Genomic DNA, 47,371 nt, shown 5'->3' with positions numbered 1-47,371 from the left:
TAACTCTTTGTTTATCAAGGAGTTTTCCGTTTCGACTGCGCCGGAAGTGGGGCGAATTATAGACACCTGAGATCTGCCGTCAAGCACTGATTTTGGTTTTCTATCAATAACTTGCAGAAAGGGGTCAAACCACCTGATTACCTTCTATATAGAGGAGCAAAAACGCCCCTCTATATAGAAGAAGCCAATCAGAGAACGCCCGAAGCCTTGAATGCAGTCACCGCCCCAGCATCCAGGCCCAACACCCGCTGCAGAACCTCCAGCGTGTGCTCACCCAGCAAAGGAGGTGCAAAACGGTACTCCACTGGCGTCTCCGAGAGTCGAATCGGGCTCGCCACCTGAGGCACCATTCCCGCCAGCGCATGCGGCAACTCGATAGCCAACCCGCGAGCCTTGACCTGAGGATCGGCAAACATCTGCGCCAAGTCGTTGATAGGCCCGCATGGCACGCCAGCCTGTTCCAGCAGTGCCACCCACTCAGCAGTGGTCTTGAACACCGTTGCCTGGCGGATCAGTGGAATCAGTACCGCCCGGTTTGCCACCCGCAGCTTATTGGTCGCAAAACGCGGATCGTCTGCCCACTGAGGTTGTCCCGCGACTTCGGCAAACTTGCGGAACTGCCCATCGTTCCCGACGGTAAGAATGAAGTCGCCATCCGCCGTAGGAAAATCCTGATAAGGCACGATGTTCGGATGAGCATTACCCAAGCGCTTAGGCGCATTGCCTGTCGTCAGGTAGTTCATTGCCTGGTTGGCCAGACAAGCCACCTGTACGTCCAGTAGTGCCATATCGATGTGCTGACCACCACCGTCGTGATCCCGATGCGCAAGCGCAGCCAGTATCGCGACAGTCGAATACAGCCCGGTCAGGATATCCGTCAGCGCCACACCAACCTTCACCGGCCCCGCACCTTCTTCACCTTCAGGTCGCCCCGTAAGGCTCATGAGCCCGCCCAGCCCCTGGATCATGAAGTCATAACCCGCACGCTTGGCGTAAGGACCGGTCTGGCCGAAGCCGGTGATTGAGCAATAGATCAGATCCGGATTGATCGCCTTCAGCGATTCATAGTCCAGGCCATAAGCCGCCAGACCGCCAACCTTGAAATTCTCGATCAGGATGTCCGACTTGGCCGCCAGCTCACGCACCAGTTTCTGCCCTTCAGGGCGCGTGAAGTCGATGGTGACCGATTGCTTGTTGCGATTGGCCGACAAGTAATAGGCCGCCTCGCTGGTGTTTTCCCCATAAGCGTCTTTGAGGAACGGTGGCCCCCAGGCGCGCGTGTCATCGCCGTTACCCGGGCGCTCGACCTTGATCACTTCGGCGCCAAGGTCGGCAAGGATCTGCCCGGCCCAAGGGCCGGCCAGCACTCGCGATAAATCCAGTACCCGTAGATGCGAAAGCGCGCCCATCGACGTTCTCCTATTAATAGAACGCCTGGATGCCGGTTTGCGCACGACCAAGGATCAGAGCATGGACGTCATGGGTACCTTCATAGGTGTTCACCACCTCCAGGTTGACCAAGTGGCGAGCAACACCGAACTCATCGGAAATACCATTGCCACCCAACATATCGCGAGCCATGCGAGCGATGTCCAGGGACTTGCCGCAAGAGTTGCGCTTCATCATCGAAGTGATTTCGACCGCAGCAGTCCCCTCATCCTTCATTCGACCCAGACGCAGGCAGCCTTGCAGCGCCATGGTGATTTCAGTCTGCATGTCGGCCAGTTTTTTCTGGATCAACTGAGTGGCGGCCAGTGGGCGACCGAATTGTTGACGATCCAGGGTGTACTGGCGAGCGGTGTGCCAGCAGAACTCAGCCGCACCCAGCGCACCCCAGGAGATGCCGTAACGCGCCGAGTTGAGGCAAGTGAAAGGACCTTTCAGGCCACGGACATCCGGAAAAATGTTCTCTTCCGGAACGAACACGTTATCCATGACGATTTCACCGGTGATCGATGCCCGCAGGCCCACCTTGCCGTGAATCGCCGGAGCGCTCAGGCCTTTCCAGCCTTTCTCCAGAACGAAGCCGCGGATGTCGCCGGCATCGTCCTTGCCCCAGACCACGAACACATCGGCGATCGGGCTGTTGGTAATCCACATCTTGCTGCCCGTGAGGCTGTAGCCGCCTTCTACTTTGCGCGCACGAGTGATCATCGAACCCGGGTCGGAACCGTGGTTAGGCTCGGTCAGGCCGAAGCAGCCGATCCACTCGCCCGAAGCCAGTTTCGGCAGGTACTTTTGCTTCTGCGCTTCAGTACCGAATTCATTGATCGGCACCATCACCAGCGAGGACTGAACGCTCATCATCGAGCGATAGCCGGAGTCGATGCGCTCGACTTCACGGGCGATCAGACCATAGCTGACATAGTTCAGGCCGCTGCCGCCGTACTGCTCGGGGATGGTTGCGCCCAACAGGCCGACTTCGCCCATTTCACGGAAGATCGCCGGGTCGGTCTTCTCATGGCGGAAAGCTTCGAGGATGCGCGGCGCAAGGCTTTGCTGAGCGAATTGCGCAGCCGTGTCGCGAATCATGCGTTCTTCTTCAGTGAGCTGTTGATCCAGCAACAGGGGATCGATCCAGTTGAAGCTAGCTTTACCGCCCATGAGTGTGTCCTCTCGAATCGGGTCAAATAACGTGGAGTGATCCTAGGCCCGGATCATCCCTACGGCAAACGAGGATTTCGCATACTGTTGTGCTATTTTCTCACTCCGAAACGTCGCAAAAGAGCCTTTATGCGATGTATTAGTGAGGTTGACGTACATGCGCAGAAAGATACCCAGCACCACCGCTCTGATCAGCTTTGAGGCGGCGGCACGCCACGAGAGCTTTACCAAGGCAGCCCAGGAACTTTCTCTGACCCAAGGGGCGATTTGCCGACAGATCGCCAGCCTGGAGGAGTTCCTCAGTGTGGAACTGTTCCGACGCTCGCGGCGCGGGGTCAAGCTGACAGAAGCCGGTCTCTCCTACAGCCGTCGAGTGGCCACTCAGCTCGACGCGGTTGAGCGCGACACCTTGTCGGTCATGGGCCAGCAAGGCACCAACGTGATCGAATTGGCCGTCGTTCCGACCTTCGGCACCCAATGGCTGCTGCCGCGACTCAAGGACTTCCAGCAAAAGCACCCGGAAGTGACGGTCAACCTGACCAACCGCACGCGGCCGTTCCTGTTCGCCGACACTGATTTTGATGCCGCAATCTACTTCGGTGACGCGGACTGGTCGGGTACAGAATCCCATAGGCTGATGGGTGAAAAACCGATGCCCGTTTGCAGCCCCAACCTACTCGGAAAAAAGACCAGTCTGACGCCCGGCGAAATCGCCGACTTACCTCTTCTGCAACAAACCACCCGCCCCTATGCCTGGCGCCAATGGTTCGACTCCCAACACCTGAATGTCCCGAGAGACATGACAGGTCCTCGCTACGAGCTATTCTCCATGCTCGCCCAAGCGGCCATGCACGACATGGGCATTGCCCTGATCCCGCCATTCCTGATTCAACGAGAACTGAAGGAGAAACGCCTGGTGATCGCCAACCCGCAAGCACTGTCCAGCATCAAGGCTTATTACCTGATGATTCCTGAGCGAAAGGTCGAATCTGCGTCTTTAAGGGCATTTCGTGATTGGCTGGTAAATCAGGCACACAGCTACAGCCTAGAAGGATAAAGGCTTTCCAACGTTACTTGACCTCGTAGTCAGCAAAAAATAGGCCCTACAGATATACGTATTTGTCGCATACCAGCAAACTGTATCGAGAAGTCGTACAAACGTCCCACAAGCGCCTGACCACGCGGCTTTGCGCCACTATTTCGATGCGATGTCGCATCATTCATACGGCCGATGTGTAATTTCTTGAATTTAGGCCAGAATCCTTGAAAAGCACGGTCTGCAAGGGATTGAACCAGTTGGTTGCGACATTCGGTCACGGGGTGACTTGTAGTTAATTTTCCGTCACCCGTCATAATCCCTTGAAGGGCACAAAGTTCGCCTGCAAAATGCCGCGCCCCGCCCTGATTTGGCGGGATCGTGCTGATCGGCCGCCCCAGCCGCACCATCCGTAGTGCATGGGTTTACTCAATAAGATCACGCAGGAGATTTGACGTGCACATTGGTGTTCCTCTCGAAACCCAGACCGGTGAAACACGGGTTGCTGCAACCCCTGAAACCATCAAGAAGCTGATCAGCCAGGGTCATAAGGTCACTGTACAAAGCGGCGCCGGCGTTAATGCCAGCGTTGTCGACAGTGCCTATGAAGCGGCAGGCGCAACCATTGGCAGCGCCAATGACGCGTTTGGTGCAGAGCTGATTTTGAAGGTGGTCGCGCCCAGCGACAGCGAGCTGACGCTGATTAAAAGCGGCACCGTTGTGGTGGGGATGCTCAATCCGTTCAGCAATGAAACCATCGCCAAGCTGGCCGAGTGCGGCATTACCGCCTTTGCCCTGGAGGCAGCGCCTCGCACCTCCCGCGCCCAAAGCCTGGATGTGCTGTCCTCGCAAGCCAACATCGCCGGTTATAAAGCCGTGTTGCTGGCCGCGCACTACTATCCGCGCTTTATGCCGATGCTGATGACTGCTGCGGGCACTGTGAAGGCAGCGCGCGTGCTGATTCTCGGTGCCGGTGTGGCCGGTTTGCAGGCCATCGCTACGGCGAAACGCCTGGGTGCAGTGATCGAAGCATCTGACGTGCGCCCTGCGGTGAAAGAGCAGATCGAATCCCTCGGCGCCAAGTTCGTCGACGTGCCCTACGAGACCGATGAAGAGCGTGAATGCGCCGTCGGTGTCGGTGGCTACGCCCGGCCAATGCCGGCGAGCTGGATGCAACGTCAGGCCGTGGCCGTGCACGAGCGCGCCAAACAGGCCGACATCGTCATCACCACCGCGCTGATTCCGGGCCGCAAGGCACCGACGTTGTTGAGCGCGGAAACCGTGGCGCAGATGAAACCCGGTTCGGTGGTCATCGACCTCGCCGCCGCCCAGGGCGGCAACTGCCCGCTGACCGTGGCGGACCAAGTGGTCGTCGAAAATGGCGTGACCATCGTTGGCCCGACCAACCTGGCTGCCGCGGTTGGTGCCGATGCCTCGGCACTGTATGCACGCAACCTGCTGGACTTCATGAAACTGTTGTTCGATAAAGAAGGACAACTGGTGATCAACCTTGAAGACGATATCGTCGCCGCGTGCCTGATGTGCCGCGACGGCCAGATCGTGCGCAAGAACGGCTGAGGATAAAAACAATGGAAGACATGCTGATCTCTCACGGTATCTACAACCTGATCATCTTCGTGCTGGCGATTTATGTCGGCTACCACGTGGTCTGGAACGTGACACCTGCACTGCACACGCCACTGATGGCCGTGACCAACGCCATCTCGGCCATCGTCATCGTCGGCGCCATGCTCGCTGCCGCCCTCACCGTGACCCCACTGGGCAAGACCATGGGCACCCTGGCCGTGGCCCTGGCCGCGGTCAACGTGTTTGGTGGCTTCCTGGTGACCCGGCGCATGCTGGAAATGTTCAAGAAAAAAGCGGCTCCAGCAAAAGCTCCGGCAGCCAAGGCCGAAGCAGTCAAGGCTGAGGTGCAGCAAGCATGAGCATGAACCTGGTTACTTCCCTGTATTTGATCGCCTCGGTTTGCTTCATCCAGGCGCTCAAGGGCCTTTCGCATCCCACCACGTCGCGTCGCGGCAACCTGTTCGGCATGCTCGGCATGGGCCTGGCGATCCTCACCACGGTCGGCCTGATCTACAAATTGGGTGCCGAGTTGGCGCATGACGGTATCGTCTACGTGATCGTCGGCCTTCTGGTCGGTGGCACCGCCGGTTCAATCATGGCCAAACGCGTTGAAATGACCAAGATGCCCGAGCTGGTCGCCTTCATGCACAGCATGATCGGCCTGGCAGCGGTGTTCATCGCCGTGGCCGCCGTGGTCGAGCCGCAGTCGCTGGGCATCGTCCAGCAACTCGGTGACGCGATCCCGGCCGGTAACCGCCTGGAACTGTTCCTCGGTGCCGCCATCGGTGCGATCACCTTCTCCGGCTCGGTCATTGCGTTCGGAAAACTGGCTGGCAAGTACAAGTTCCGCCTGTTCCAGGGCGCACCGGTACAGTTTGGCGGTCAGCACAAGCTGAACCTGCTACTGGGCCTGGCTACACTGGCCCTGGGCGTGACCTTCATGCTCACCGGCGACTACACCGCTTTCGGCGTAATGCTGGCGCTGGCCTTCGTGCTCGGCGTGCTGATCATCATCCCGATCGGTGGCGCCGACATGCCGGTGGTGGTGTCGATGCTCAACAGTTACTCCGGCTGGGCAGCGGCAGGTATCGGCTTCTCGCTGAACAACTCGATGCTGATCATCGCCGGTTCGCTGGTAGGTTCGTCCGGTGCGATCCTCTCGTACATCATGTGCAAGGCGATGAACCGCTCCTTCTTTAATGTACTGCTCGGTGGTTTCGGCAATACGGCGGATGCGGCCGGCCCGGCGGGTTCGAAAGAAGCGCGCCCAGTGAAATCCGGCTCGGCTGACGATGCGACCTTCCTGCTGACCAACGCCGACACCGTGATCATCGTTCCGGGTTACGGCCTGGCGGTAGCACGGGCGCAGCATGCACTGAAGGAACTGACCGAGAAGCTGACCCATCGCGGCGTGACCGTGAAGTACGCGATCCACCCGGTTGCCGGTCGGATGCCGGGGCACATGAACGTGTTGCTGGCCGAGGCCGAAGTGCCTTACGACCAGGTGTTCGAGATGGACGACATCAACTCCGAGTTCGGTCAGGCCGACGTGGTGCTGGTGCTGGGTGCCAACGACGTGGTCAACCCGGCCGCGAAGAACGATCCGAAATCGCCGATTGCCGGCATGCCGATTCTCGAAGCGTTCAAGGCCAAGACCATCATCGTCAACAAGCGCTCGATGGCCAGCGGCTATGCCGGCCTGGACAACGAACTGTTCTACCTGGACAAAACCATGATGGTGTTCGGCGACGCGAAGAAAGTCATCGAAGACATGGTCAAAGCCGTCGACTAACCCTCTGCGGTACACAGAACGCCCCGACTCGTCGGGGCGTTTTTGTTTGTGTAAATCGTCGGACAAACTATTCTTTTATTACCGAACCGGTAACGGTGTTTTGCTCGAAAGCCCCGGAATAGACGCCTCGATTGCGACCTTGGTAGCGGGACAGAAGCCGACGCAATTCACTAGACTGCACGTCCTGCTACCTGTTGCCCGAGATAATATTCCATGTACCGTGACCGTATTCGCCTGCCTTCGTTGTTGGACAAAGTGATGAGCGCTGCCGACGCTGCCGCTCTGATTGAGGACGGCATGACCGTCGGCATGAGCGGCTTCACTCGCGCAGGCGAAGCCAAGGCTGTCCCTCAGGCGCTGGCCGAGCGCGCCAAGGTCACGCCGCTGAAGATCAGCCTGATGACCGGCGCGAGTCTGGGCAACGACCTCGACAAGCAGTTGACAGAAGCCGGTGTGTTGTCGCGACGCATGCCATTCCAGGTCGACAGCACCCTGCGCAAGGCGATCAACGCCGGCGAGGTCATGTTCATCGACCAGCACTTGTCGGAAACCGTGGAGCAATTGCGCAACCAGCAATTGAAACTGCCGGACATTGCCGTGATCGAAGCGGTAGCAATCACCGAGCAAGGGCATATCGTGCCAACCACCTCGGTTGGCAACTCGGCCAGCTTCGCAATTTTTGCCAAGCATGTGATCGTCGAGATCAACATGGCGCACAACCCGAACCTCGAAGGTCTGCACGACATCTATATCCCGACCTATCGTCCGACCCGTACGCCGATTCCATTGGTCAAAGTCGACGACCGCATTGGCAGCACCGCCATCCCGATTCCAGCGGAAAAAATCGTCGCCATCGTGGTCACCAATCAGGCTGACTCACCCTCCACGGTGCTGGCGCCAGACGCTGAGACCCAAGCCATTGCCGACCACCTGATCGACTTCTTCAAACAGGAAGTGGCCGCCGGACGCATGACCAACAAGCTCGGCCCGCTACAAGCCGGTATTGGCACCATCGCCAACTCGGTGATGTGTGGCCTGATCGACTCGCCGTTCGAAGACCTGACGATGTATTCCGAAGTACTTCAGGACTCGACCTTCGACCTGATCGACGCAGGCAAGCTGAGTTTTGCCTCGGGCAGTTCGATCACCCTGTCGAGCCGGCGCAATGCCGACGTCTTCGGTAATCTGGAGCGCTACAAGGACAAACTGGTCCTGCGCCCGCAGGAGATTTCCAACCACCCCGAAGTCGTGCGTCGCCTTGGCATCATCGGCATCAACACGGCGCTGGAGTTCGACATCTACGGCAACGTCAACTCCACTCACGTCTGCGGCACGCGGATGATGAACGGCATCGGCGGCTCCGGCGACTTTGCGCGCAATGCGCACCTGTCCGTATTCGTGACCAAGTCGGTTGCCAAGGGCGGTGCGATCTCCAGCGTGGTGCCGATGGTCAGCCACGTTGACCATACCGAACATGACGTCGACATCCTCGTGACCGAAGTCGGCCTGGCGGACTTGCGAGGCCTCGCGCCCCGGGAGCGTGCCCGGGTCATCATCGACAAGTGCGTGCATCCGGATTACCGCCAGGCGCTCAATGATTACTTCACCACCGCATGCGCCATCGGCGGGCACACCCCGCACATCCTGCGTGACGCCCTCAGCTGGCACATCAACCTGGAAGAAACCGGGCAAATGCTGAAGAAGTAATTGGTACAGATAGCAGCTGACGCAAACACAGTTTCGTCAGCTTGCGCCTGCCTCTTCGCAATATGAAAAAAACTGTACTGCTGTACTGGTCATTTCCTACTGAAAACTCCTACCTCGCGGGACCAAAACATCAAAAACGCACCGCAACGGTGCAGACAAGTACAGTTGCCTCAATTTCGACCAGTACACCGCCTATAAACAGTTAACTGAGCTCTCACAATACAGATGAACTGTATCTACAGAGACTAGGCAAACGAGAGGATCATGGGCACCAGTTAAACCACTACCTAATCCCGCCATAAGCGGAAGGATGACCACCATGGAACGTACACTCAGTTCCGATCTGTTCTTTGAAGACACCGCTGCAAAAACCCAGGCTTCCCTGCCTCTGCGCGTTATCGCCAACCTGATGCTGTGGCAGCGCCGCATCACCAGCCGCCATCAACTGGCTCGCCTGGATTCGCGTCTGCTGGCTGACGCCGGGATTAGCGAAGCACAACGCTACGAAGAGCTGAGCAAGCCGTTCTGGCGCTAAGTTAGCGTCGCTGGCTCTGACCTTAAGGTCCACCGCCAGCAACCCGAATTGAAAAAACAAAACCCGTCGTGGGAAACCACGACGGGTTTTGTCGTTTTGGCCGATCAAATTTGGTCTTACAGTAGGGAAACCTGAATACCAGTACAGTTTGAAAACACCACAAACTGAACCAGTACAATATTGCCGCAGTGTGCCTGTAGCGGGTATTCGCCCGGTGTCAGCATGGAGCTCTCCACCTATCAGGACAGGGACCGTGCAATGAATAACTTACAAGATGTTTCCGCTCCATCAGTTCAATCGAGACCTTGCCTGCATTGGCTTCGGGGGCTGTTGAAAGGGCTCTTTGCTGGCCTGGAAAGGGCGAGAACACGACGTTTACTGGCTCAGCTTGATGATCGTCAGCTATCGGATCTGGGTATCAGCCATACAGACCGCCACAATGAATTGGATAAACCGTTCTGGCGCTGACTTCCCGCTTGCATAGTCGGGGCTGTTCGAACTGATGCACACAGGCCTAATATCGAACCAGAACGTGGCGAACGCCGAGTACCTGGCGTCTGACTTTGCAGACACTGCGCCATTTTTCGATTGGTCTACCAAAAGGAGTTACCCCATGTCCCGTCTTCGCCTGCTCAGCGCGGCAGCCTTGTTTGCCGTGGCTGCCAATGCCCAAGCCAGCAGCTTCATCGTGACCACGGATGCTGTCGTCAATGCGCTCAAAGCCACGTCCGATGCGACCACCGACGTCGTCTCTTCGTCGTTCAAGGATGACAAGATCGTTCTTGCGGCCCGTGACGACGCTGCCAGCTTTGTCGCCAGCGAAGGTTCCATCCGCGGCGTAAAACTGGAAAGCGCACTCGATCACATTCGCCACCAGGCGCCACAGTTGAGCGCAACAGACGCACAACTGGCGCAAGCGATCCTGACGATCTAAACGACAGTGCAGACATTGGGATACGCCGGACGTGTCCCAATGTTTTGGCACTGGCTCTAGAACGGGCCTTGCGCTAGCCTTGGGACTCACACTCAACTGTCGAGTCTCATGCGTTTCCCTTCAAATCTCTTGATCGCGCCAGTCTTTCTTGCCCTTGGTTGCTGCGCATCAGCCCACGCTTATGACGCCTTCAACCTGTCTACCCAAGGCATCGTCGCCAGCGGTTACGCCACAAGTTTGGTGACCTCCGCCCCCTTCGACCATAAACTGCTGCTCGCCGCCCATGATGACGCCGCGGCATTCATTGCCAGTGACGGCCAACTGAGAGGCGCACGACTGGAGTCGGCCCTGCGGTATCTGCGCCGAACCCAGGCAAAACTTCATGCCAGCGACCTTGAACTGGCACAAGCAATTCTCGTCCAATAGTTATCCCTGTTTTTCTGGAGTCGTTCCATGCGTAACCCGCTGATTGCTGCCACCTTGGGCCTGCTGCTGTTGGCCGATGTGTCCCAGGCACATACTCTGGTTGCCACCAGTAACATGCTGATCCGTGCGACCCAACGCACTCTCGATTTCACCTCCGACACCACCACGTCCATTCGCGATTCGAAAATCGTGCGCGAAGCCCAGGACGATGCCGCCAGTTTCGTTGCCAGCAATGGCGACATCCGTGGCGCTCACCTGGAATCCGCTTTCGACTTGCTGCGCACCCGCGTGCCTGAAGCTCGCGACGCCAGCGATCAGGCTCTCGCCGAAGCCATCCTTGCACTGTGATGCGCCCGGGTGCCTGGCTACTGGCCGTAGCCCTGTTGCTGCTTGGCAACACGGCCCACGCAGGTCTTCAACTCAAGCTCAAGACCGAAGGCCTGAGCCCCGCGCAACAGCAGGCCAGCCAGGCTCTGCTCGATGAGGCCATGCAGGCACTGCCGCCACGCTTTATCGAGCAACTCGACCGACGCATCGACGTCGGCTGGACCGATGACATGCCGAGCAATGCCTATGGCCAGGCGTCACTGGTGTCCGAGCTCGATCTGAACCGCAACCTGCTGGCTGGTCTCACCGATGGCAGCGCCGCAACCAGGAAAACCCATCGCCCCCATGGCACTGTGCGCCGGGAAATGCTGGCAACGGTGTTGCACGAACTGACTCACATCTATGATCGCTCACGCCTGTGGCCGGATGCCGAGCGCAAGCTGATTCAGCGCTGTACCCAGCGCAACAACAGCTCTGGGCTGGTAGGCATTCCCGACCAATGCCGGGGCCAGTCCGGTCGGCGCTTTACCCTCAGTGATGACCCGCGCCTGCTCGACCTCGCCGGCTGGCAGCAATACGTTGGCCGTCGCGGCGAACGCGAACAGCACAATCGCCAGATTGCCCGCAGTCCGGATATCTACGAGACAAGCAGTCCAAAGGAATTCGTCGCGGTCAACATGGAGTATTTCCTCCTCGATCCGGGCTATGTCTGCCGCCGCCCCGCACTGTACCGCTACTACAAGGAACATTTCGGCTGGGCACCCGCCGCCAAAGACACCTGCGGCAAGACCGTCGCTTTCCTCAATGCCGGCAACGACTTCGCCAAGACACCTTTGGGCCAGGTCGATCCGGAGCGGGTCTATGCCGTTGACTATCTGCTGGCCGAAGCTAACCAGAACTTGTTCAGCCGTTGGGGCCACAGCATGTTGCGCCTGGTGATCTGCGCGCCGGGTCGACCACGCGGACCGGATTGTCGACTGGACCTGGACCAGCATCTGGTGCTGTCGTACCGCGCCTTCGTTGGCGACGTACAACTGTCGAGCTGGGATGGCCTGGTCGGTAAATACCCGTCGCGGCTGTTCATCCTGCCGCTGTCCCAGGTCATCGACGAATACACCAAGACCGAATTGCGCAGCCTGGCCTCCGTACCCCTGAACCTGTCGCGCAACGAGATCGAAGATGTAGTGGAACGTGCCGCCGAGATGCACTGGAGCTACGACGGCAACTACTTCTTCCTGTCAAACAACTGCGCGGTGGAAGAACTGAAATTACTGCGCGGCGGCACCAATAACCCGCAACTGGTTGGACTCGACAACATCATGCCCAACGGTTTGCTGGAAGTGCTGAAGGGCCGCGGACTGGCGGACACCAGTGTGCTGGACGATCCGCGAGAAGCCTTGCGTCTGGGTTATCGCTTCGATTCCTTCCGCGATCGCTATCAGGCCATGTTCGAAGTACTGAAAAAGCACTTGCCGATCAAACAGGAAACCGTCGAAGACTGGCTCGACTTGAAAGCCGAGGAGCGGCGGCAATGGTTCGCGCAGGCTGACTTGCGCACCAGTGCTGCGTTGCTTCTGCTGGAGCAGGCGAGTTTCCGTAGGCAATTGTTGTTGGCCCAGGATGAAGTGAAGCAGCGTTATCTGGGCGCCCGGGAACTGAAAAACGGCGGCATGGACAAGGCCAACCAGACGCTCAAGGATATTCTCGCCAACAGTGGTTTCCTCAGCCGCCCGGCGGAACTGCTGGGCACCAGCGGTTATGGCTTGCCGCAACCGAGCGAGTGGGAGCATCTGGAATCGGAAAGCAGCCAGCGCCAGAAGCAGCTCCTGGCGCTGTCCGGGGATCTGGACAAGGAAGTGAGAGCGTTGCTTGAACCTGACCGTGCCGCCGAAATGGCCGCCAACGAGGCCAACGTGAAGCAGATTGGTGAGCACTTGCGCAAACTGCACAAGGCATCAGGCGGGATAGAGTTGCCTTGATCCGTAACTTGTAGGAGCGAGCTTGCTCGCGAAAAGGCCATCAGTTTCAACATCCTTGTTGACTGATACACCGCCTTCGCGAGCAAGCTCGCTCCTACAGGGGGTCAGTGTTCAGCTCAACTGACGCGGGCTTTACGCACGCCGTCCGCCAGCGCCGAGCACAAGCTCAATACACCGTCGACGGCCTGATCCGCGGTTGCCGCATTGGCGATCTGGTCGATCAATGCCGAGCCCACCACCACGCCGTCAGCCAGACGCGCGATGGACGCCGCCTGTTCCGGAGTCCGGATACCGAAACCGATGCTGATCGGCAGGTCGGTATGGCGGCGCAGACGGGCGACCGCTTCTTCGACGTGCTCCAGCGTGGCGGCACCGGCGCCGGTCACACCGGCCACCGACACGTAGTAGACGAATCCGGAGCTGCCGTTGAGAACGGTCGGCAGGCGTACATCGTCGGTGGTCGGCGTGGTCAGGCGAATGAAGTCCAGGCCCGCGGCCTGCGCCGGGTCGCACAGCTCGCCGTTATGCTCTGGCGGCAGGTCAACCACGATCAGGCCATCAACGCCGGCCTCTTTGGCTTCGGCAATGAAGCGCGGTACACCGTACATGTGGATCGGGTTGAAGTACCCCATCAGCACCAGCGGCGTTTCGTTGTTGTCCTTACGGAACTCGCGAACCATTTGCAGGGTTTTCGCCAGATTCTGTTTGGCACCCAACGCACGGATGTTGGCGAGCTGGATGGCCGGGCCGTCAGCCATCGGGTCGGTGAAGGGCATGCCCAGCTCGATCACGTCGGCGCCAGCCGCCGGCAAGCCCTTGAGGATTGCCAGGGACGTGTCATAGCCCGGATCGCCCGCAGTCACGAAGGTCACCAGGGCGGCGCGGTTCTGTTCCTTGAGTTCGGCAAAACGCGTTTGCAGGCGGCTCATCAGTGTTTCTCCTGCTGGGATGGCTCGTGTTGAGAGTGTTCCATGTGGTGCATCACGGTCTGCATGTCTTTGTCGCCACGGCCGGACAGGTTGACCACCATCAGGTGATCCTTTGGCAGGCTCGGTGCACGCTTGAACACTTCGGCCAGGGCATGGGCGCTTTCCAGGGCCGGGATGATCCCTTCCAGACGGCAGCACTGGTGGAATGCGGCGAGGGCTTCGTCGTCAGTCACCGAGGTGTACTGGACACGGCCAATGTCGTGCAACCAGGCGTGTTCCGGGCCAATGCCCGGGTAGTCGAGACCGGCAGAGATCGAGTGGGCGTCGATAATCTGGCCATCGTCGTCCTGCAACAGGAAGGTGCGGTTGCCGTGCAGGACACCAGGAACGCCGCCATTCAGGCTGGCCGCGTGCTTGCCGGTCTCGATGCCGTAACCGGCGGCTTCAACGCCGATGATCTCGACGCTCTTGTCGTCGAGGAACGGGTGGAACAGGCCCATGGCGTTGGAACCACCGCCAATGCACGCCACCAGGCTGTCCGGCAGGCGACCTTCCTGGGCTTGCAGTTGCTCGCGGGTTTCCTTGCCGATCACCGCCTGGAAGTCGCGGACCATCGCCGGGTAAGGGTGCGGACCGGCCACAGTGCCGATCAGATAGAACGTGCTGTCGACGTTGGTTACCCAGTCACGCAGGGCTTCGTTCATCGCGTCTTTCAGCGTGCCGGTGCCGGCCACTACCGGGATCACTTCGGCGCCCAGCAGCTTCATGCGGAACACGTTGGCCTGCTGACGCTCGATGTCAGTGGTGCCCATGTAAATCACGCAATCCAGACCGAAACGCGCAGCGACGGTGGCCGTGGCCACACCGTGCATGCCGGCGCCGGTCTCGGCGATGATGCGCTTCTTGCCCATGCGCCGCGCCAGCAGGATCTGGCCGATGCAGTTGTTGATCTTGTGCGCGCCGGTGTGGTTCAGCTCTTCACGCTTGAGGTAGATCTTCGCACCGCCACAGAACTCGGTCAGACGCTCGGCGAAATACAGTGGGCTTGGACGTCCGACGTAGTCGCGCTGGAAGTAGGCGAGTTCTTCCTTGAATGCAGGATCTTCCTTGGCCAATTCATACTCACGGGCCAGGTCGAGGATCAACGGCATCAGGGTTTCGGCAACGTAGCGACCGCCGAACGCGCCAAACAGGCCGTTGGCATCAGGGCCGTTGCGCAGATTAGTCTGGGTCATTTGGCGCTCCAGTTGAATGCGTAAAGAGACAGTGGGCTTCACTCTACCCCTGACGTCCCGGCCTGAAAACCGATAAGATCGCCGCAACCTGTCAGGAAAACTCACAGATCCCATGAGCCATGACCTTCCTCCGCTGAACGCACTTCGCGCCTTCGAAGCCACTGCCCGCTTGAACAGCGTCAGCCAGGCGGCCGAACAGCTGCACGTCACCCACGGTGCGGTCAGCCGGCAACTCAAGGTGCTTGAAGAACACCTCGGCGTAAGCCTGTTCATCAAGGACGGTCGCGGCCTGAAACTCACAGATGCCGGGTTGCGGCTGCGCGACGCCAGCAGCGAAGCCTTCGAACGTTTGCGCAGCGTTTGCGCCGAACTCACACAAAGCACAGCCGATGCCCCCTTCGTGCTCGGTTGCTCGGGAAGCCTGCTGGCGCGCTGGTTTATCCCGCGCCTGGGGAGGCTCAATGCCGACCTGCCCGACTTGCGCCTGCACCTGTCGGCCGGAGAAGGCGATCTCGATCCGCGAAGACCGGGGCTGGATGCCTTGTTGGTGTTTGCCGAGCCGCCCTGGCCGGCAGACATGCAGGTTTTTGAACTGGCCAGCGAACGTATCGGCCCGGTCATGAGCCCTCGGTTCGTCGGCTATGAACGACTCAAGGAAGCACCGGAAACTGCACTGCTGAACGAGCCTTTGCTGCACACCACATCACGCCCGCAAGCCTGGCCGAGCTGGGCGCAACCACGCGGCCTCGACGCCAGGGCGTTGAGGTACGGTCAGGGATTTGAACATTTGTATTACTTGCTGGAGGCCGCCGTCGCGGGTCTGGGCGTGGCGATTGCCCCCGAGCCCCTGGTGGCGGAGGACTTGAAGGCCGGCCGCCTGGTTGCGCCATGGGGCTTCAGTGAAACCCCGGCACAACTGGCGTTGTGGCTACCCAAGCGCGCCGCGGACGGGCGCGCCCGGCAACTGGCGCAGTGGCTCAGGAACGAACTGCGTCGAACGAATTAATCACGCTTGCACAACAGATACGCGGCCAGCAGGCCCAATGCGCCCACGGCGACACCGGCTGTTGTCCAGGGGTGTTCCTGTGCATAGTCCCGGGTGGCGATTCCCGTTTCACGGGTTTTGACCTTGACCTCTTCATAGGCATCGGCCAGCAGATGACGCGAGTGCTTCAAGGCATTCTCGGCGTTGCTTTTCAGGGTCTTGAGGGTTTTACGCGACTCGTCCGAGGCGTCGTCCTTCAAGCTTTCCAAAGACTTGAGCAGACTCTCGATCTCGGCTTCCATGCTTTGCAATGAGGCTTTGCGTAACGAGGTGCTGGCCATGGTGGCTCTCCTGCATTGGTGATGAGTGGCGTGTGTTGGTTGGGACTTCAGGGGTTTGAGAAAGTGCAGAAAATCTGAACTTCACCCACAGAACGGCCAACAGAAGAAATAGGAAAAATCACTGCTAGGCTGTAATTCACACGCCAAGGAGAACGCCATGTCTGACCATCACACCTACAAGAAAGTCGAGCTGGTTGGCTCGTCCACCAGCAGTATCGAAGATGCGATTAACAATGCGCTGGCCGAAGCCAGCAAAAGCATCAAGTACATGGAATGGTTTGAAGTAACCGAGACCCGTGGGCACATCAAGGACGGCAAGGCGGCGCACTTTCAGGTGACCCTGAAAGTCGGTTTCCGGATTGCCAGCAGCTGACTTTGCGCTAGTCTTCTGAACTTGCGCGCCGGCCGAATGCCATAGGGAATGGCAAAGCGCTACATGAGTGCGTCCGGCTGACGGCTGGTTACCCCTATGATCCGACCAGGGAATGCGACCGATGAAGAAGTTTATGTTGGCGGTAGGTTTGTTGAGCCTTGTGGGGACCGCATTGGCGGGCGGCAAGCCATGCGAAGAACTGAAAGCCGAAATCGCAGCGAAACTTGATGCCAAGGGCGTTTCCGGTTATTCGCTGGAAATTGTCGATAAAGGTGCCGCTGGCGGCGGAAAAGTTGTTGGTAAATGCGAGGCGGGCGCCAAAGTGATCGTCTATAAAAAATAAGCCGATTCCCGCCTGAATGAAAAAGCCGACGCGATGGCGTCGGCTTTTTTATGGGCATTGATCAATCGGCGTGCCCATTTTTTCTGCGGCCCTCCCCAAGGTCCCGGGAGGTTTGCGTGATTACGGATTAACGCTGTCTTTCAACGATTTACCTGGCTTGAACGCAACGGTGTTGCTGGCCTTGATTTTGACGGGTTCACCGGTTTGCGGGTTTTTGCCGGTGCGGGCACCGCGATGGCGTTGCAGGAAGGTGCCGAAGCCTACCAGCGTCACGCTGTCTTTGCGGTGCAGGGCGCCGGTGATTTCTTCGAGAACGGCATTGAGGACGCGGTTGGCCTGCTCTTTGGTGAGGTCTGCTTTCTCAGCAATGGCTGCGGCGAGTTCTGGTTTACGCATATTAATGAAGCCCCTTTGACGGTTTGTTGTTGTTATGTCCGTGCTGCTCTCTGCGGAGCAGCGCCAAAAGCGCCGCAGATGCTCTACTCTGCGGCAGACGGGAGTGAGGATGGCACGCAGTGAGGCCCCGCGCCAGTATCGGCGCGGCCATTGTTAGGGCAAAAGGGGGGTGATTCCGACAGAACGACCGGTATTTATGCCAACAGGGCTGGAAGCTCTTTGTTCAGGGCCAGTTTTTCCATCACGGCCGCGCCAGTCAGGGCATAACCGAGCAGTTTGCCAGTGGCGTCACGGCATAAAACCTTGATGTCGGCGCCCTGCCCTTCGACCGTCCAAATGCCCTCTGCGCCCCGTGGCGGCGGGGACACCACCAATGGGCAGACCGGGGTTTTGACGGTGATCGGCATCGGGCCATAGGTGACGGCGGTCGGTTTGCCGGCAAGGGTTTGGGCCAGCGCTCGCGCACAGCTCATCAGGGGCATGACGTATAGCAGATTCAGACCATCGACCTCGGCACAGTCGCCCAGGGCGTAGATGTTCGCGTGGGAGGTTTTCAGGTACCGGTCGACCATGACGCCACGGTTGACCTGCAACCCGGCCGCTGCCGCGAGGTCGACGCGTGGGCGCAGGCCAATGGCCGATACCACCACGTCGCACGGGATTACCTGGCCATCGGACAGATGCGCTTCCAGGCCATCGGCCACGCGTTGCAAGCGGTTGAGCACCGGCCCGAGGTGGAAGCGCGCGCCGAGGCTTTCAAGGCCAGCCTGCACGGCAGCCGCGGCCGCCGGGTGCAACAGGGTCGGCATGACTTGTTCGCACGGCGCAACCAGTTGCACTTCGAAGCCACCCAGGGTCAGGTCGTTGGCGAACTCGCAGCCGATCAGGCCGGCGCCGAGCAGCAGCACGCGGCGCTTGCCGGCCGCCGCCGCACGGAAGCGTGCGTAGTCTTCCAGATCGTTGATGGGGAATACGCAATCCGCCGCGTCGCCTTCAATGGGCACGCGCACAGTTTCGGCGCCCCAGGCCAGGATCAGGTCGCGGTAGATCACCGCCTCTTCACCAATCCACAGGCGCTTGTGGCCCGGGTCGATGCCGCTGATGCGCGTGTGGGTGCGTATTTCGGCCTTGAGTTGTTCGGCCATGGCGCCGGGTTCGGCCATGCTCAGGCCGTCGGCATCCTTGTTTTTACCGAAACCGGTGGAGAGCATCGGCTTGGAGTAGGAGCGCCCGTCATCGGCGGTAATAAGCAGCAACGGGGTTTCGCTGTCGAGTTTGCGAAACTCGCGGGCGACGTTATAGCCAGCAAGCCCGGTACCAACGATGACGACAGGTGCGTTCATTCCTTACTCCTCAGTTGTTCAGGCAGCGATTTCGATCATTTCAAAATCCATCTTGCCCACACCGCAGTCCGGGCACAGCCAGTCTTCCGGCACGTCTTCCCAACGGGTGCCCGGCGCAATGCCGTCGTCAGGCCAGCCGTCGGCTTCGTTGTAGATCAGGCCGCACACGATACATTGCCACTTTTTCATTCAGGTACTTCCTCAGGATTCAGGCGTTTTGCCGGCGCGGACGGTCGATGTTTGAAGCGCTGCCGTCCGGCTCAGGGCGTTTTGTACTGATGGGGCCGGGTAGATGCAAGCCTGTTCGGCGCAACGGCAGGCCATTTCACTCAATATCGGTAGCTGACATGTTAAGCTCGCCGCCTCATTTGCTGCCAATAATGACTCATTGTGCAACACACAAAAGCCCCCTCTGCGCCGCCGCTCTGGCTCTCTCAAAGCCAACTGACGCCCCTCCCCGACACGTCTATCCTCGACTGGTTGTTCGATTATGGCTCGCTGACCAGGCGCCTTATTCATCTGACGAATGATGCCTTCAGCGTCACGCCGCTGTTCGAAGGCTGGCAGCCCTTGCGCGCCGACGAATGCGCAGCGCTAGACCTGACCGAAGGCAGTGAAGGTTGGGTACGCGAAGTGTACTTGCGCGGTCACGGTGAAGCCTTGGTGTTTGCCCGCAGTGTCGCCGCGCGCAGTGCGTTGCAGGGTGACGGCTTGCACATGGACGAATTGGGCAGCCGCTCCCTGGGTGAACTGCTGTTTTGCGATCAGGCCTTTGAGCGCCGGGCGATCGAGGTGTGTCATTACCCTCCGGCGTGGCTGCCGAGCGAGGTGCGAGCGCCGGAACTGTGGGGCCGTCGCTCGCGCTTTGATCGTGGTGCGTTGAGCGTACTGGTGGCCGAGATTTTCCTGCCGACCCTGTGGAACGCCGCCCGCGCCCAACCGGAGAACCGTTGATGTACCAAAGCCTGCTCAAGTCCTTGAACCGCTTGAACCCTCGGGCGTGGGATTTCATTCAGCTGACCCGCATGGACAAGCCGATCGGCATTTACCTGCTGCTCTGGCCAACGCTGTGGGCACTGTGGATTGCCGGCAAGGGTTCGCCGTCCTTGGCCAACATTGTGATTTTCGTCCTCGGCGTGGTGCTGACCCGCGCCGGTGGCTGCGTGATCAACGACTGGGCGGACCGCAAGGTTGATGGCCATGTGAAGCGTACCGAACAGCGGCCGCTGGTGAGCGGCAAGATCAGCTCCAAAGAAGCGCTGGTGTTCTTTGCATTGCTGATGGGCGTGAGTTTCCTGCTGGTGCTGTGCACCAACGCTGCGACCATTTGGCTGTCGCTGGGCGGCCTGGCGCTGGCGTTCAGCTACCCGTTCATGAAGCGTTACACCTATTACCCGCAAGTGGTGCTCGGCGCGGCGTTTTCCTGGGGCATGCCGATGGCGTTCACCGCTGAAACCGGTGAACTGCCGGCAGCCGCGTGGCTGCTGTACATCGCCAACCTGATGTGGACGGTGGGCTACGACACCTATTACGCGATGACCGACCGCGACGACGACTTGAAGATCGGCGTGAAATCCACGGCGATTCTTTTTGGCGAGGCGGACCGGGTGATCATCCTGACCCTGCAAGGCCTGGCGCTGGCTTGCCTGTTGCTGGCGGGTTCGAAGTTCGACCTTGGTGGCTGGTTCCACCTCGGATTACTGGCGGCGGCGGGCTGCTTTGCGTGGGAATTCTGGTACACCCGTGACAAGGACCGGATGCGTTGCTTCAAGGCTTTTTTGCACAATCACTGGGCGGGGTTGGCGATTTTCGTCGGGATTGTGCTGGATTACGCGTTGCGTTGAAGCATCAAAAAGATCGCCGCCTTCAGCAGCTCCTGCAGAGCAACGAAGGCAGCGATCCAGTGCGGCAGGCTACGACCGTTACATATGCTCGTGAACGACGTGCCAGACGTCTTTTTTCTTGTCACCCGTCATGTCTCCGGGTTTTTTGTCGTCCTCGTAGTAGTACAGCGGCTTGCCGTCATAGGCCCATTGCATCTTGCCGTCGTCACGCTTGATGACTGTCCATTTACCTTCGGCCTTGGCACCCGCCGGCGCCATCATTGGCGGCCAGTATTTGGCGCAGTCGCCGTTGCACATCGACTTGCCGCCCGCGTCCTTGTCGAACGTGTACACAGTCATGCCCTTGTGATCGACCATCATGCCGTCTTTCATCATCGCCGGTTCGGCGGCAAAGGCCAGTGTCGGCAACGTTAACGCAGCAGTGACCAGCAAAGCCTTCCAGGATTGAGCAATGTAGTTCATGGAAACCTTCCTTTTGTGGTTGTCAGGATTCGGAATTAGAGCTTAGCCCAGGATCCAGCCAATCGCCGGTCAACTAAAATACTGTCACACGACTGCAATAATTCCGTTATCTAATGCGGCGCAAGACAGTTAAATGACAAGAGGATTAAGGGCATGGTTGGCAGGAGCATTCTGATCGTCGACGACGAAGCGCCTATTCGCGAAATGATCGCCGTTGCGTTGGAAATGGCCGGCTATGACTGCCTGGAGGCTGAAAACTCCCAGCAGGCCCACGCCATTATCGTCGACCGCAAACCGGACCTGATCCTGCTCGACTGGATGCTGCCCGGCACGTCCGGCATCGAGTTGGCCCGTCGTCTCAAGCGTGATGAACTGACCGGGGACATCCCGATCATCATGCTCACCGCCAAGGGTGAAGAGGACAACAAGATCCAGGGCCTGGAAGTCGGCGCCGACGACTACATCACCAAGCCGTTTTCCCCGCGTGAGCTGGTGGCGCGCCTGAAGGCCGTGCTGCGTCGTGCCGGCCCGACCGATGGCGAAGCGCCGATCGAAGTCGGCGGCCTGCTGCTGGACCCGATCAGCCATCGCGTGACCATCGACGGCCGTCCCGCCGAGATGGGCCCGACCGAATACCGCCTGCTGCAATTCTTCATGACCCACCAGGAACGCGCCTACACCCGTGGTCAGTTGCTGGATCAGGTCTGGGGCGGCAACGTCTATGTCGAAGAGCGTACCGTCGACGTGCACATTCGACGCCTGCGCAAAGCCCTCGGCGATGCTTACGAAAATCTGGTACAAACCGTGCGCGGCACTGGCTACAGGTTCTCAACCAAGGCCTGATGATCGCAGCGGTTCCACTTTCAAGGACGTATTTTTTTCGTGAACCAAAACTGGCATGGCACCCTGATTCGCCACATGCTGCTGCTGGTCACCGTCTGCCTGGTGATCGGCCTGATTACCGGCTACTACGGCTGGAGCCTTGCTGCAGGCCTGGGTCTTTACCTGGCCTGGACCCTCAAGCAGTTACTGCGCCTGCACGAGTGGCTGCGCCTGCACAAACCCGATGAAGCCCCACCCGACGGCTATGGCCTGTGGGGCGAAGTGTTCGACAGCATCTACCACCTGCAACGCCGCGACCAGCGGGTGCGCGGGCGTCTGCAAGCGGTGATCGACCGGGTTCAGGAATCCACCGCCGCGCTGAAAGACGCGGTGATCATGCTCGACACCGACGGCAACCTGGAATGGTGGAACCGCGCCGCCGAAACCCTGCTGGGTCTCAAGACGCCACAGGACAGCGGCCAACCGGTGACCAACCTGGTGCGCCATCCGCGCTTCAAGGAATACTTCGAGCAAGACAGTTACGCCGAGCCGCTGGAAATCCCCTCGCCGACCAACGACCGCGTGCGCATCCAGCTGTACATCACCCGTTACGGCAACAACGAACACTTGATGCTGGTGCGCGATGTGACGCGCATCCATCAGCTGGAGCAAATGCGCAAAGATTTCATCGCCAACGTTTCCCATGAACTGCGCACCCCGTTGACGGTGATCTGCGGTTACCTGGAAACCCTGCTCGATAACGTCGACGAGGTTAACCCGCGCTGGAGCCGCGCCTTGCAGCAGATGCAGCAACAAGGCGGACGTATGCAGACCTTGCTCAACGACCTGCTGTTGCTGGCCAAGCTGGAAGCCACCGATTATCCGTCGGACAACCAGCCGGTGCCGATCGATTGCTTGCTGCAATCGATCAAGAGCGATGCCCAGCAACTGTCCGGCCAGAAGAACCAGCGCATTACTCTGGAAGCCGACCCGACGATTCTGCTCAAGGGCAGCGAAGCGGAGTTGCGCAGCGCGTTTTCCAACCTGGTGTTCAACGCGGTGAAATACACCCCGGCCGAAGGCAACATCCGCATTCGCTGGTGGGGTGATGACCAGGGCGCGCATCTGAGCGTGCAGGATTCCGGGATCGGCATCGATGCCAAACACCTGCCGCGCCTGACCGAACGCTTCTACCGCGTCGACTCCAGCCGCAACTCCAACACCGGTGGCACCGGTCTGGGGCTGGCGATCGTCAAACACGTTTTGTTACGACATCGGGCACGAATGGAAATCAGCAGCGTGCCGGGCCACGGCAGTACTTTTACTTGCCACTTTGCGCCGGCTCAAGTCACCAAATCCCGGGTTATCAGCACCACTGACTGATGCCGGTCAGCACATGCCTCTAGGCAACCGCCAAGTCAGCCGCTACATTGGCTGACTTGCGCCTGCCTTTCAGGTGCGGACTTTTCTTTCCTTTCGAATACACGGAACCCGCAAAACTCCATCATGGACCCTTCCCCTGGCTTGACCCTCGCTACAATTTTCGCCGACTTCGGCATGATTCTTTTTGCTCTGATCCTGGTTTTGCTCAACGGATTTTTCGTTGCGGCGGAATTTGCCATGGTCAAGTTGCGTTCGACCCGGGTCGAGGCCATCGCGGATAAAAACGGCTGGCGCGGGCACATCCTGCGCACCGTGCACAGTCAGCTCGATGCCTACCTGTCGGCCTGCCAATTGGGTATCACCCTCGCCTCCCTGGGCCTGGGTTGGGTCGGAGAACCTGCGTTCGCGCACCTCCTGGCACCCGTGCTGAGTGCCGTGGGCGTCGATTCCGCCGAAGTGGTCAAGGCGATTTCGTTCTTCACCGCATTCTTCATCATTTCGTACCTGCACATCGTGGTCGGCGAACTGGCCCCGAAATCCTGGGCGATCCGCAAACCCGAATTGCTGTCGCTGTGGACCGCCGTGCCGCTGTACCTGTTCTACTGGGCCATGTACCCGGCCATCTACCTGCTCAACGCCAGCGCCAACCAGATCCTGCGCATCGCCGGCCAGGGCGAACCCGGCCCGCATCACGAGCATCACTACAGCCGTGAAGAACTGAAACTGATCCTGCACTCCAGCCGTGGCCAGGACCCGAGTGACCAAGGCATGCGCGTATTGGCCTCGGCGGTGGAAATGGGTGAACTGGAAGTGGTCGACTGGGCCAACTCCCGCGAAGACCTGGTGACCCTGGAATTCAACGCACCGCTCAAGCAGATCCTGGCGATGTTCCGTCGCCACAAGTTCAGCCGTTATCCGGTGTACGACAGCGAACGCCAGGAGTTCGTCGGCCTGCTGCACATCAAGGATCTGCTGCTGGAACTGGCGGCGCTCGACCACATTCCCGAGTCGTTCAACCTCGCCGAACTGACCCGCCCGCTGGAGCGCGTGTCGCGGCACATGCCGCTGTCGCAGTTGCTGGAACAGTTCCGCAAGGGTGGTTCGCACTTTGCCGTGGTCGAAGAGGCCGACGGCAACATCATCGGCTACCTGACCATGGAAGACGTGCTGGAAGTGCTGGTGGGCGATATCCAGGACGAACACCGCAAGGCCGAACGCGGGATCCTCGCGTATCAGCCGGGCAAGCTGCTGGTGCGGGGCGATACGCCGCTGTTCAAGGTTGAGCGACTGCTGGGCATCGACCTCGATCACGTCGAAGCCGAAACCCTTGCCGGGCTGGTCTACGAGAGCCTCAAGCGCGTTCCCGAAGAGGAAGAAGTGCTGGAAGTCGAAGGCCTGCGGATCATCATCAAGAAGATGAAAGGACCGAAGATTGTACTGGCCAAGGTGTTGATGCTGGATTGATTGCAGTTGTGGCGGTGAGCTCCTGTGGCGAGGGAGCTTGCTCCCGCTGGGCTGCGAAGCGGCCCCAAAACCACACATACCGTATTCATGGAGCTTACGACTGCTGCGCAGTCGAGCGGGAGCAAGCTCCCTCGCCACAAAGGCCTCCTATACCCTCCGCGCCGTGATCACTTCCCGCCCAAAGCAAAGTTGGGCAGCGCGCTGACCGGCTGGTTGAACTGGTATGGAATCGACACCAGCCCCAAACCGGTATTGCGCTGCACCACGAAGTGCAAATGCGGACCGGTGCTGTTGCCGGTGTTGCCAGACAACGCCAATGCGCTGCCGACCTTTACCCGCTGACCCTCCCGAACGCAGACCGAGCCTTTCTGCAGGTGCAGGTAAACGCCCATGGTCCCGTCATCGTGCAGCACCCGCACGAAATTGCCGGATGCATCGGTACCGCGCCCGCTCTGTCGGTTCTCGGTTTTCACCACCACCCCGCCCCGCGCTGCAATGATCGGCGTGCCTTCGGGCATCGCAATGTCGATGGCGTAGCGGCTCTTGGGCCCAAAGTGGCTGTAGGGGCCATTGGCGCCCTGACTGATCCGGAACGGCCCGCCACGCCAGGGCAATGGATACCGATAACCCACGACGGCGCCTGTGGGGTCGCCCAGGGAGTACTTGAACTTCGGGACGTAGGCGAGCGGCCTTCCCCCTTTAGTCGCCGTGAGCTGTGCCAGACGAACACTGCTGCGTAGCGGTATCACGCGCCGAATCGTCTGCCCCGGCGCCCCGCTGGCGTTCTTCACCCCGGCGAAACTCAATTCGACCTCTACCGGCGCATACAGGTCATTGCGCACGTACACGCTGTGCACGCCATTCTTCTTCATGATGATGAGGCGCACCTGACGCTCAAGGTGCTCGACCATGCCATCGCGAAAAACGAACACATGGGCGCCTTTGCTTGGGCGGTCGCTGTAGGAAACCACGCCATAGGCGTCTTTGGACTTGTAGATGGTCATCGCCACGGCCGAGGTGGCGACCATGAAAAGGCCACATAAAAACAGCAGGCGCGTGAACATGAGCAAGGATTCTGTCGAGTGAGATCTGGGATTGAGCCTAGCAGTTGCAATGGACCCGGGTAGTCGGCAGATGTTTCAGAATGGGTGTTCAGCAGATGTGCGGTAACAGTGATGGCCCCTTCGCGAGCAAGCCCGCTCCCACATTGGAATGCACTCCAATGTGGGAGCGGGCTTGCTCGCGAAGACGGACTGACAGGCGACGCTGTATCAAGCGCCAGGAATGAAGTGCTTCTGTGCCGTACCCCGTGCAATCAGGCGCGAGATGTAATCGAGCTTCTGCGCATCCTGATCGACAAAGCGGAAGGTCAGTTGCAGCCAGTCGCTGTCGGGCTTCGGTTCGTGGGCCACGACGGCGTGCAGGTAGCCGTTGAGACGGGCGACTTCGGCGTTGTCACCCTGCTCCAGGTCCAGCACGGCGCTGTCGAGGATCTGCGGCAGAGTCTCGGTACGCTTGACCACCAACAGGGCCTCCTTGAGGCTCAAGGCCTTGATCACGCATTGCGCGATGCCGTTCGGCAAGCGCAACTGACCCTGGCCACGGCCACTGGCGGATCCCGGAGAGGCCGCAGGAGCCTTGGCCGGCGGGCTGTTGAGCAGGCCGCGGGACGGAGCGGCAGCCGGAGCAGCGACAGGGGCGGCAGCAGGCGCGACCACGGCAGGCTTGCCGCCAGTCAATGCGCTCAGGGAGTCGTTACCGAATGCCGGACTCGTTTTGGTCGCGGCTACGTTGATCAAGGCGTCGAGTTTGCCGACCTTGTGCAGCGCCTGCTTGACCTTGGTGATCAGTTGCTCGTTGGTGAACGGCTTGCTGACGTATCCGGATACCCCGGCCTGGATCGCCTGGACAACGTTCTCCTTGTCGCCACGGCTGGTCACCATCACGAACGGCATGGCTTTGAGGTTATCCTGCTCGCGGCACCAGGTCAGCAGTTCCAGGCCGGACATTTCCGGCATTTCCCAATCGCACAGGACCAGGTCGAATGCTTCCTTTACCAGCATGGCCTGGGCCTTTCTGCCATTGATTGCGTCTTCGATCCGCATGCCCGGGAAATAATTGCGCAGGCACTTTTTCACCAGGTCACGAATGAACGACGCGTCGTCCACGACCAACACACTGACCTTACTCATCCACCACCCCTTTAAAAAATCCCGGCCAGCATACCGCTTTGCTGATGGCACTTTGCCAAAAACCTTCAGTCACGCCGGACTTTTCGTTCACGGGTGCTGCTTTTCGAATTCGTGTGCCGCAAACAAAAACGCCCGGCCAATAGGCCGGGCGCTTTACTTGGGCAACCTTACTTATCGTCAGTTTTGCCCGGAACATTAGCGGTTTCGCCACTGGTTCCTTCAACTTCTTCCTTCATGCGCTTGAGACCCAGGTGCCGCACGTCGGTGCCACGTACCAGGTAGATCACCAGCTCCGAGATATTGCGCGCGTGGTCGCCGATGCGCTCCAGCGAACGCAGTACCCAGATAATGCTCAGAACCCGCGAAATAGAACGCGGGTCTTCCATCATGTAGGTGGCCAGCTCGCGCAGGGCAGTCTTGTATTCGCGGTCGATGATCTTGTCGTACTGCGCCACCGACAAGGCCAGTTCGGCGTCGAAACGGGCAAAGGCGTCCAGTGCGTCACGGACCATGTTGCGCACCTGGTCGCCGATGTGGCGCACCTCGACGTAACCGCGCGGCGCTTCGCCTTCTTCGCACAACTGGATGGCGCGACGGGCGATCTTGGTCGCTTCGTCACCGATGCGCTCCAGGTCGATCACCGATTTGGAAATGCTGATGATCAGGCGCAGGTCGGACGCTGCCGGCTGACGACGGGCCAGAATGCGCAGGCATTCTTCGTCGATGTTGCGTTCCATCTGGTTGATCTGGTCGTCGATCTCGCGCACCTGCTGGGCCAGGCCGGAGTCGGCCTCGATCAGCGCGGTCACCGCGTCGTTGACCTGCTTCTCGACCAGCCCGCCCATGGCCAGGAGGTGGCTGCGCACTTCCTCCAGTTCGGCGTTGAACTGCTGGGAGATGTGGTGTGTAAGGCCTTCCTTAGAAATCATGTTGTCTGCTCCGCAAAAGCTGTGAGCTGCAAGCTACGAGCTGCAAGCTGATTTGTGTCGTTACTCGGATCGCTTCTACTTGCCGCTTGTAGCTTGACGCTGGCGGCTGTACGGCTAGCCGTACCGTCCCGTGATGTAGTCTTCGGTCTGCTTCTTCGCCGGATTGGTGAACAGCGTATCGGTGTCACCAAACTCGACCAGCTTGCCCATGTACATGAACGCGGTGTAGTCGGACACCCGCGCCGCCTGTTGCATGTTGTGGGTCACGATCACGATGGTGAACTTGGATTTCAGTTCGTAGATCAGCTCTTCGACTTTCAGCGTGGAGATCGGGTCGAGTGCCGAGCACGGTTCGTCGAGCAGCAGCACTTCCGGTTCAACGGCGATGGTGCGGGCAATCACCAGACGCTGCTGCTGACCACCGGACAGGCCCAGTGCCGAATCGTGCAGACGGTCCTTGACCTCGTCCCACAGGGCCGCGCCTTTCAACGCCCACTCGACGGCTTCGTCGAGGACACGTTTTTTGTTGATGCCCTGGATGCGCAGGCCGTAAACCACGTTTTCGTAAATGGTTTTCGGGAACGGGTTGGGCTTCTGGAACACCATGCCGACGCGACGACGCAGCTCGGCCACGTCTTCGCCCTTGCGGTAGATGTTGCTGCCGTACAGGTTGATCTCGCCTTCGACGCGGCAGCCGTCAACCAGGTCGTTCATGCGGTTGAAGGTACGCAGCAGTGTCGACTTGCCACAGCCGGACGGGCCGATGAAAGCGGTCACGCGCTGTTTCGGGATGTTCATGCTGACGTCGTACAGCGCTTGTTTTTCGCCGTAGAACAGGCTCAGGCCCGGCACTTCGATGGCCACGGTTTCCTGCTCGAGGTTCAGGCTCTGTTTGTCGCGACCCAGTGCCGACATGTTGATGCCGTGGGTATGTGCTTCGTGCTGCATGGGAGGCTCCCTGTGCTAACAAATTCGGTTCGGAACGCTGCTTATTGCAGTTCCCATCAATATTCCGGTGGACGCGGTCCAGTGTGGGAGCGGGCTTGCTCGCGAAGAGGTCGGCACATTCAGCATCAATGTTGCCTGACCCACCGCTTTCGCGAGCAAGCCCGCTCCCACATTGGAAATCAGCTGTCCAAAGCTTTGTACTTCTCGCGCAGGTGGTTACGGATGTACACCGCCGACAGGTTCAAGGTCGCGATCACCAGCACCAGCAACAGCGCCGTGGCGTACACCAGCGGTCGTGCGGCTTCGACGTTCGGGCTCTGGAAGCCGACGTCATAGATATGGAAGCCCAGGTGCATGATCTTCTGGTCCAGGTGCAGGTACGGGTAGTTGCCGTCCACCGGCAACGACGGCGCCAGTTTCACCACACCCACCAGCATCAGCGGCGCCACTTCACCCGCAGCGCGAGCCACGGCGAGGATCATGCCGGTCATCATCGCCGGGCTGGCCATCGGCAGCACGATCTTCCACAAGGTTTCAGCCTTGGTCGCGCCGAGGGCCAACGAGCCTTCACGCACGGTGCGAGGAATCCGCGCCAGGCCTTCTTCGGTGGCCACGATCACCACCGGCACCGCCAGCAGCGCCAGGGTCAACGAAGCCCAGAGCAGGCCCGGTGTGCCGAAGGTCGGTGCCGGCAAGGCTTCCGGGAAGAACAGGCGGTCGAGCGAGCCACCCAGCACGTAGACGAAGAAGCCCAGGCCGAACACGCCGTAAACGATGGCCGGAACACCCGCCAGGTTGTTCACCGCGATGCGGATCACCCGGGTCAGTGCGTTCTGCTTGGCGTATTCACGCAGGTACACCGCCGCCAGCACGCCGAACGGGGTCACGATCATCGCCATGATCAGGGTCATCATCACGGTGCCGAAGATGGCCGGGAAGATCCCGCCCTCGGTGTTCGCTTCACGCGGGTCGTCGCTGAGGAATTCCCAGACCTTGCTGAAGTAGAAACCGATCTTGGTGGTCGTGCTCATGGCGTTCGGCTGGTAGGCGTGGACCACTTTGCCGATGCCGATTTCGATTTCCTTACCGTTGGCATCGCGGGCAGTCAGGCTGTCGCGGTTGAACTGCGCATGCAGATCAGCCAGACGCGCTTCGACGTCCTGATAGCGAGCATTGAGCTCGGCACGCTCGGATTCCATATCCGCTTGTGCGGTGGCGTCGAGTTTGCCTTCCAGCTCCAGCTTGCGACCGTGCAAGCGGATGCGCTCGAGACCGGCGTTGATCGCGCCGATGTCGGTTTTTTCCAGGTTCTTGAGCTGAGCAGCCAGTTTGTTCACGCGGTCGACACGAGCCTGCAACTCAGGCCATGCGGCTTCGCCTTCAGCGATGACCTTGCCGTCCTGTTTGACGTTGACCAGGTAACCGTAAAAGTTGCCCCACTCGCGACGCTCGATCGCCATCAACTCCGGCGGTGTCGTCTGGTTGGTCAGCCACTCGCCGACAATCCAGGTGAAGTCGTTGCCGTTCAGGTCACGGTTGCCGACCTTGATCAGCTCGCGGGTCATGAACTCCGGGCCTTGATCCGGCACCGGCAAGCCGGCGCTCTTCAAGCGTGCACGGGGCACTTCTTCCTTCTGTACCACTTCGCCGATGACCAGGTGCTGGCCCTGGCCCGGTACGTCGTAGCTGGCGTGGATCAGATCCGCCGGCCAGAAGTGACCCAGGCCGCGCACGGCAATCACTGCCAGCAGGCCAATGGTCATGATGACCGCGATGGACACCGCGCCACCGCTGATCCAGACGCCGGGGGCGCCGCTCTTGAACCATCCTTTCAGGGAGTTCTGTTTCACAGACTTCTACCTTTCTTAAAGCGACGAGTATTTCTTGCGCAGACGCTGACGAATCAGTTCTGCGAGGGTGTTCATGACGAAGGTGAACAACAGCAGCACCAGCGCCGAGAGGAACAGCACGCGGTAGTGGCTGCCGCCGACTTCCGACTCGGGCATTTCCACCGCAACGTTGGCCGCCAGGGTGCGCAGGCCTTCGAACAGGTTCATTTCCATGACCGGGGTGTTACCGGTGGCCATCAACACGATCATGGTTTCACCGACTGCACGCCCCATGCCGATCATCAGCGCCGAGAAGATGCCCGGGCTCGCGGTGAGAATCACCACGCGGGTCATGGTCTGCCACGGCGTGGCACCCAGGGCCAGCGAGCCCAGGGTCAGGCCGCGAGGCACGCTGAACACGGCGTCTTCGGCGATGGAGTAGATGTTCGGGATAACCGCGAAGCCCATGGCCAGGCCAACCACCAGGGCGTTGCGCTGGTCGTAGGTGATGCCCAGGTCGTGGGAGATCCACATGCGCATGTCACCGCCGAAGAACCAGTTCTCCATGAACGGGCTCATGTACAGCGACAGCCAGCCCACAAACAGGATCACCGGGATCAGCAGCGCACTTTCCCAACCATCCGGGACTTTCAGGCGGATCGACTCAGGCAGGCGGCTGAAGGTGAAACCGGCAACCAGGATGCCGATCGGCAGCAACATCAGCAGGCTGAAGATGCCCGGCAAGTGCCCTTCCACATACGGCGCGAGGAACAGGCCGGCGAAGAAACCGAGGATCACCGTCGGCATCGCTTCCATCAGCTCGATCACCGGCTTGACCTTGCGGCGCATGCCCGGAGCCATGAAGTACGCGGTGTAGATCGCCGCGGCAACGGCCAGTGGAGCGGCCAGCAGCATGGCGTAGAACGCGGCTTTCAGGGTACCGAAGGTCAGCGGTGACAGGCTCAGCTTGGGTTCGAAGTCGGTGTTGGCGGCGGTCGATTGCCAGACGTATTTAGGCTCGTCGTAGTTCTCGTACCAAACCTTGCTCCACAGCGCGCTCCACGACACTTCCGGGTGCGGGTTGTCGAGCAGCAGCGGATGCAGCTTGCCGCCGGCTTCGACGATCACGCGGTTGGCGCGAGGCGACAGACCGAAAATGCCCTGGCCTTCAGCTACCGGCTCCACCAGCAAGGTGCGGTGGGCGGTGCTGTGGAACACACCAAGCTTGCCGGAAGCATCGAGGGCAACGAAGCCCTTGCGGCGTTCTTCGGCGGTGATTTCAACGATAGGCGTGGTGCCCATCTGGAAGGTGCGGATTTGCTTCAGGCGTTGTTCGCCATCGGGGTCGCGAGCCATGAACCACTGGGCCAGGCCACCTTTGGAGTCACCGATGATCAGCGAAATGCCGCCTACAAGCTGAGTGCTGGCGGTGACTTGAGCTTCACCGTCTTCAAGCAGTTTGTAGCGACCGTTGAGGCTCTTGTCGCGCAGGCTGAATACGTCGGCCTGGGCACGCCCGTTGATCACATACAGCCACTGCTGACGCGGGTCGACGAAGATGTTCTTCACCGGCTCGTTCATCTGCGGCAGGTCGATGCGCTTCTGCTCGTTGGTGACTTCGCCGGTCATCATGTTCTCTTCGCTGGTCAGCGACAGAACATTGAGTTGCGAACCGGTGGCGCCAACCAGCATCAGGGTCGAGTCGTTGGCGTTGAGGCTCACGTGCTCCAGCGCACCGCCGGCTTCGTTCACCGCGATTGGCGCTTCGCCGTACGGGTACTCGACGGCCGGGGTGATGGTTTTCTTGCCATCCGGGTAGCTGACTTTATAGGTGTGACGGAACACCAGGGCCTGGCCGTTGGACAGACCCACCACCACCAGCGGGTGACCTGGCTGGTCTTCACCGATGGAAGTCACGGTGGTGCCGGCCGGAATCGACAAATCGACGCGCTTGAGTTCGGCGCCACTGTCGATGTCGAAGAACAATGCCTGGCCCTTGTCGGAAACCCGCATCGCCACCTGGTTCTGTTCTTCCAGAGAGATCATCAGCGGCTTGCCGGCGTCTTGCATCCAGGCTGGCGTGATGGCGTCCTTGGCGGTCAGGCTGGCACCCTGGAACAGGGGCGCGACGACGTAGGCAAGGAAGAAGAAGATCAGGGTGATCGCGCCCAGTACAGCGAGGCCGCCAACGAGGACGTACCAGCGGGTCAGGCGATCTTTGAGCGCGCGAATGCGGCGCTTGCGTTGTAGCTCAGGCGTATTGAAATCAATTCGCTTGGGGGGATTAGTAGTCATGTTGGAATTGGCCAGATCATTCATGCGCACACCCTAGCGATCCTGTATGACAGAAAGATGACAATGCAGTGACGCAACAAATCCGCCGCTAGCGGTAACCAGCAGCGGATAGAGAATTTGAGGTGTATGGGGGCGGCTCCTGCCGCCCCCATGTGAGTCCGAGGGGTTCACCTCGGACTCAATTTGTTACTTTTTTGCGACTTCAGCGCCGCCTTCCGCCAGACCCAGGTCAGCCAGAGCTTTGGCAGCTACTTTGGCCGGCAGTGGGATGTAACCGTCTTTCACTACAACTTCCTGGCCCTGTTTAGACAGAACCAGTTTCACGAACTCGGCTTCCAGCGGTGCCAGAGGCTTGTTCGGGGCTTTGTTGACGTATACGTACAGGAAGCGGGACAGCGGGTACTTGCCGTTCAGGGCGTTTTCTTCGGTGTCTTCGATGAACTCGGTGCTGCCTTTCTTCGACAGAGCAACGGTTTTCACGCTAGCGGTCTTGTAACCGATACCCGAGTAACCGATGCCGTTCAGCGAGGAGCTGATCGACTGCACGACCGAAGCCGAACCTGGTTGCTCGTTCACGTTTGGCTTGTAGTCGCCTTTACACAGGGCTTCTTCCTTGAAGTAGCCGTAGGTGCCGGATACCGAGTTACGACCGAACAGTTGAACCGGCTTGTTGGCCAGGTCGCCGGTCACGCCCAGGTCGCCCCAGGTTTTGACTTCGGTTTTAGCGCCGCACAGACGAGTGGACGAGAAAATCGCGTCGACCTGTTCCATGGTCAGGTGCTGGATCGGGTTGTCCTTGTGGACGAATACAGCCAGGGCGTCCACGGCAACCGGGATAGCGGTTGGCTTGTAGCCGTACTTCTGCTCGAAGGCAGCCAGTTCGGTGTCCTTCATCTTGCGGCTCATCGGGCCCAGGTTGGAGGTGCCTTCAGTCAGCGCAGGTGGCGCAGTGGCGGAGCCAGCGGCCTGAATCTGGATGTTTACGTTCGGGTATTCTTTTTTGTAGTTCTCAGCCCAGAGGGTCATGAGGTTGGCCAGAGTGTCGGAACCAACGCTGGACAGGTTGCCCGACACACCAGTGGTCTTGGTGTAGCTCGGGATAGCAGGGTCAACAGCGGCAACCGCATTGGCAGTCGCAACGCCAGCAGCGACAAAAGTCATTGCCGCCATCAAACGCTTCAGTTTCATGCCTTACTCCTAGCAGATAGGGTGTGTTAAGTCGGGGCCAAGTATCAGCAGGCCGTGTGAACACTCTATGGCTGAAATATGACAATTGGATGAATGGCCAGTATTCAGTGTTTCCAGGTAATTCCGCGTTATCGTTCTTCGCGAGCAAGCCCGCTCCCACATTGGTTCTGTATTCACCGCAGATCCCCTGTGGGAGCGGGCTTGCTCGCGAAGGCGTCAGTACAGTCGATGCAATAGGTCGATCAACGCCCTTTTTTCCAGAGGTAGGCGCCCACCACAATCCCGACCCCACACAGCACCGCCACATAATAAGCAGGACCCATCGCACTTTCCTTGAGCAACAGGCTGACGATCATCGGCGTCAGGCCGCCGAAGATGGCGTAGGCCACGTTGTAGGAGAACGACAAGCCGCTGAAGCGCACCACAGGCGGGAAGGCCTTGACCATCACGTAGGGCACCGCGCCGATGGTGCCGACCAGCAGACCGGTCACCGCGTACATCGGAAACAGCCAGTCGGGATGATCGGCCAGGCTGTGATAGAAGGTCCAGGAACTGGCCAGCAGCGCGGCGCAGCCAAAGACGAAGACTCGCCCCGCGCCGAAGCGATCCGCCAGCGCGCCAGCGATGATGCAACCAAAGCTCAAGAAGACGATCGCCAGGCTGTTCGCCTGCAAGGACGTTGTTGGCGAGAAGTGGTAGACCGTCTGCAGCACGGTTGGCGTCATCAGGATCAACACCACGATGGCGGCGGACAACAACCAGGTCAGCAGCATCGAAATGGCGATTGCACCCCGATGGTCACGCAGCACCGCCCGCAGCGGCACCTCTTCGGCCAGCGCCTTGCGTAGTTGCAGCTCGGCGAATACCGGGGTTTCGTGCAGCCAGCGACGCAGGTACACCGCGAACAGGCCGAATACACCTCCGAGCAGGAACGGGATACGCCAGGCGTAATCCGCCACTTCCACCGGGGTATAAATGCTGTTGATCGCCGTGGCGACCAGGGAGCCTAAAAGGATGCCCGCCGTCAGGCCGCTGGTCAGGGTGCCGCAGGCGTAGCCGACATACCGCTGCGGCACGTGTTCGGAAACGAAGACCCACGCCCCCGGCACTTCACCGCCAATGGCCGCGCCCTGGATCACCCGCATCAACAGCAGCAGGATCGGCGCCCACAGGCCGATCTGCGCATAGGTCGGCAACAAACCCATGATCAGGGTCGGCACCGCCATCATGAAGATGCTCAGGGTGAACATTTTCTTACGGCCCAGCAGGTCGCCGAAGTGCGCCATCACGATGCCGCCCAGCGGCCGCGCGAGGTAGCCGGCGGCGAAGATGCCGAAGGTCTGCATCAGGCGTAGCCACTCGGGCATGTCCGCGGGGAAGAACAGCTTGCCCACCACCGTGGCGAAGAACACGAAGATGATGAAGTCGTAGAACTCCAGCGCGCCGCCCAGGGCAGACAGCGATAGCGTCTTGTAATCGTTGCGGGTCAGCGGACGTGCGGGTTGGTCTGGCTGCGCGATGCTCGAGGGCGCTGTGGTCATGGCAAGGGCTTCTCTTATAGTCGGATCTGCAACCTCAACAACGCTGGCTGAGGTTTGGGCAGGTCCGGCACGATAGCAAATTGTTCGAAAAAGCACATAGAGGTGCGTTTTTGACAGTCAAAATGAGAACCGGACGGTCGTCGCGGAGTCTACCGACCGATATACTCGCAGCATCGCTCCGGTTTTTGAGGGGTTGCTGTGCGAAAACGCCTCTCAGGTTCATAGGCGATTTCGCAGAGTTTCCCTTTAGGCGCCTTATGGAAAACGTGACGAACGTAGTATGTTCGGTGCTGAATCGTTTTTCCCGAAGACGGCTACCACCAGCAGTACCAACGAAGAGTCACGGGTCAGAGGCACCCCCGGCATGATAGAGCTCGAACAAGAAGATCCAATCCCGCAAGGCGACCTGGCCCTGCAAATCACCGCGCTCCCTCGCGAAACCAACGGCTTTGGCGATATTTTCGGCGGCTGGCTGGTGGCGCAGATGGATTTGGCAGGCACCGCGATGGCCAGCAAGGTCGCTGGCGGACGCGTTGCAACCGTTGCGATCGACCGCATGGCGTTTCTGGTTCCGGTGGCGGTGGGCGCTCAACTCTCCTTTTATACCCAGGCCCTGGAAATCGGCCGCAGCTCGATCAAGATGATGGTCGAGGTCTGGAGCGACGATCCATTGTCCAGCGAGTGGCGTAAAGTAACCGAAGCGGTCTTTGTGTTCGTTGCCATCGACGGCAGCGGCCGCACCCGCTCGGTTCCGCCTCGCGCTCGCTGAAAGAACCTCTAAACCTGGTAGCCGTTTTGCGGTCGAAAGTCGTCCACGTTACTGATCGAGAGCTGTCCCATGAGCACGCCCAATGTTGAAGCCGTAAAACTGGATGAACTGAATTGCTGGCGCATCCGCCACGGTCAGGCCGAATTACTGGTGGCCCAGCAAGGTGCGCACATCCTCAGTTATCAACTGGCCGGCCAACCGCCGCTGATCTGGCTCAACGACGAGGCCGTGTTCAAGACAGGCAAGAGCATCCGCGCCGGCGTACCGGTGTGCTGGCCGTGGTTCGGCAACTTCGACCGCAACCCGAAAAGCGTGCAGGCGATGCGTGTCAGCGGTGAAGCACCGTCGGCTCACGGCTTCGTGCGAGCGATGGATTGGGAACTGGTCGGCATCGAAGCCGAAGGCGAAAGCCTGAAGGTCGAATTCCTTCTGCCCTACCCCGATGGCGGCTTTCCCGGCTGGCCGCACCAGGTGGACTTGACGCTGAGCATTCGCCTCGACGAGCAACTGCACATCCAGCTGACCAGCCACAACCGGGGCACTGATACCGTCAGCATCAGCCAGGCGCTGCACAGTTACTTTGCGGTCAGCGATGTGCGTGACGTGCACGTCGAAGGCGTGGACGGCCTCAACTACATCGAAACCCTGGACAACTGGAAAACCGTGACCCAAAGCGGTGATCTGCGTTTTACCGGCGAGACCGATCGCATCTACCTCGACGCCCCGCCGCAGTTGAGCATCGTCGATCCAGCGTGGGAGCGACGCATCGTACTGACCAGCAGCGGATCGCGTACGGCGGTGATCTGGAACCCGTGGATCGACCGCGCCGCCGCGTTCAGCGACATGGCCGACGACGGCTGGCAGCGCATGCTGTGCATCGAAACGGCGAACGTGATGGACGATATGGTGAGCCTGAAACCAGGGGCGAGCCATACCCTGGGTGTGAGTATCGGCAGCCAGCCGCTCTAAACAACACCACGAAAACAATGTGGGAGCGGGCTTGCTCGCGAAGGGGCCATAACATTCAACATCATCGTTGCCTGTTACACCGCCTTCGCGAGCAAGCCCGCTCCCACATTTGAATCTCTACAAGTCTGATTCTTTTACTACTCTGACTTTCTCCGCATCCAGCGCATATGCCGCATCAGCCAGGTCATTGCTGACCTTCTCGACTTTCAGCGTACCGGTGACCCACAGCGGCGTGTAGATGTCGTTCAGCTTCAGGCCCTTTGGATAGCGCACCAGCACCAGCTGATTGGGCGGTGGCGGCGGTACGTGAATGCAGGCGCCCGGGTACGGCACCAGGAAGAACAACGTACTGCGGCCCTTGGCGTCGGACTCCAACGGCACTGGGTAACCGCCAATGCGGATGTTCTTGTCGTTCATCGACGCAACGGTCTTGGTCGAGTACATCACCGCCGGCAAGCCTTTGGCCTGCTTCATCCCACCCTTGTCGGTGAAAGTGCCATTGGCTTCGGGGGAGTTGTGGTCGATTTCGGGCATGGCCTCGAGGGCTTTCTGGTCCGACTTGGGCATCAATTCGAGCCAGTCGGTTTCCGGCAGTTCGCCGGCATGGGCAAGGCCCGAACCCAATAAAACAAGAGTCAATAAAAGACGGCGCATGAAGGTGCTCGGTAAAGGGAGGAACAGGAAACGCCGAGCATTCTAGCCCTCCCGACCGGTTTGGCGGAGAGGGCTTTGTCGCCTGGATCAGTTCTTTTTGAGCAGCCCGTAAATCACCAGCAACACAATGGCGCCCACCAGCGCACCGATGAAGCCTGCGCCCTGGCCGGCCTGATAGATGCCCAGGGCTTGACCGCCGTAAGTGGCCGCCAGCGAACCGCCGATACCGAGCAGGATTGTCATGATCCAGCCCATGCTGTCATCGCCCGGTTTCAGGAACCGCGCCAGCAGGCCGACGATCAAGCCGATAAAGATGGTTCCGATAATTCCCATGGCATTTCCCTCTGATTGATTGGCTATAGCCTAGCCAGACTTTGGCATCCTGCCATGAGAGAACGGCGGTCCCCGAAGGTTCCGCCGCTGCCACATGAAACTATTCGGCGATGAGCGCTTCGACCTTGAGGATCTGCGCAGCCAGCGTTTCGCGGTCTGCACAACGCAGGTTGGCGTGCCCGACCTTGCGGCCGACCTTGAATGCCTTGCCGTAGTGATGCAAATGGCAATCGGCGATGGCCAGGACTTTCTCGGTCTCAGGCACTTTACCGATGAAGTTGAGCATCGCGCTTTCGCCGACCTTGGCGGTCGAACCCAGCGGCAGACCGGCAACGGCCCGTAGGTGGTTTTCGAATTGGCTGCACTCGGCGCCTTCGGTGGTCCAGTGCCCGGAGTTGTGCACGCGCGGGGCGATTTCGTTGGCCTTGAGGCCACCGTCGACTTCGAAGAATTCGAACGCCATCACGCCAACATAGTCCAGCTGCTTGAGTACGCGACTGGAGTAGTCTTCGGCCAACGCTTGCAGCGGGTGCTCGGTGCTGGCCACGGACAGCTTGAGGATGCCGCTGTCGTGGGTGTTGTGCACCAGCGGATAGAAGCGGGTTTCACCGTCGCGGGCACGCACGGCAATCAGCGAGACTTCACCGGTGAACGGCACGAAGCCTTCCAGCAGACAAGCCACGCTGCCCAGCTCGGCGAAGGTGCCGGCCACATCTTCAGGGGTGCGCAGGACTTTCTGACCCTTGCCGTCGTAACCCAGGGTACGGGTCTTCAGCACCGCCGGCAGACCGATGGAAGCCACGGCGGCATCCAGATCGGCCTGGGACTGGATGTCAGCGAACGCCGGGGTAGGAATCCCCAGGTCCTTGAACATGCTCTTTTCGAACCAGCGATCGCGGGCGATGCGCAGGGCTTCGGCGCTCGGGTAGACCGGGACGAATTGCGAGAGGAACGCGACGGTTTCCGCCGGAACGCTTTCAAACTCGAAGGTCACCAGATCGACTTCATCGGCCAGCTGACGCAGGTGATCCTGGTCGCCGTAATCGGCGCGCAGATGTTCGCCCAATGCAGCAGCACAAGCGTCCGGAGCCGGGTCCAGGAAAGCGAAGTTCATGCCCAGCGGAGTGCCCGCCAGCGCCAACATGCGACCCAACTGGCCGCCACCGATTACACCGATCTTCATCGTCAACAACCTCAGGCGATGCGTGGGTCTGGATTTTCCAGGACGCTGTCTGTCTGCTCAGCACGGAAGGTTTTTAGCACCGCGTGGAACTGCGGGTGCTTGGCGCCCAGGATACTCGCCGACAACAGCGCGGCGTTGATCGCGCCCGCCTTGCCGATGGCTAGGGTGGCGACCGGAATGCCCGCAGGCATCTGCACAATGGAGAGCAGCGAATCGACGCCCGAAAGCATCGCGGACTGCACGGGTACGCCCAGCACCGGCAGGTGGGTCTTGGCTGCACACATGCCTGGCAAGTGGGCCGCGCCGCCGGCACCGGCGATGATCACCTCGATGCCTCGTGCCTCGGCCTCTTCGGCGTACTGGAACAGCAGGTCCGGGGTGCGGTGGGCAGAAACCACTTTCACCTCGTAGGGGATGCCGAGCTTTTCCAGCATATCGGCGGTGTGGCTAAGGGTGGACCAATCGGACTTGGAGCCCATGATCACGCCAACCAGTGCACTCATCGTCGTGCCTCTTCTCTCTGGGCGCCCGCAGGCGCATCAAAAAACAACAAGCCACGCAGGATGCGTGGCTTGATTGTACGAATTATGGCCAGTCGTAACCGGCCGAAGGCCGCGCAGTATACCTCAATGAAGCCAATAAACAGCCCCCGTTGCGACCATCTGTCATCTGCCGCAAAGCCCCGATTTTATTGACTTGAAGGTCAATGGAATACACCTCGAATTTCCTGTGGGAGCGGGCTTGCTCGCGAAAGCGGTGGATCAATCAACATCGATGTTGAGCGTACCGGCCTCTTCGCGAGCAAGCCCGCTCCCACATTGGGCTTTCACCGGCTTCAGGAACCGGTCGTGCCCTGTGCCGCACCGCCTTCCAGCTTGCGCCACAACAACCGCACGTTGGCCTTGCGTACCAGTGCGCAGCGATACAGGCGAATTTCCAGTGGCACATGCCATTGCGCACCGCCGCATACCACCAGCTCACCGCGCGCCAGCTCGGCGCGCACGCTGAGTTGGGGCACCCAGGCAATGCCCAGGCCTTCCAGGGCCATGCTTTTCAGGCTGTCGGCCATGGCGGTTTCGTAGATCGTGGTAAACCGCAGTTGACGCTGGCGCAACAAGCCATTCACCGAGCGCCCGAGAAATGCCCCGGCGCTATACGCCAGCAGCGGTACGCTGCCTTCGCCTTCCAGATCGAACAGCGGTTTGCCGTCGGCGTCTGCCGCGCAGACCGGCAACATTTCGGTGTGGCCAAGGTGCAATGACGGGAAAATTTCCGGGTCCATCTGCATCGCTGCGTCCGGGTCGTAGAACGCCAGCATCAGATCGCAGCCGCCTTCGCGCAAGGCATGTACCGCGTCGCCAACGTTGGTCGCCACCAGCCGCGTGGCGATGTTCAGGCCTTCATTGCGTAACTGCGCGATCCAGCGCGGAAAGAAACCCAGCGCCAGCGAGTGCGCGGCCGCGACCTGCATCACTTCGCCCTGCCCGCCTTCCAGGTGATGCAGATGACGCAGCACTTCACCGAGCTGTTCGACCACGGTGCGTGCGGTGACCAGAAACAACTGCCCCGCCGCCGTCAGTTCAACCGGCGTGCGCGAGCGGTTGACCAGCGTCAACCCCAACGCCGCTTCAAGACTGCGGATCCGCCGACTGAAGGCTGGTTGGGTCACGAAGCGTCGTTCCGCCGCTTGGGAGAAGCTACGGGTGGCCGCCAGGGCACTGAAGTCCTCCAGCCATTTGCTTTCCAGATTCATCACGTCCTCCCGGACACGCACCAATTTAGGTCACACGCTTGCCGTCAACGCAGCGTCACACGGGCATTATGCCGAATGTGCATAGGCTAGTGTTTAACAGCATTGGCCCAAAATTTCGTACAAGCCTAGCATTCACAGCGTTCCGGCACAGACCGGGTCCATATTGAGATGATTTCTATCATGTCCTCCGCTGCATCATTCCGCACAGAAAATGACCTGCTTGGCGCCCTCGAAGTACCGGCTCAAGCGTATTACGGTATCCAGACCCTGCGAGCGGTGAATAATTTCCGCCTTTCGGGCGTTCCGATTTCGCACTACCCGAAACTGGTTGTCGGCCTGGCCATGGTTAAACAGGCCGCTGCTGACGCCAACCGTGAGCTGGGTCACCTGAGCGAAGCCAAGCACGCTGCCATCAGCGAAGCCTGTGCACGTCTGATCCGCGGCGACTTCCACGAAGAGTTCGTGGTGGACATGATTCAAGGCGGCGCCGGCACTTCGACCAACATGAATGCCAACGAAGTGATCGCCAACATCGCACTGGAGGCCATGGGTCACCAGAAAGGCGAGTACCAGTACCTGCACCCGAACGACGACGTGAACATGGCGCAGTCGACCAACGACGCTTACCCAACGGCGATTCGCCTGGGTCTGTTGCTCGGTCACGACGCCCTGCTCGCCAGCCTCGACAGCCTGATTCAGGCGTTCGCGGCCAAGGGTGAAGAATTCAACCACGTCCTGAAGATGGGTCGTACCCAGCTGCAAGACGCTGTACCGATGACCCTGGGTCAAGAGTTCCGCGCTTTCGCCACCACCATGGGCGAAGACCTGGCCCGTCTGAAGACGCTGGCCCCGGAACTGCTGACTGAAGTGAACCTGGGCGGCACCGCGATCGGCACCGGCATCAACGCCGACCCGCGCTATCAGGCCTTGGCTGTCCAGCGCCTGGCCCTGATCAGCGGTCAGCCGCTGGTTCCGGCCGCCGACCTGATCGAAGCTACCTCCGACATGGGCGCCTTCGTGCTGTTCTCCGGCATGCTCAAGCGTACCGCGGTCAAGCTGTCGAAGATCTGCAACGACCTGCGCCTGCTCTCCAGCGGCCCACGCACCGGCATCAACGAAATCAACCTGCCGGCACGTCAGCCAGGCAGCTCGATCATGCCAGGCAAGGTCAACCCGGTAATTCCGGAAGCCGTTAACCAGGTGGCCTTCCAGGTCATCGGTAACGATCTGGCGCTGACCATGGCGGCCGAAGGCGGCCAGCTGCAACTGAACGTGATGGAACCGCTGATCGCTTTCAAGATCCTCGATTCGATCCGCCTGCTGCAACGCGCCATGGACATGCTGCGCGAGCACTGCATCGTCGGCATCACCGCCAACGAAGCACGCTGCCGTGAACTGGTCGAGCACTCGATCGGTCTGGTCACCGCACTGAACCCGTACATCGGCTACAAAAACGCCACCCGCATCGCCCGTATCGCCCTCGAAAGCGGCCGCGGCGTGCTGGAACTGGTGCGCGAAGAAGGCCTGCTCGACGAAGCCATGCTCGCCGACATCCTGCGCCCGGAAAACATGATTGCTCCGCGTCTGGTGCCTCTGAAGGCATAACCCGACGCGTTACCTGTAGCACCGCTCACCAGGTCGAGGGACTAGACACCTCTCACCTTTTGAGGGCTTGGAGATCACTCTCCAGGCCCTTTTTTTTAACTGTTTGATCCTGAGAACCGTATGTCTGGGGACTGACCAATGTGGGAGCGGGCTTGCCCGCGAAGGCGACGGCACATTCAACAATGATGTGTCTGATAGACCGCTTTCGCGAGCAAGCCTGCTCCCACCAAGAGCAGCTCCCACATAGCCTGACAGCAAAAATGTCAGGTGTTTCAAAGGCTTCGTTTCACCGCTAGCACCACAACCGTGCAGACGGACGGCATTGTCATCGGTATAGTGCCGCCCCTCTTCGCGTGAGCGGTCGTCGGTAGCGAGGCCACAACCCATGCGAAACCCGAACTAATAACAAACCCGCGATATGAAACCGGGACGAACTTCGAACCGACCGTTGTGCCGTGCGCCCACCGGTGTAACTCGATGTGTCTATCCGGCCAGCATTTGCCTACACAAAAAACAGCGAGGAATAATCCATGCTCGAAGTCATTAACGACTTCCTCTCAGGGAAAGTACTGATCGTGCTCATTGTCGGGCTCGGTAGCTACTTCACGATCCGCTCGCGTTTCGTTCAATTGCGTCACTTCTTCCACATGTTCGCGGTGTTCCGTGACAGCCTCAAAAGCAGCGCCGGGCAACTCAGTTCGTTCCAGGCCCTGATGCTCAGCCTCGCCGGCCGCGTCGGTGCGGGCAACATTGCCGGTGTCGGCATTGCCGTGACCCTCGGCGGCCCCGGTGCCGTGTTCTGGATGTGGGTGACCGCACTGGTCGGCATGTCCAGCAGCTTCTTCGAATGCTCCCTCGGCCAGCTTTACAAGCGCTGCGATTCTGACGGCACCTACCGTGGCGGCCCTTCCTATTACATCCAGCACGGTTTGCAAAAACGCTGGTTGGGGATGCTCATGGCGTTCCTGTTGCTGGTGACCTTCGGGTTCGCCTTCAACGGCCTGCAAGCCCACGCCGTGACACACTCGCTGAACAACGCGTTCGGCCTCGACACCACTTACACCGGCATCGGTCTGGCCGTGCTGTTGGGCCTGGTGTTCATCGGCGGGATCAAGCGCATCGCCAAGGTCGCCGACCTGTTGGTGCCGGTGAAAACCCTAGTCTACATCGGCGTGACCATCTACGTGATCGTGCTGCAGTTCGACCAGGTGCCGGGCATGCTGATGACCATCGTCAAGAGCGCCTTCGGTCTGGACCAGGCCTTCGGCGGCCTGATTGGCAGCGCCATCGTCATGGGCGTGAAACGTGGCGTGTTCGCCAACGAAGCAGGCCTGGGCAGTGCGCCTAACGTGGCGGCGGTGGCGGCGGTCGAGCACCCGGTGGCGCAAGGCGTGGTTCAAGCGTTCAGCGTGTTCCTCGATACCTTCGTGATCTGCACCTGCACCGCGCTGCTGATCCTGCTCTCGGGCTTCTACACCCCTGGCTTCGAAGGCGACGGCATTGCCCTGACCCAGAACTCCCTGGCCGCCGTGGTCGGTGACTGGGGCCGGATGTTCATCTCCGTGGCCCTGGCGTTGTTCGTGTTCACCTCGATCCTCTACAACTACTACCTGGGCGAGAGCAACCTGCGCTTTTTGATCGGCGAAAACCGCAAGGCACTGATGGGCTATCGCGCATTGGTACTGGTGCTGATTTTCTGGGGCGCCATCGAGAACCTCGGCACCGTATTTGCCTTCGCCGACATCACCATGACCATGCTCGCGTTCGTCAACCTGATCGCGCTGTTCCTGCTGTTCAAGGTCGGCATGCGCATCCTGCGCGACTATGATGACCAGCGCGCCGCTGGCATCAAGACCCCGGTGTTCGACTCCGCCAGGTTCCCGGACCTGGACCTGGATCGCCAGGCGTGGCCGGCCAATCCGCCAGCCGCTGCCGGCAAGACTGAAGTTGAGCCGCAAGGTGTACCCGCAGCGCAACGCTGATTGGTAAAAAGCGGGCGCACCCCTTGCGCCCGTCAGTTAGAGTGCAAAACCTGTGGAAGCGGGCTTGCTCGCGAAGAGGGCGTGTCAGACAACATCACTGCTGACTGACCCGGCGCTTTCGCGAGCAAGTCCGCTCCCACATGTCATCTCTTGCGGAGACCTCCAGATGATTCCCAATAACTACCCTGCCGCCCAGCACGTCATGGTGCTCTACACCGGCGGCACCATCGGCATGCAGGCCAGCGCCCACGGCCTGGCTCCGGCGTCCGGTTTCGAAGCGCGGATGCGTGACTACCTGCACAGCCAACCAGAGCTGGTGGTGCCGCAGTGGCGCTTTCGCGAGATGTCACCGCTGATCGACAGCGCCAATATGACCCCTGCGTATTGGCAGCAGCTGCGTGAAGCGGTAGTCGACGCGGTGGATGTGCAGGGCTGCGACAGCGTGCTGATCCTGCACGGCACCGACACCCTGGCCTACAGCGCCGCCGCCATGAGTTTCCAGTTGCTCGGCCTGCACGCCCGCGTGTGCTTCACCGGCTCGATGTTGCCGGCCGGTGTGACCGACAGCGATGCCTGGGAAAACCTCAGTGGCGCACTGGTCGCCCTGGGCCAAGGCCTGGCGCCGGGCGTGCATCTGTACTTCCATGGCGAACTGCTGGACCCGACCCGTTGCGCGAAGGTGCGCAGTTTTGGCCGTCATCCGTTCAAGCGCCTGGCGCGTCAGGGCGGTGGTGTGAAAGCCTCTTCGCTGCCAACAGCGTTGAACTACAACCAGGCAAAACAACTGGCGAAGGTTGCCGTGTTGCCGCTGTTCCCTGGCATCGGTGCCGAGATCCTCGATGGCCTGCTCGACAGCGGCATTCAAGGTCTGGTGCTGGAGTGCTACGGCAGCGGCACCGGGCCGAGTGACAACCCTGAATTTCTCGCCAGCCTCGGGCGTGCGCAGGATAACGGCGTGGTAGTGGTCGCGGTGACGCAATGCCACGAAGGCGGGGTTGAACTGGACGTCTATGAGGCAGGCAGTCGCTTGCGCGGTGTCGGTGTGCTGTCCGGTGGCGGCATGACCCGTGAAGCGGCATTCGGCAAGTTGCATGCACTGCTGGGTGCAGGGCTTGAAACGGACGAAGTCCGTCGGCTTGTCGAACTCGACCTCTGCGGTGAGTTGAGCTGACAAAACACAAAACCTGTGGGAGCGGGCTTGCTCGCGAAGGCGGCGTGTCAGATGACATCAATGTTGACTGACACGCCGCCTTCGCGAGCAAGCCCGCTCCCACATTGGGAATCTCACCCGGCATACAACTTGCTCCGCATTCCAGCATCCCAAGGCTGGAAGTCCTTATGCTCCACTCCCACCTCACCACGCTCAATGCGGTCTCCCTGGTACTCGATGCCTTCAAGGCCGAAGGTCTGTCCAGCGAAGCGCTGCTGGCCGGTAGCGGCATCAGTGCGGCGGACCTGAACCGTGCCGACACGCGCATCACCACCAATCAGGAGATGCAGGTCTGTGCCAACGCTGTTGCCCTCAAGCGTGACATCGGTCTGGAACTGGGCCGGCGGATGCACGTTTCCTGCTATGGCATGCTCGGTTACGCCCTGCTCACCTGTGCCACCTTCGGTGACGCTTTGCGTCTGGCGATGCGCTATCCGGCGCTGCTGGGAACACTTTTCGAGTTGAGCCTTGAAGACGATGGCGAGCGCATCTGGTTCGCCGCTGCCGATTACCGCGAGAGCCCGGCCATGGCAGTGTTCAACGCCGAGTTCTGCCTGGTGTCGCTGAAAGTCACCTGCGACGACCTGCTCGGCCATCCCCTGCCCTTGCTCGGCGCACGCTTCGAACATCCCGCGCCCGACTACGAAACGAGCTACGCCGAGCACTTCGATTGCCCGTTGCACTTCGGCGCGCGGAACAATGCCTTTGCCTTCGACAAGCGCTGGCTCGACCAGCCGTTGCCGCTGGCCGATGTCATCACCCATCAAGCCATGGCCGAACGCTGCCGCAAACAGAACATCGAGTTCACCGGGCGCCAGGCCTGGCTGGGACGGATCCGGCAGTTGCTCAGCGCGCAGTTGAATGCAGCGCCGGGACTGGAGGGGCTGGCCGAGCAAATGAACTGTTCGGCGCGGACCTTGCGCCGTCATCTCAAGGACATGGGTTGCAGCTATCAGGAACTGCTCGACGAACTGCGCTTCGAGCAGGCCAAGCAAATGCTTTGCGAGGATCAACTGCCGATCTATCAAATCGCCGAGGCCCTGGGCTTCAGCGAAACCGCGAGTTTTCGCCATGCCTTTGTGCGCTGGAGCGGTGTGGCACCAAGTCAGTTCAGGCCACACGGCTAACCCTGTGGGAGCGGGCT

The 47,371-nt window shown here is 59.9% G+C and carries 47 protein-coding genes; 25 read left to right on the top strand and 22 right to left on the bottom strand.

Translation table 11 applies throughout. The features are described from left to right. Positions 1-188 precede the first annotated feature (188 nt). Positions 189-1,409 (bottom strand): CaiB/BaiF CoA transferase family protein, encoded by a 1,221-nt coding sequence (locus PMI28_RS00330; RefSeq protein ID WP_007992885.1) that lies wholly within the window; start codon positions 1,407-1,409, stop codon positions 189-191. A 13-nt stretch (positions 1,410-1,422) separates the two neighbouring features. After that, positions 1,423-2,604 (bottom strand): acyl-CoA dehydrogenase, encoded by a 1,182-nt coding sequence (locus PMI28_RS00335; RefSeq protein WP_007992884.1) that lies wholly within the window; start codon positions 2,602-2,604, stop codon positions 1,423-1,425. Positions 2,605-2,761: 157 nt separating this feature from the next. Here PMI28_RS00335 and PMI28_RS00340 point away from each other — a divergent pair, with 157 nt between their 5' ends. The 11 genes from PMI28_RS00340 to PMI28_RS00385 all read left to right on the top strand — a co-directional run bounded on the left by PMI28_RS00340 (position 2,762) and on the right by PMI28_RS00385 (position 12,927). Further along, positions 2,762-3,661, top strand: coding sequence for a LysR family transcriptional regulator (locus tag PMI28_RS00340; protein ID WP_007992883.1), 900 nt, complete (start codon positions 2,762-2,764; stop codon positions 3,659-3,661). Positions 3,662-4,096: 435 nt separating this feature from the next. Further along, positions 4,097-5,218: a Re/Si-specific NAD(P)(+) transhydrogenase subunit alpha gene (locus PMI28_RS00345; protein ID WP_007992882.1), complete on the top strand. Its 1,122-nt coding sequence runs from the start codon at positions 4,097-4,099 to the stop codon at positions 5,216-5,218. An 11-nt stretch (positions 5,219-5,229) separates the two neighbouring features. Next, on the top strand, positions 5,230-5,586 hold the full coding sequence (locus PMI28_RS00350; RefSeq protein WP_007992881.1) for an NAD(P) transhydrogenase subunit alpha: 357 nt from the start codon (positions 5,230-5,232) through the stop codon (positions 5,584-5,586). Beyond that, positions 5,583-7,019: an NAD(P)(+) transhydrogenase (Re/Si-specific) subunit beta gene (locus tag PMI28_RS00355; protein ID WP_007992880.1), complete on the top strand. Its 1,437-nt coding sequence runs from the start codon at positions 5,583-5,585 to the stop codon at positions 7,017-7,019. Before PMI28_RS00350 ends, PMI28_RS00355 begins: the two co-directional genes overlap by 4 nt. A gap of 213 nt (positions 7,020-7,232) precedes the next feature. Then, positions 7,233-8,726, top strand: a complete 1,494-nt coding sequence (locus PMI28_RS00360) for an acetyl-CoA hydrolase/transferase family protein (RefSeq protein WP_007992879.1) — start codon at positions 7,233-7,235, stop codon at positions 8,724-8,726. A gap of 319 nt (positions 8,727-9,045) precedes the next feature. Further along, a complete protein-coding gene (locus PMI28_RS00365; RefSeq protein WP_007969750.1) occupies positions 9,046-9,261 on the top strand; it encodes a DUF1127 domain-containing protein in 216 nt (71 codons plus the stop codon). Between the two features lie 258 nt (positions 9,262-9,519). Next, complete coding sequence (locus tag PMI28_RS30265; protein ID WP_081501491.1) at positions 9,520-9,729, top strand: DUF1127 domain-containing protein; 210 nt, start codon at positions 9,520-9,522, stop codon at positions 9,727-9,729. 145 nt (positions 9,730-9,874) lie between these two features. Further along, positions 9,875-10,195 (top strand): DUF2388 domain-containing protein, encoded by a 321-nt coding sequence (locus tag PMI28_RS00370; RefSeq protein ID WP_007992878.1) that lies wholly within the window; start codon positions 9,875-9,877, stop codon positions 10,193-10,195. 108 nt (positions 10,196-10,303) lie between these two features. Beyond that, entirely contained in the window at positions 10,304-10,621 is a 318-nt protein-coding gene (locus PMI28_RS00375) for a DUF2388 domain-containing protein (protein WP_007992877.1), read from the top strand. Between the two features lie 27 nt (positions 10,622-10,648). Further along, entirely contained in the window at positions 10,649-10,969 is a 321-nt protein-coding gene (locus PMI28_RS00380; RefSeq protein WP_007992876.1) for a DUF2388 domain-containing protein, read from the top strand. Further along, positions 10,969-12,927: a DUF7844 domain-containing protein gene (locus PMI28_RS00385; protein WP_007992875.1), complete on the top strand. Its 1,959-nt coding sequence runs from the start codon at positions 10,969-10,971 to the stop codon at positions 12,925-12,927. Before PMI28_RS00380 ends, PMI28_RS00385 begins: the two co-directional genes overlap by 1 nt. Before the next feature lie 116 nt (positions 12,928-13,043). On the opposite strand, the gene trpA is transcribed toward PMI28_RS00385, so the two are convergent. Continuing rightward, on the bottom strand, positions 13,044-13,856 hold the full coding sequence (gene trpA, locus PMI28_RS00390) for a tryptophan synthase subunit alpha (protein ID WP_007992874.1): 813 nt from the start codon (positions 13,854-13,856) through the stop codon (positions 13,044-13,046). Further along, on the bottom strand, positions 13,856-15,091 hold the full coding sequence (gene trpB, locus PMI28_RS00395) for a tryptophan synthase subunit beta (protein WP_007992873.1): 1,236 nt from the start codon (positions 15,089-15,091) through the stop codon (positions 13,856-13,858). Before trpB ends, trpA begins: the two co-directional genes overlap by 1 nt. A 112-nt stretch (positions 15,092-15,203) precedes the next feature. Between trpB and PMI28_RS00400 the strand changes: the two genes are divergently transcribed. Next, a complete protein-coding gene (locus PMI28_RS00400; protein ID WP_007992871.1) occupies positions 15,204-16,097 on the top strand; it encodes a LysR family transcriptional regulator in 894 nt (297 codons plus the stop codon). Here PMI28_RS00400 and PMI28_RS00405 read toward each other — a convergent pair. Continuing rightward, positions 16,094-16,417, bottom strand: coding sequence for a DUF883 family protein (locus PMI28_RS00405; RefSeq protein WP_007992869.1), 324 nt, complete (start codon positions 16,415-16,417; stop codon positions 16,094-16,096). The two genes, PMI28_RS00400 and PMI28_RS00405, sit on opposite strands and share 4 nt — an antisense overlap. A 157-nt stretch (positions 16,418-16,574) precedes the next feature. Here PMI28_RS00405 and PMI28_RS00410 point away from each other — a divergent pair, with 157 nt between their 5' ends. Beyond that, positions 16,575-16,790, top strand: a complete 216-nt coding sequence (locus PMI28_RS00410; RefSeq protein WP_007992867.1) for a dodecin — start codon at positions 16,575-16,577, stop codon at positions 16,788-16,790. Positions 16,791-16,911: 121 nt separating this feature from the next. Continuing rightward, positions 16,912-17,133: a DUF1161 domain-containing protein gene (locus PMI28_RS00415; RefSeq protein WP_007992865.1), complete on the top strand. Its 222-nt coding sequence runs from the start codon at positions 16,912-16,914 to the stop codon at positions 17,131-17,133. Positions 17,134-17,253: 120 nt separating this feature from the next. On the opposite strand, the gene PMI28_RS00420 is transcribed toward PMI28_RS00415, so the two are convergent. The 3 genes from PMI28_RS00420 to PMI28_RS00430 form a co-directional block, all read right to left on the bottom strand. Then, positions 17,254-17,529: an HU family DNA-binding protein gene (locus PMI28_RS00420; RefSeq protein ID WP_003213368.1), complete on the bottom strand. Its 276-nt coding sequence runs from the start codon at positions 17,527-17,529 to the stop codon at positions 17,254-17,256. A 194-nt stretch (positions 17,530-17,723) separates the two neighbouring features. Further along, the gene (locus PMI28_RS00425; RefSeq protein WP_007992863.1) at positions 17,724-18,872 is read right to left on the bottom strand and encodes an NAD(P)/FAD-dependent oxidoreductase; all 1,149 of its coding nucleotides are present in this window, start codon (positions 18,870-18,872) and stop codon (positions 17,724-17,726) included. An 18-nt stretch (positions 18,873-18,890) separates the two neighbouring features. Further along, the gene (locus PMI28_RS00430) at positions 18,891-19,061 is read right to left on the bottom strand and encodes a rubredoxin (RefSeq protein WP_007975200.1); all 171 of its coding nucleotides are present in this window, start codon (positions 19,059-19,061) and stop codon (positions 18,891-18,893) included. A 201-nt stretch (positions 19,062-19,262) separates the two neighbouring features. On the opposite strand from PMI28_RS00430, the gene PMI28_RS00435 reads away from it, so the two are divergent. Further along, complete coding sequence (locus PMI28_RS00435) at positions 19,263-19,826, top strand: chorismate--pyruvate lyase family protein (RefSeq protein WP_007992862.1); 564 nt, start codon at positions 19,263-19,265, stop codon at positions 19,824-19,826. Continuing rightward, complete coding sequence (gene ubiA, locus PMI28_RS00440; protein WP_007992859.1) at positions 19,826-20,716, top strand: 4-hydroxybenzoate octaprenyltransferase; 891 nt, start codon at positions 19,826-19,828, stop codon at positions 20,714-20,716. Before PMI28_RS00435 ends, ubiA begins: the two co-directional genes overlap by 1 nt. Before the next feature lie 78 nt (positions 20,717-20,794). On the opposite strand, the gene PMI28_RS00445 is transcribed toward ubiA, so the two are convergent. Further along, positions 20,795-21,178, bottom strand: coding sequence for a COG4315 family predicted lipoprotein (locus PMI28_RS00445; RefSeq protein WP_007992856.1), 384 nt, complete (start codon positions 21,176-21,178; stop codon positions 20,795-20,797). Between the two features lie 153 nt (positions 21,179-21,331). Between PMI28_RS00445 and phoB the strand changes: the two genes are divergently transcribed. The 3 genes from phoB to PMI28_RS00460 all read left to right on the top strand — a co-directional run bounded on the left by phoB (position 21,332) and on the right by PMI28_RS00460 (position 24,847). Further along, positions 21,332-22,021, top strand: coding sequence for a phosphate regulon transcriptional regulator PhoB (phoB, locus tag PMI28_RS00450; protein ID WP_003229608.1), 690 nt, complete (start codon positions 21,332-21,334; stop codon positions 22,019-22,021). Positions 22,022-22,096: 75 nt separating this feature from the next. After that, the gene (phoR, locus tag PMI28_RS00455) at positions 22,097-23,383 is read left to right on the top strand and encodes a phosphate regulon sensor histidine kinase PhoR (RefSeq protein WP_238540729.1); all 1,287 of its coding nucleotides are present in this window, start codon (positions 22,097-22,099) and stop codon (positions 23,381-23,383) included. A 123-nt stretch (positions 23,384-23,506) separates the two neighbouring features. After that, a complete protein-coding gene (locus PMI28_RS00460; protein ID WP_007992853.1) occupies positions 23,507-24,847 on the top strand; it encodes a hemolysin family protein in 1,341 nt (446 codons plus the stop codon). 167 nt (positions 24,848-25,014) lie between these two features. On the opposite strand, the gene PMI28_RS00465 is transcribed toward PMI28_RS00460, so the two are convergent. The 8 genes from PMI28_RS00465 to PMI28_RS00500 form a co-directional block, all read right to left on the bottom strand. After that, positions 25,015-25,911, bottom strand: coding sequence for a peptidoglycan DD-metalloendopeptidase family protein (locus PMI28_RS00465; RefSeq protein ID WP_007992851.1), 897 nt, complete (start codon positions 25,909-25,911; stop codon positions 25,015-25,017). A 207-nt stretch (positions 25,912-26,118) separates the two neighbouring features. After that, positions 26,119-27,039 carry a response regulator gene (locus PMI28_RS00470; protein WP_007992849.1) on the bottom strand — a complete coding sequence of 307 codons (921 nt, stop codon included), beginning with the start codon at positions 27,037-27,039 and terminating at the stop codon, positions 26,119-26,121. A gap of 167 nt (positions 27,040-27,206) precedes the next feature. Further along, positions 27,207-27,968, bottom strand: a complete 762-nt coding sequence (gene phoU, locus PMI28_RS00475) for a phosphate signaling complex protein PhoU (protein WP_007992846.1) — start codon at positions 27,966-27,968, stop codon at positions 27,207-27,209. Positions 27,969-28,082: 114 nt separating this feature from the next. Then, entirely contained in the window at positions 28,083-28,916 is an 834-nt protein-coding gene (gene pstB, locus PMI28_RS00480; protein WP_007992844.1) for a phosphate ABC transporter ATP-binding protein PstB, read from the bottom strand. Positions 28,917-29,095: 179 nt separating this feature from the next. Beyond that, positions 29,096-30,766, bottom strand: coding sequence for a phosphate ABC transporter permease PstA (pstA, locus tag PMI28_RS00485; protein WP_007992842.1), 1,671 nt, complete (start codon positions 30,764-30,766; stop codon positions 29,096-29,098). Between the two features lie 15 nt (positions 30,767-30,781). Then, positions 30,782-33,064, bottom strand: a complete 2,283-nt coding sequence (locus PMI28_RS00490; RefSeq protein ID WP_007992840.1) for an ABC transporter permease subunit — start codon at positions 33,062-33,064, stop codon at positions 30,782-30,784. A gap of 162 nt (positions 33,065-33,226) precedes the next feature. Continuing rightward, positions 33,227-34,228, bottom strand: coding sequence for a phosphate ABC transporter substrate-binding protein PstS (locus tag PMI28_RS00495; protein WP_007992839.1), 1,002 nt, complete (start codon positions 34,226-34,228; stop codon positions 33,227-33,229). Between the two features lie 242 nt (positions 34,229-34,470). Continuing rightward, complete coding sequence (locus PMI28_RS00500) at positions 34,471-35,769, bottom strand: MFS transporter (RefSeq protein ID WP_007992838.1); 1,299 nt, start codon at positions 35,767-35,769, stop codon at positions 34,471-34,473. 364 nt (positions 35,770-36,133) lie between these two features. Between PMI28_RS00500 and PMI28_RS00505 the strand changes: the two genes are divergently transcribed. Further along, a complete protein-coding gene (locus PMI28_RS00505) occupies positions 36,134-36,538 on the top strand; it encodes an acyl-CoA thioesterase (RefSeq protein ID WP_007942704.1) in 405 nt (134 codons plus the stop codon). Between the two features lie 69 nt (positions 36,539-36,607). Beyond that, complete coding sequence (locus PMI28_RS00510; protein WP_007992834.1) at positions 36,608-37,507, top strand: D-hexose-6-phosphate mutarotase; 900 nt, start codon at positions 36,608-36,610, stop codon at positions 37,505-37,507. A gap of 117 nt (positions 37,508-37,624) precedes the next feature. On the opposite strand, the gene PMI28_RS00515 is transcribed toward PMI28_RS00510, so the two are convergent. The 5 genes from PMI28_RS00515 to PMI28_RS00535 all read right to left on the bottom strand — a co-directional run bounded on the left by PMI28_RS00515 (position 37,625) and on the right by PMI28_RS00535 (position 41,430). Beyond that, on the bottom strand, positions 37,625-38,161 hold the full coding sequence (locus PMI28_RS00515; RefSeq protein WP_007992832.1) for a DUF3299 domain-containing protein: 537 nt from the start codon (positions 38,159-38,161) through the stop codon (positions 37,625-37,627). A gap of 87 nt (positions 38,162-38,248) precedes the next feature. After that, positions 38,249-38,494, bottom strand: a complete 246-nt coding sequence (locus PMI28_RS00520; RefSeq protein WP_007992830.1) for a GlsB/YeaQ/YmgE family stress response membrane protein — start codon at positions 38,492-38,494, stop codon at positions 38,249-38,251. A gap of 100 nt (positions 38,495-38,594) precedes the next feature. Continuing rightward, positions 38,595-39,677 carry a 5-(carboxyamino)imidazole ribonucleotide synthase gene (locus PMI28_RS00525; RefSeq protein ID WP_007992829.1) on the bottom strand — a complete coding sequence of 361 codons (1,083 nt, stop codon included), beginning with the start codon at positions 39,675-39,677 and terminating at the stop codon, positions 38,595-38,597. 11 nt (positions 39,678-39,688) lie between these two features. After that, positions 39,689-40,180, bottom strand: coding sequence for a 5-(carboxyamino)imidazole ribonucleotide mutase (gene purE / locus PMI28_RS00530; protein WP_007971731.1), 492 nt, complete (start codon positions 40,178-40,180; stop codon positions 39,689-39,691). Positions 40,181-40,512: 332 nt separating this feature from the next. Beyond that, a complete protein-coding gene (locus PMI28_RS00535) occupies positions 40,513-41,430 on the bottom strand; it encodes a LysR substrate-binding domain-containing protein (RefSeq protein WP_007992826.1) in 918 nt (305 codons plus the stop codon). Positions 41,431-41,610: 180 nt separating this feature from the next. Here PMI28_RS00535 and aspA point away from each other — a divergent pair, with 180 nt between their 5' ends. The 4 genes from aspA to PMI28_RS00555 all read left to right on the top strand — a co-directional run bounded on the left by aspA (position 41,611) and on the right by PMI28_RS00555 (position 47,354). Then, positions 41,611-43,035, top strand: coding sequence for an aspartate ammonia-lyase (gene aspA, locus PMI28_RS00540; RefSeq protein ID WP_003229645.1), 1,425 nt, complete (start codon positions 41,611-41,613; stop codon positions 43,033-43,035). A 530-nt stretch (positions 43,036-43,565) separates the two neighbouring features. Continuing rightward, the gene (locus PMI28_RS00545; RefSeq protein ID WP_007992824.1) at positions 43,566-45,017 is read left to right on the top strand and encodes an alanine/glycine:cation symporter family protein; all 1,452 of its coding nucleotides are present in this window, start codon (positions 43,566-43,568) and stop codon (positions 45,015-45,017) included. Positions 45,018-45,183: 166 nt separating this feature from the next. After that, on the top strand, positions 45,184-46,188 hold the full coding sequence (locus tag PMI28_RS00550) for an asparaginase (RefSeq protein WP_007992823.1): 1,005 nt from the start codon (positions 45,184-45,186) through the stop codon (positions 46,186-46,188). A 167-nt stretch (positions 46,189-46,355) separates the two neighbouring features. Beyond that, complete coding sequence (locus PMI28_RS00555) at positions 46,356-47,354, top strand: AraC family transcriptional regulator (RefSeq protein WP_007992822.1); 999 nt, start codon at positions 46,356-46,358, stop codon at positions 47,352-47,354. Positions 47,355-47,371 lie beyond the last annotated feature (17 nt).

It is taken from the genome of Pseudomonas sp. GM48, assembly GCF_000282335.1.
In the GTDB taxonomy this organism is placed as follows: Bacteria; Pseudomonadota; Gammaproteobacteria; order Pseudomonadales; family Pseudomonadaceae; genus Aquipseudomonas.
This window is presented reverse-complemented; position numbering and strand designations above follow the sequence as displayed.

Bases quoted from the DNA above. Each gene is read 5' to 3' on its own strand.
- PMI28_RS00330 (WP_007992885.1), bottom strand. From the start codon at position 1,409: ATGGGCGCGCTTTCGCATCTACGGGTACTGGATTTATCGCGAGTGCTG.
- PMI28_RS00335 (WP_007992884.1), bottom strand. From the start codon at position 2,604: ATGGGCGGTAAAGCTAGCTTCAACTGGATCGATCCCCTGTTGCTGGAT.
- PMI28_RS00340 (WP_007992883.1), top strand. From the start codon at position 2,762: ATGCGCAGAAAGATACCCAGCACCACCGCTCTGATCAGCTTTGAGGCG.
- PMI28_RS00350 (WP_007992881.1), top strand. From the start codon at position 5,230: ATGGAAGACATGCTGATCTCTCACGGTATCTACAACCTGATCATCTTC.
- PMI28_RS00355 (WP_007992880.1), top strand. From the start codon at position 5,583: ATGAGCATGAACCTGGTTACTTCCCTGTATTTGATCGCCTCGGTTTGC.
- PMI28_RS00360 (WP_007992879.1), top strand. From the start codon at position 7,233: ATGTACCGTGACCGTATTCGCCTGCCTTCGTTGTTGGACAAAGTGATG.
- PMI28_RS00365 (WP_007969750.1), top strand. From the start codon at position 9,046: ATGGAACGTACACTCAGTTCCGATCTGTTCTTTGAAGACACCGCTGCA.
- PMI28_RS30265 (WP_081501491.1), top strand. From the start codon at position 9,520: ATGAATAACTTACAAGATGTTTCCGCTCCATCAGTTCAATCGAGACCT.
- PMI28_RS00370 (WP_007992878.1), top strand. From the start codon at position 9,875: ATGTCCCGTCTTCGCCTGCTCAGCGCGGCAGCCTTGTTTGCCGTGGCT.
- PMI28_RS00375 (WP_007992877.1), top strand. From the start codon at position 10,304: ATGCGTTTCCCTTCAAATCTCTTGATCGCGCCAGTCTTTCTTGCCCTT.
- PMI28_RS00380 (WP_007992876.1), top strand. From the start codon at position 10,649: ATGCGTAACCCGCTGATTGCTGCCACCTTGGGCCTGCTGCTGTTGGCC.
- PMI28_RS00385 (WP_007992875.1), top strand. From the start codon at position 10,969: ATGCGCCCGGGTGCCTGGCTACTGGCCGTAGCCCTGTTGCTGCTTGGC.
- trpA (WP_007992874.1), bottom strand. From the start codon at position 13,856: ATGAGCCGCCTGCAAACGCGTTTTGCCGAACTCAAGGAACAGAACCGC.
- trpB (WP_007992873.1), bottom strand. From the start codon at position 15,091: ATGACCCAGACTAATCTGCGCAACGGCCCTGATGCCAACGGCCTGTTT.
- PMI28_RS00400 (WP_007992871.1), top strand. From the start codon at position 15,204: ATGAGCCATGACCTTCCTCCGCTGAACGCACTTCGCGCCTTCGAAGCC.
- PMI28_RS00405 (WP_007992869.1), bottom strand. From the start codon at position 16,417: ATGGCCAGCACCTCGTTACGCAAAGCCTCATTGCAAAGCATGGAAGCC.
- PMI28_RS00410 (WP_007992867.1), top strand. From the start codon at position 16,575: ATGTCTGACCATCACACCTACAAGAAAGTCGAGCTGGTTGGCTCGTCC.
- PMI28_RS00415 (WP_007992865.1), top strand. From the start codon at position 16,912: ATGAAGAAGTTTATGTTGGCGGTAGGTTTGTTGAGCCTTGTGGGGACC.
- PMI28_RS00420 (WP_003213368.1), bottom strand. From the start codon at position 17,529: ATGCGTAAACCAGAACTCGCCGCAGCCATTGCTGAGAAAGCAGACCTC.
- PMI28_RS00425 (WP_007992863.1), bottom strand. From the start codon at position 18,872: ATGAACGCACCTGTCGTCATCGTTGGTACCGGGCTTGCTGGCTATAAC.
- PMI28_RS00430 (WP_007975200.1), bottom strand. From the start codon at position 19,061: ATGAAAAAGTGGCAATGTATCGTGTGCGGCCTGATCTACAACGAAGCC.
- ubiA (WP_007992859.1), top strand. From the start codon at position 19,826: ATGTACCAAAGCCTGCTCAAGTCCTTGAACCGCTTGAACCCTCGGGCG.
- PMI28_RS00445 (WP_007992856.1), bottom strand. From the start codon at position 21,178: ATGAACTACATTGCTCAATCCTGGAAGGCTTTGCTGGTCACTGCTGCG.
- phoB (WP_003229608.1), top strand. From the start codon at position 21,332: ATGGTTGGCAGGAGCATTCTGATCGTCGACGACGAAGCGCCTATTCGC.
- phoR (WP_238540729.1), top strand. From the start codon at position 22,097: ATGCTGCTGCTGGTCACCGTCTGCCTGGTGATCGGCCTGATTACCGGC.
- PMI28_RS00460 (WP_007992853.1), top strand. From the start codon at position 23,507: ATGGACCCTTCCCCTGGCTTGACCCTCGCTACAATTTTCGCCGACTTC.
- PMI28_RS00465 (WP_007992851.1), bottom strand. From the start codon at position 25,911: ATGTTCACGCGCCTGCTGTTTTTATGTGGCCTTTTCATGGTCGCCACC.
- PMI28_RS00470 (WP_007992849.1), bottom strand. From the start codon at position 27,039: ATGAGTAAGGTCAGTGTGTTGGTCGTGGACGACGCGTCGTTCATTCGT.
- phoU (WP_007992846.1), bottom strand. From the start codon at position 27,968: ATGATTTCTAAGGAAGGCCTTACACACCACATCTCCCAGCAGTTCAAC.
- pstB (WP_007992844.1), bottom strand. From the start codon at position 28,916: ATGCAGCACGAAGCACATACCCACGGCATCAACATGTCGGCACTGGGT.
- PMI28_RS00490 (WP_007992840.1), bottom strand. From the start codon at position 33,064: ATGAATGATCTGGCCAATTCCAACATGACTACTAATCCCCCCAAGCGA.
- PMI28_RS00495 (WP_007992839.1), bottom strand. From the start codon at position 34,228: ATGAAACTGAAGCGTTTGATGGCGGCAATGACTTTTGTCGCTGCTGGC.
- PMI28_RS00500 (WP_007992838.1), bottom strand. From the start codon at position 35,769: ATGACCACAGCGCCCTCGAGCATCGCGCAGCCAGACCAACCCGCACGT.
- PMI28_RS00505 (WP_007942704.1), top strand. From the start codon at position 36,134: ATGATAGAGCTCGAACAAGAAGATCCAATCCCGCAAGGCGACCTGGCC.
- PMI28_RS00510 (WP_007992834.1), top strand. From the start codon at position 36,608: ATGAGCACGCCCAATGTTGAAGCCGTAAAACTGGATGAACTGAATTGC.
- PMI28_RS00515 (WP_007992832.1), bottom strand. From the start codon at position 38,161: ATGCGCCGTCTTTTATTGACTCTTGTTTTATTGGGTTCGGGCCTTGCC.
- PMI28_RS00520 (WP_007992830.1), bottom strand. From the start codon at position 38,494: ATGGGAATTATCGGAACCATCTTTATCGGCTTGATCGTCGGCCTGCTG.
- PMI28_RS00525 (WP_007992829.1), bottom strand. From the start codon at position 39,677: ATGAAGATCGGTGTAATCGGTGGCGGCCAGTTGGGTCGCATGTTGGCG.
- purE (WP_007971731.1), bottom strand. From the start codon at position 40,180: ATGAGTGCACTGGTTGGCGTGATCATGGGCTCCAAGTCCGATTGGTCC.
- PMI28_RS00535 (WP_007992826.1), bottom strand. From the start codon at position 41,430: ATGAATCTGGAAAGCAAATGGCTGGAGGACTTCAGTGCCCTGGCGGCC.
- aspA (WP_003229645.1), top strand. From the start codon at position 41,611: ATGTCCTCCGCTGCATCATTCCGCACAGAAAATGACCTGCTTGGCGCC.
- PMI28_RS00545 (WP_007992824.1), top strand. From the start codon at position 43,566: ATGCTCGAAGTCATTAACGACTTCCTCTCAGGGAAAGTACTGATCGTG.
- PMI28_RS00550 (WP_007992823.1), top strand. From the start codon at position 45,184: ATGATTCCCAATAACTACCCTGCCGCCCAGCACGTCATGGTGCTCTAC.
- PMI28_RS00555 (WP_007992822.1), top strand. From the start codon at position 46,356: ATGCTCCACTCCCACCTCACCACGCTCAATGCGGTCTCCCTGGTACTC.